The organism is Neorhizobium tunisiense, assembly GCF_039631515.1.
Taxonomy (GTDB): Bacteria; Pseudomonadota; Alphaproteobacteria; order Rhizobiales; family Rhizobiaceae; genus Neorhizobium.
Genome location: NZ_JBDIUU010000003.1, coordinates 230687 through 285464, shown reverse-complemented (window position 1 = coordinate 285464; position 54778 = coordinate 230687). Strand labels below are relative to the sequence as shown.

Genomic DNA, 54778 nt, shown 5'->3' with positions numbered 1-54778 from the left:
ATGACCATGTACTGCATGGCATCGACGTCGCCGAGCCAGTCGGAACCCTTGACGGTGTCGTAGAGGTGCCACTGCCAGCTGTCCGGCGTCATGTTCTGCAGCGACGCTGCGATCCCGCCTTGTGCCGCCACGGTGTGCGACCGGGTCGGGAAGACCTTGGTGATGCAGGCGGTCTTGAAACCCTGTTCGGCCATGCCGAGCGTGGCGCGCAGGCCAGCGCCGCCGGCGCCGACGACGATCACGTCATAGGAATGGTCGACATAGGTATAGGCTTTGCCGTTCTGGGCGATGGGGGTGACTGATGCCATGACGGGTTATCCTGCGAATGCGATTTTCAGAACGGCGAACAGACAGAGCCCGGCGATCAAAATCGAGAAGAAGGTGTTGAGCATGACCAGCGCGACCTTGGCGAATTCGCCGTGCACATAGTCCTCGATGATCACCTGCATGCCGAGCTTCATGTGAATGACGCCGGAGATGACGATAAGGCCCATGATGACGGCGACGAACGGGTTCGACAGCGCGGCGATCACTTCCGGATAGGGCTTGCCGGCGTAGATGATCATGAAGATGACGAAGAAGGTCATCAGCGGCACGTTGGCGACGGCCGTCAGGCGCTGGCGCCAGAAATGATCGGTGCCGTCCTTGGCGGAGCCCAGTCCGCGGACCTTTCCGAGCGGGGTACGCATATCCATGGATGAGAACCTTACCGAACGAGGAAGCCGATCACCCAGACCAGCACGGTCAGACAGAGTGATGCGATGATATTGGCGATGGCGAGCTTGGTCGAAAATTCCTTCTCGAAACCGTGGCCGAGGTCCCACATGAAATGGCGGAAGCCGCCGAGCATGTGGTGGATCAGCGCCCAGGTATAACCGAGCAGCACGAGCTTGCCGAGAATGCTGCCGAGTGCCCAGTTGGCCCAGTCGTAATAGGTCGGGCCGCTGGCGGCGGCGATCAGCCACCACGCCACCAGAATGGTGCCGACATAGAGCGCGCCGCCTGTGATGCGGTGCACAATCGACATGATCATGGTGGGGATTGGCTTGTAGATTTGAAGATGCGGCGACAGGGGCCGGTTATTTGTCACATTCGCCATCAGAACCTCGCGGCGTCGTATGCGGTATCAAGGGCGGGCGCCCAACAATGCACGGTGCCGAAGAAATGTGCATTGCATCAATGGCGTGGTTTAATCGCACGAATGTCGGACGACAAGAACAATTCAGACCGATTTCCATTTTAATCGATTGTGTCTTTCTCGTGGCCGGCGCGGGTCAAACCCGACGGTCACATTAACTACGATTTGGAAAGATTTCGTTGCCGCCGGGACGTGGCGAGCCGTTTTATGATAACGTTTCGTTAATCATATCCTCCGGAGTTTCGCCATGATCGCGAATCGCATCAAGCCTGTCCTGGTCGCTGCGGCGTTTTTTGCGTCCCTCGCATCCGCCGCCAACGCCCGCGACGGCTGGAGCGACGCCGGCAGCGGCGTCTACCGCCTTGAACAACGGGAAGACCGTTCGTCGAATGTGGAGAGTTTTCGCGTCTTCTACACCGGGACGGCGTCATTCGTCCGCAGGCTCGGCATTTTCAGCGGACCGCTGCAGGCTCCCCCGATCCCCGACTTCGGCATCCATTTTGCGCGCTATTTTTCGGAAGATTACTGGTGGGCGCAGGAAGGCCGCGTGGTGCTTGCGCCCAAGGCCAAGATCATCGATGTCGGCACAGGCCTGCGCGGCTTCGCAGACGCCTGCTCCTACGAATTCGGCGTCTGCGTCATCCGCGGCGGGAACTGAACCGCGACGCGGCAACCCCGTCTTTAAGTCTCGCCACTTTCAACCCATCGCACGCCATGCAGCCGGCGGCGTGCCGTACGTCCGTGAAAAGGCACGGCTGAAAGCCGCTTCGGTCGCATATCCGGCATCGTAGGCGATCGCGGCAATCGCCTGCCCTGTCGTTGCCAGAGCGACGCTCGCCAGATAAAGGCGCCACTCGCGCACATATCGGACAGGTGAAGTCCCGAGGATCGTCTGGAAACGTTCCGCCAGCACGCTGCGCGACATCCCCGACGCAATCGACAGTTCCCCCAGCGACCAGTCGCGCGTCGGATCGTCATGAATGAGCGACAGGCAGCGCGACAGCGCCGCGTCGGCCAGCGCTGCCAGCCAGCCGGCGGCCTGCGGTTCGGCCATGGTGATCTGGTGGCGCAGAATTTCGATAAACAGTATTTCGGTCAGTCTCGGCAGCATGGAGATCCCGCCCGCCCGTGGCATATCGACCTCTTCCACCATCTGCCGGATGGTCGCACGCAGCCAGTCTCCGTCATTCGCACCGCGCGTCCTGACATGGATCAGTTTCGGCAGCGCGCGCCTCAGCGGCGCAAAGCTCAGCGCGTCGCACTGGAGATAGCCGCAGAGCAACCTGACCCCTTGCGTGTCATCACCGTGGCGAATGACCGGAATTTGGCGCCACGGCTTCGGCGGCAGTTGCCGCGTCGGGTTGACGATCGCGCCGTCACCCCCCGAGCCCAGCTGGTGCCCGGTGCCGAAGGGAAAGACAAGCACGTCGCCCGGCTCGAGCGCCGCCTCCTGGCCTTCCATCTTCAGCCAGCAATGGCCGGCCGCGACGATGTGAAACGGTACCGTGCCGATTGCCTTCCCCGAGAGGTTCGCCATGGAGGGGGTGGCATCCGTCTGCCAGTTGCCGGAAGGCATGAAGCAGAACTGCAACGACCCTGAAAGGCGAATGGTCGACAACAGCGCCGACAGCACGTCGTCCCGCGCCACCCCACGCGTCAGGTCAGGATTTTCGGACAAGCCTTCACGCATCTCGGCCAAAGACAGGTTTCGCCCGCCTTCCTAAAGTGAGCAAGTCAACTCAACCGAGGGAGAATACAATGCAAACTCCAACTGACAAACTGGTGGTGCTCGTCACCAAGGGCATCGATTCCGAACTGTCGTCGGTCGCCTTCACGATTGCCAATGGCGGCATCACGGCGGGGCTCAAGGTCTCGGTATTTCTGACCAGCGCCGCGATCGATCTCGTCCGCAAGGGCGGGCAGCGGATGACCCATGTGGCGCCGCTCGATCCGCTGGCACAATCGATCGACGATTTCCAGAAACGTGGCGGCACGATCTGGGCATGCCCGCCCTGCGTCAAATCGCGCGGTTACGACGAAGGCGACCTGCTCGAGGGCGTCGTTATCGTCGGTGCAAGCGCAATGCACGCCGAGATCAGGGACGGAGCCGCCACACTCTCGTTTTGACCACCACGAACATCGAGTGGAACCGAGCGGAGAGGCTTGTTCATCCTCTCCGCTCGGCCGCGTCGCTGTCTCAGCGGCGAGCCCGCCAGCTTATCGGGCAAACCGCCACACCGTCGTCTTCTTCACCTCGCTATCCTCCAGCGCCCGGGTCACCGGCACCTGATAGACGGCAAGTTGCTCAAGTCGGTCCTTCGGGAAATAACTGCGACCGGGATCGCCGACCAGAACCAGCTTCCCCTCACCCGCAAGCCGCGTGAACCACGGGATCAGGGCCGCCGCAAACTCCCGGTCGTAGAAGACATCTCCGGCAAGGATCACATCCGCCTCGACCGCCCTGCCGATCTGGTCTTCGGCCGTGGAGCGGATCTCGACTTCGTTTGCCGCGGCATTCAGCCCTATGGCGCTCGCGGCCCAGGGATCGATATCCGCAGCCAGCACATCGGCGGCGCCGGCGAGCCGGGCGGCGATTGCCACCAGGCCGGAGCCGCTGGCGAAATCGAGCACCTCTTTGCCCGCGACCGTTTCCGGATGATCGAGGATATAGCGCGCAAGCCCCTGCCCGCCTGCCCAGGCGAAAGCCCAGAACGGCGGCGGAAGGCCGATCTCCTGCAGATCCTCCTCCGTCTTCAGCCAGAGATCATGTGCCTCGCTCGCCAGATGCAGCCTGATTTCCGGCACATGCGGCGGGCTGACGAGGTCGGTATTGTCGAGAACGAAGGCCCTGGGATCGGTTTTCAAAATCCGCTCAATCCGGGGATCGCGGCGGATTATCGAGACCACCGAGCTTGCAGATCTCGAAATATTCCTCGTCGGTTACCGGCTGCACCGAAAGGCGCATCGATGTCACCAGCGACATCTTCTCGAACTTCGGATTGGCCTTGATGTCCTTCAGCGTCACCGGCTTCGGCATGTCGGTCACGGCGCGGATATCGACGCAATCCCACTTGGGATCACCCTTGGCACTCGAATCGGGATGCGACAGCGCGCAGACCTCGACGATGCCGACGATCTCCAGCCCGTCATTCGAGTGGTAGAAGAAACCCTTGTCGCCGATCTTCATGGCCCGCATGTTGTTGCGCGCCAGGTAGTTGCGCACGCCGGTCCACTCGGTGCCCTTTTCCCCCGCCGCCTTCTGCTGTTCCCAGGACCAGGAGGAGGGTTCGGATTTGTAAAGCCAATACGCCATCTGTCGCCTCACTCCGGCTTGTTGAACACCCAGTTCCAGGCCTTCACTTCGACCTTCTCGAACAGGCCGGCGTGATAATAGGGATCGGCTTCGGCGATCGTGCGGGCAGCGGCCATGTCGGCGGCTTCGACGACCACGAGGCTGCCGTTCGGCTTGCCGTCATCGTCAAGGAACGGACCTGCGAACTTCAGAACCCCGTCGGCATTGAGCTTGTTCAGGTGCTCCACATGGGTCGGGCGGGTTTCCATCCGGACGTTCAAATGGCCGGGCTTGTCGGTGCACAGAAACGCAAACAGCATCAGTCTCTCCTTGCATAGGCTTTTTGGGGGAATGATCTTATTCGGTGGTGATCGGCCGGGTCATCAACTGTTCCATGGCCGTCATGATATCGAGCTTGCCGTCGATGATGTCGGCCACCGCGTTGGTGACCGGCAGCTCGACGGAGAATTTTTCGCCGAGACGCGCCGCGACGGAGGCCGCAAAGGCACCCTCGACCAGCGGCCCGCCCACCGTATCCGCGGGGTCGCCCCAATTCCCGCCAGTTTGGCCGAGCGCGATGCCGAAACGCAGGTTGCGCGATTGATGGCTGGTGCCGGTCAGCACCAGGTCGCCGAGGCCCGACAAGCCCCGCACCGTATCCGCCTTGCCGCCCATCGCCTCGATCAGCCGCGACATTTCGGCCAAGCCCCGCGAGATCAGCGCCGCCCGCGCCGAATCCCCAAGCCCGGCGCCCTCGATGATGCCGCAGGCGATCGCCAGCACATTCTTCAGCGCCCCGCCAAGCTGCACGCCGATCCGGTCGGTCGAGGCGTAAAGCCGGAACGTGCGGCCGGAGAGCGCATTGGCAAGCCGTTCCGCCAGAACTTGGTCGGCGGCCGCAATCGCCATCGCCGTCGGCAGGCCGCGGGCGATGTCCGCCGCAAAGCCCGGCCCGGACAACACGGCGACCGGATGATGCGGCAATTCCGCCTCCAGCACCTCGGTCAGCAGCAGGCCGGACGACTTGTCGATGCCCTTGGCGCAGGTGACGACCACCGCCCCCTCCGCCAGATAGGGGCCGTAATGCCGCGCCGCATCCGCCTGCGCCTGCGAGGGCATGGCGAAAAGCACGAAGCTCGCCTCGCCGATCGCGTCCGGTTCGGCGGAAAACTCCAGCGCATCCGGAAGCGGCACGCCGGGAAGGGCTGCATCATGCACCCGGTCGTCGCGCAAATCGCTCATCAGCGAAGGGTCGCGGCCGATCAGGGTCACCGGATGACGGCCCTCCAGTGCGATCACCGTGGCAAGTGCGGTGCCGAAAGCGCCGGCTCCGATGACTACGATCCGTTCTCGCGCACTCATGCCTTGGCCCCTCGTTTGCCGGAGCCGAGCAGGGTCTTGGCATCCTTGTCAAGCGGCCAGCGCGAACGCGGCGCGACATCGAGGCCATCCGCCGGCAGGTCTTCCGCCATCCGCTCGAGCCCGGCCCAGGCGATCATCGCCGCATTGTCGGTGCAGAGCCTGAGCGGCGGCGCGATGAAACGAAATCCGTTTTCGATGCAGAGCGCCTGCAGCGTGCGGCGGATTTCCTGGTTGGCGGCGACCCCACCGGCCACCACCAGCGCCCGATCGACATCGAGATGCGCGAATTCCTGTTTGAAGCGCGCCAAGCCTCGGCCGATGCGGTCGCGCAACGTCCGGGAAATCGCCTTCTGGAACGAAGCGCAGATATCGGCGACATCCTGGTCGCTCAAGGGCGCGATTTCGGTCGCCGCCTGCCGCACCGCGGTCTTCAGCCCTGAGAAAGAGAAATCGAGCCGCGCTTCGCCGACCAGCGGCCGCGGCAGCGAGAACCGGTCCGGATTGCCCTTCAGCGCCGCCTTCTCGACCGCCGGGCCGCCGGGATAAGGCAGGCCAAGCAGTTTCGCTGTCTTGTCGAAGGCTTCGCCGAGCGCATCGTCGATCGTCGTGCCCCAGCGTTCGTATTCCCCGACGCCGCGCACCAGCACCAGCTGGGTGTGACCGCCGGAGACGAGCAGCATCAGGTAGGGGAAGGAAAGCCCGTCGGTCAGCCGCGCCGTCAGCGCATGGCCTTCGAGGTGATTGATCGCCAGCAACGGTTTCCCGGCCGCCCGCGCAATCGCCTTGGCGGTCATTAGCCCGACGATCAGCCCGCCGATCAGGCCTGGCCCCGAGGTCGCCGCCACCGCATCGATCTCGTCGAGCGAGACGTTGGCGCGGGTCAGCGCCTCCTCGATCAGTCCGTCCAATGCTTCCACATGCGCACGCGCGGCAATCTCCGGCACGACGCCGCCATAGGCGCTGTGCTCGTCGAGCTGGGAGAGCACCACGTCCGAGAGTATTTCACCGCGGCCGTCCTCATGGCGCGCGACCACGGAAGCCGCCGTCTCGTCGCAGCTAGTTTCGATGCCAAGGATGCGAAGAAAGGTCGCCATACGCCTATCGATAATTGCGATGCCGGTTAAACCGGTCTACGAAAGCTTCCGGTAACAATGGAATGACGCGGATGCAAACAAAACCTTTCCGGATCGGCACGCGCGGCAGCCCGCTGGCGCTCGCACAGGCTTCCGAAACGCGCGCACGGCTGATGACGGCGCATGGCCTGCCGGAGGAAATGTTCGAGATCGTCGTGCTGTCGACCACCGGCGACCGCATTACCGACCGGGCGCTGACCGAGCTCGGCGGCAAGGGCCTGTTCACCCAGGAGCTGGAGGAAGGCCTGATCTCCGGCGACCTCGATTTTGCCGTGCATTCCTCGAAGGACATGCCGACCAAGCTGCCCGACGGCCTGCGGCTTGCTGCCTACCTGCCGCGCGAAGATTTCCGCGACGCCTTCATCGGCCGCACCGCCCATACGCTCGCAGCACTTCCCGATCACGCCACCGTCGGTTCCTCATCGTTGCGCCGCCAGGCGCTGATCCGCCGCATCCGGCCGGATATCGAGGTCATCACCTTCCGCGGCCTCGTCGAAACCCGGCTGCGCAAGCTCAACGAAGGCCAGGCGGATGCCACCCTGCTCGCCTATGCCGGCCTGAAGCGCCTTGGCAAACAAGATGTCGTCACCGAACTGCTCGACCCGGAGGATTTTCCGCCGGCGCCGGCACAGGGCGCGATCTGCGTCGAAAGCCGTGTCGGCGATGCCCGCATCGACGCGCTGCTCGACCCGATCAACGATCGCCCGACCTACGACGCCGTCTCCTGCGAACGGGCCTTCCTGGCGGCGCTCGACGGTTCCTGTCGCACCCCGATTGGCGGTTACGCCATCTGCGAAGGCGACCACCTGAAGTTTTCGGGCCTCATCCTGACGCCGGATGGCCGCAAGGAACATTCGATCGAGACCGAAGGCAAACGAGCCAACGCGGAAAAGCTCGGCCGCCAGGCCGGCGAAGCCGTCCGCGCGGCGGCCGGCCCAGATTTCTTCGAAGGCTGGTCGTAACGCGATGCGGGTCGTCGTCACCCGCCCCGAAAACTCAGCCCGGCGCACCGTCGAGCGCCTGCAGGACCTTGGCCATCAGCCGGTCCTGCTGCCGTTGACCAGGGCGATCCATCATCCGGACGCTGCCGCGGCAGCACTCGCCGCCCCACATGCCGCACTCGCCGTCACCAGTGCTGAAGCCGTCCGCGTGCTGTCCTCGCTGGGTGAGCGCCTGTCCCCATGTCTGGGCCAAACCCTTTACGCCGTCGGAGAAACGACGGCGAAGGCGTCCGGAGATGCGGGCTTCCGGAATATCCGCGCCGGCGCCGGAACGGGTGCCGAACTCGCCGAACTCATCGCAGGCGATGCATCAACCTTCGGTGCCCCTTTGCTCTATCTCTCCGGCAAGCCGCGCTCACCGAAATTCGAGGACGGGCTGCGGACGAACGATGTCTCATTCGTGACGGCCGAAATCTACGAAATGGCACCCATAGCCTACGATGAAGTTTTCATCCGTGACATTTTGCTCGATCCGCCCGTGAATGCGGTGCTTCTTTATTCCCGCGAAAACGCCCGGCTGTTCTGCGATTTCGCTGCACCGCACCTGAAGGAACTTGCATCCGTGCAGTTCGTTTGCCTCAGCGACAATGTCGCCGAAATCATTCCGCGGGGATTTCATAGAAATATCAAGATCGCCCGCCACCCTGACGAGGACGGGGTATTCGCACTCCTTTAGTAGAGGGGTGGCGCCAAAATCCCGCCCGCCCCTTTCTTTCCGATGACCCACCCACTAGTTTCCTGTGAGCGCATGCAAAAAGAGGTCGAGATGGTACCGGAACAACCACCCCGCCGATCCAAGACAGACAAGGAGCCGGTCACGATCGACCTGACCGCCGAGCAATCGGAAGTGGTCGCCGAGCCTGTCCGCAGCAATGACACCGATGATGATGTGAGCGCGACCGAGCCTGCCGAGGACGTTTCCGCAAGCACCGAAGAACCGGCCAAGGCCGAGCCCACGGACGAACCGGCATCCAGCGCCTCGGCCGCAGACGAGCCGCGCTATGACGACCCTTGGTCCTCTGCTGCCGCCCAGAGCGAACCGCAGCCGGCGACCGTGGCGCCCGAACCGGAGCCAGTTCCCACCCCACACCATCGCCCGAGCCCTGCCACGTCGACGCTGATCGCGGCCGGCATTTTCGGCGGTATCGTCGCGCTGCTGCTGGCAGGCAGCATGCAATATGCCGGTTACCTGCCCGGCGCCACGCCCGCCCCGGCCGCTTCCAACACGGCCGGTCTCTCCTCCGAGATCGCCGCGCTGCGCCAGGAAATCGCAGCGCTCAAAAACCGGCCCTCAACCGCAGCAGCCCCGGATGTTGCGCTCGCCAACCGCGTTGCGGCACTCGAAGCAGCGCCACGCACGTCGAGCGGCGCCAGCGAGCAGGCGCTTGCCGCGTTGAAGGCCGATCTCGACCAGCTTCGCGCCACGGTCCAGTCGGCCGCAGGCGCCGATTCCAGCCTCGCCCAGCGCCTGGACCAGGCCGAAGCCAAGCTGAACGATCGCGGCCCGGAACAACAGGTCGCCCGCGCCGTGGCTGCCGCAGCTCTCAAGGCCGGCATCGATCGCGGTGGCCCGTTCGAAACCGAACTGCAGACCTTCAAGACCGTCGCCGGCGATGATCCGGCGGTCGCCGATCTCCAGAAATTCGCCTCCGCGGGCGTGCCCGCCCGCGCCGAGCTGCAGCGCGACTTCCCCCGCGTCGCCGATGCGATGCTGGAAGCGACCGTCCAATCCGACCCGAATGAGGGCATTGCCGGCCGGCTGCTCTCCTCCGCCCTGTCGGTCGTCAAGGTCCGCCGGGTCGGCGATGTCCAGGGCGAAACGCCGGACGCGGTCGTCGCCCGCATGGAGAATGCGCTGCGCAACGGCGATCTCCAGGCCTGCGCTCGCGAATGGGAGGCGCTGCCGGAACCGGCCAAGGCCGTTTCGCGCGATTTCAAGCAGAAGCTCGATGCCCGCATTCAGGTGGAAAATCTCGTGGGCGGAACGCTGTCGCGCGCCGTCGCCGGCACCCAAGGCTGAGGACGGAAGAACCGGATGGTCAGACTTTTCATTTTTCTCGTTGTGGTGCTGGCTCTCGGCTGGGGTTTCTCCTGGCTTGCGGATCGCCCCGGCCTGATTTCTATCACCTGGCAGGACCACCTGATCGAAACCAGCCTGATGGTGGCCGCCACCGCCTTGGTCGCGCTGGTCGGCTTTGCGATGCTCCTCTGGTGGATCGTCGGGGTGATCTGGACTTCGCCCTATTCCGTCCGCCGCTATTTTCGCGCCCGCAAGCGTGACCGTGGTTACCAGGCGCTGTCGACCGGCCTGATCGCCGCCGGCGCCGGCAATGCGCTGCTTGCCCGCAAGATGAGCCTGCGCACCCGCGGCCTGATCAGTGCAGACCAGGAGCCACTGATCCATCTTCTCGAAGCCCAGGCGGCGCTCATCGAAGGCAAGCACGACGAAGCGCGCAAAAAGTTCGAGCAGATGGCCGAGGATCCGGAAACCCGCGAACTCGGCCTGCGCGGCCTCTACATGGAAGCCCGCCGGCTTGGTGCCAACGAGGCCGCCCGCCAATATGCGGAAAAGGCTGTCGAGCATGCGCCCTACCTGCCCTGGGCCGCCCAGGCGACGCTCGAATCCCGCAGCCAGTCCGGCCGCTGGGACGATGCGATCCGCCTGCTCGACCAGCAGCGCATGGCCAATATCCTCGAAAAGCCGCAGGCCGAGCGCTGGAAGGCGGTACTTTTGACCGCCAAGGCTAACGACCGGCTGGAAGGCGATCCAAAGGGCGCTCGCGACGATGCCATGGCAGCCCTGAAATTCGCCAAGGACCTGGTGCCCGCCGCCGTCATCGCCGCCAAGGCCTGGCTGCGCGAGGACAATGTCCGCAAGGCCGCATCCACCCTCGAAGGCGTCTGGAAGCTCGGCCCGCATCCGGAAATCGCCCGCGCCTATATTCGCGCCCGCAGCGGCGACAGCACGGTCGACCGGCTGAAACGCGCCGAAAAGCTCGAGGCTATGCGCCCCAACAATGTCGAATCGCTGCTGGCCGTCGCCCAGGCGGCACTCGATGCCCAGCAGTTCAAGAAGGCACGTGCCAAGGCGGAAGCCGCCGCCCGCATGCAGCCGCGCGAGGCCGTCTACCTGCTGCTCGCCGATATCGAGGAAGCCGAGACCGGCGACCAGGGCCGCGTCCGCCACTGGATGGCGCAGGCGCTGCGCGCCCCGCGGGACCCCGCCTGGGTGGCCGACGGTTTCGTCTCGGAAAAATGGCTGCCGCTTTCCCCGGTCACCGGACGGCTCGATGCCTTCGAGTGGAAGGCGCCGTTCGACCAGCTCGAAGGCCCGGTCGAGGAAGGTTCGCTCGCGGCCGATACGGCAATCGCCAGCCTGCCGCCTGTCCGCGAGGTGCCGGCCGCAAGCCCGGCGCCGCCACCCGGCAGCGTAAGCGCCGAGCCGCGCGCCGAGGAGACGCCGAAGCCGATCCTCGTCGAGGCCAAGCCCGCACCGCAGGAGGCAAAGCCGCCCCGGAAGGAGTTAGCTGTTGCAGCAAAAACACCAGCGACCGCGAATGTGACGCCGAAGGACGGAAAATCCCCTGAAAATGGGGAGGAGCCCGTTCCCTTTTTCGGGCGTCCGCCCGATGATCCGGGTGTGAAAGATCCCGACGCCGCGCAGCCCGCAACGAGGCTCCGGCTCTTTTAAGAATGGCGAGGGCCTGGAGATAGATGTTAGATCGCATTCAGGCCTTCCTCCACACTCTGACCGGATCCCACCATACGCAAGAATTCGCACCCGATGATCCGCGGGTGGCCTTCGTCGCGCTCTGTTTCCAGGTCATGGAGGCAGACGGCAACATTTCCGATCGGGAACAGCAGAAGTTTCGCGACCTGCTGCGCGAGCGCTACGACCTCAGCGAGGATCGCCTGAAGGCGCTGATCGAGGTTGGCCACCAGGCCGGCAGCGAGGCGGTCGATTATTACCGCTTCACGTCCGATCTCAGAAAACACCTCGTCAATGAAGACGACCGCGTCGAGCTGCTCGGCATCCTCTGGGATATCGTCTACGCCGACGGGCAGCGGAGCGAGATCGAGGATCACGTGATCTGGAGGATCGCCGATCTTCTCGGCGTCTCGGCGCGCGACAGGGTTCTGGAGCGCCAGCAGGCCGCCGCCCGCGCAACCGCGGGAGACGACCAGGGAGGAGACTGAGGCGTTGTTGAAACGCTGATACTTGCCGGCCGGCGCTTCAGGCCGGCTGAGGCGATCTCTCTTCCCGATCCGGCGCTTCGAGGCTGTCGATCCGGCGCAGCTTCGGGAAGCTCATCGACCAGATGATCGCAACCCCGAGCGTGCCGATGCCGCCGATCACGACCGCCGGCACGGCGCCGAAGATCGAGGCCATCGTACCCGCACGGAATTCCCCGAGCTCGTTGGACGCGCCGACGAACACCATGTTGACCGCATTGACCCGGCCGCGCACCTCGTCCGGCGTCCACAGCGCGATCAGCGTCTCGCGCACATAGACCGAGATCATGTCGGATGCGCCCATCAGCATCAGCGCCGAAATCGACAGCCAGGGCGTCACGGAGAGACCGAAGACCAGCGTGCCGACCCCGAACAGCCCGACGCCGATGAACATCGCGATGCCGGCATGGTGGCGGATCGGATAGAAGGCGAGGTAGATCGCGACAATGATGGCGCCGACGCCCGGCGCGGCACGCAGCATGCCAAGCCCCCAGGGCCCGAGTTCGAGAATATCGCGCGCAAAGATCGGCATCAGCGCCACGGCGCCGCCGAGCAGGACCGCGAAGAGATCGAGCGAGATCGCCCCAAGCACGATCTTTTCCTGGGAGATGAACTTGAAGCCGGCCAGGATCTGGCCCCAGCTCACCTTTTCCGCAGCGTTGCGCTGCGGAGGTTTCGGGATCGTGAAGACAAGGGCTGCTGCGAGGATGAGAAAGACCAGTGCGACCGAATAGGCGGAAACTGCGCTGAGGCCGTAAAGCAGGCCGCCGGCCACCGGGCCGAGGATCGCCGCCGTCTGCCAGGACGAGGAATTCCAGGCGACCGCATTCGGCAGGTCCTGTTCCGGCACCAGGTTCGGTCCGAGCGACTGGACGGCAGGGCCCATGAAGGCGCGCTCGATGCCGAACACGATCAGGATGCCGAACACCGGCCAGGGCGAAAACGAATGAGTGACGGTGAGTGCCAGAAGGGCGCCGGCGCAGAGCGCCCCGACCACCATGCAGATTGCGACGATCACACGGCGGTTATAGCGGTCGGCGACCGAACCGGTGACGAGGATCAAAAGCAGCGACGGCAGGAACTGGAAAAGCCCGATCAGGCCGAGATAGAGCGGATTGCCGGTTTCGTCATACATCTGCCAGCCGACCGCGACGCTGATGATCTGGATCGCGAAAGCCGAGAAAAGCCGGGAAAAGAAGAAGCGAGTATAGGATGAGTGCCGGAAGGCGGCGAAACGATCGCCCGTGGCAGAATTGGACATGAGGCAGCACTTTCAGCGGAGCCGGAAGCCGACATTATGCCCGGCACCCGTTAAACATGAATCGGGAGAGCCCCGGACACGGCACTTGCTCGTTAGTTCGTCAATGTCTACATGTCTGTCAACAAAGAAATGGAGACGTTAATGCTCGCCCTGTTTCAGACCATCGATTTGGCCTTGAACCTCTATACCTGGGTGCTGATTGCCAGCGCCATCTTCTCGTGGCTCTATGCCTTCAACGTCATCAATTCGAGAAACCAGTTCGTCGATGCGATCGGCCGTTTCCTCTTCAACGTCACCGACCCGGTGCTGCGGCCGATCCGTCGCATCATGCCGGATCTCGGCGGCATCGACATCTCGCCGGTCATCCTGCTCTTGATCATCTTCTTCATCCGCTCGCTGATGTGGACGTCGATCTATCCGCTGTTTGCGTGAGCGGTCCCTACAGCAAGCATTCCGATCATCTGCGGCTCGCAATCCGGCTCACCCCGAATTCGGGCCGCAATGCTGTCGAGGGCATCGAGACCGCCGCCGATGGCGACGTCTTCCTGAAGGCGCGCGTCACCGCGGTGCCCGAGGACGGCAAGGCCAACAAGGCGCTGATCCTGCTGCTGGCCGACACGTTCCGCCTCCCCAAATCCTCCATTTCGATCCTGTCGGGCGAAACCGCGCGCAAAAAAATCCTCCGGATCGATGGCGACCCGGAGGATTTGGAGAAAAAGCTGGAAAAGGTCCTGAAAGCCTGACGGCTTACTTGCTTGCCTTGTAACGCTCGATCGCCTCGACGATCAGCGTCTTCGCCACGTCGACATTCTGCCAGCCGCCGATCTTCACCCATTTGCCGGGCTCCAGATCCTTGTAGTGCTCGAAGAAATGCTCGATCTGCTTCAGCGTGATCTCGGGCATGTCGGTGTAGTTCTTGATCTTGTCGTAGCGCTGGGTCAGCTTCGGAACCGGCACGGCGATGATCTTCTCGTCCTTGCCGCCGTCGTCTTCCATGATCATCACGCCGATCGGGCGCACGTTGATGACGCAGCCCGGAACCAGCGGACGGGTGTTGCAGATGAGGACGTCGATCGGGTCGCCGTCTTCCGAAAGCGTGTGCGGTACGAAGCCGTAATTGCCCGGATAGGTCATCGGCGTGTAAAGGAAGCGGTCGACGACGAGAGCGCCGGCTTCCTTGTCCATTTCGTACTTGATCGGCTGGCCGCCGACCGGCACTTCAACGATGACGTTGACGTCTTCAGGCGGATTCTTGCCAACGGAAATTGCATCGATACGCATTCTGGTCCCCGATGAGGTTCGACAAAGTTAAGCGTCGATAGCGGGAATCATGCTGCAAGGCAACAAGCCTTTGAGACCAATGTTGAACCGCATTGCGTGCCGCAACATTAGAAACCGTTCAAATTCAGAGCGTTGAAGGTTGACCGTTCAGGACCAGACGAAACCGATCTTGCGAAGCTGCGTGCCGCCGAAATCCTCCATGCCTTCGGCAAGGTCCACGCCGCCGTGCCGGCGGAAGAAACGCGCCGCATGCTCGCTGTCCTCCAGACACCAGACGACGAGACCTTCGCAGCCGAGCGACTTCAGGAGCCGGCGGCTTTCCCCGAACAGGCGGCGACCAAGGCCGATGCCCTGAAATTCGGGACGCAGATAGATCTCGTAGATCTCGCCGTCATAAGGCAGGGCACGGGCGCGGTTGAGGCCGATCGTGGCGTAACCGGCGACCTGGTCAGCGACATCAAGCACCAGCAGGGTCGCGGGACCGCGCGTTGCCTTGCACCACCATGCCTCGCCCCGGCGCTCCAGCATCTGGGTCAGCGGCTTGTGGGGAATGAGCCCCGCATAGGCCTGAGTCCACGCCTGACGATGCGCCTCCGAAATGGCGCGGGCGTCTTGCGGTTCGGCCCGCCGGACATCGATCGACAACGTTTTCATAACGCTTACTCTAGGCCCTGAAGCAGGCAATCCGCCATTCCGCCAATATGCGTAGAACGGATTGCCCACAGACTTCTCATGTGGACGACGAGGCAACGTTAACGTGTTTTTAACCTTTGCGACAAGGGCGGACGGACCCTCAACACAGAAAAAACCCCGGCATTTCTGCCGGGGTTCGAAAGGCTTTGAGAGCGGGCTATAGAAATCAGGCGATCTTCGCCTTGCCGAAGCGCTTGCGGTCGTTGGCGTCGAGATAGGTCTTGCGCAGCCGGATGTTCTTCGGCGTCACTTCCATCAGCTCGTCATCCTGGATCCAGGAGAGCGCGCGGTCGAGCGTCATGCGGATCGGCGGGGTCAGCCTGACGGCTTCGTCCTTGCCGGCAGAACGGATGTTGGTCAGCTGCTTGCCCTTGAGGACATTGACCTCAAGGTCGTTGTCTCTGCTGTGAATGCCGATGATCATGCCCATATAGACCTTTTCGCCCGGCTCGATGATCATCGGGCCACGGTCTTCCAGGTTGAACATCGCATAGGCTACGGCTTCGCCGGCCTGGTTGGACAAGAGCACGCCGTTGGTGCGGCCGCCGATTTCGCCCTTGTAGGGCTGATAGCTGTGGAACAGGCGGTTCATGATCGCCGTGCCGCGGGTGTCGGTCAGAAGTTCCGACTGGTAGCCGATCAGGCCGCGGGTCGGCGCGAAGAATACCAGGCGAACGCGGCTGCCGCCGGACGGACGCAGCTCGGCCATTTCGGCCTTGCGCTCGGACATCTTCTGCACGACGACGCCGGAATGTTCTTCATCAACGTCGATGACGACTTCCTCGATCGGCTCCATCAGCGTGCCGTCTTCGTCCTTGTGCATGACGACGCGCGGACGCGACACGGCAAGTTCGAAACCTTCGCGGCGCATGGTTTCGATGAGAACCGCGAGCTGCAATTCGCCGCGGCCGGACACGTAGAACGAATCCTTGCCCTCGGCTTCCTCGATCTTCAGCGCGACATTGCCTTCGGCTTCCTTGAACAGGCGGTCGCGGATGACGCGGCTCGTGACCTTGTCGCCTTCGGTACCGGCCAGGGGTGAGTCGTTGACGAGGAAGGACATGGTGACGGTCGGCGGGTCGATCGGCTGTGCGTGCAACGCCTCGGTGACGGACGGGTCACAGAACGTGTCGGCGACCGTGCCCTTGGAGAGGCCGGCGATGGCAACGATATCGCCCGCATGCGCTTCGTCGATCGGCGTACGCTCGATGCCGCGGAAGGCGAGGATCTTGGAGATGCGGCCGGTTTCGACCGTCTTGCCGTCCTGGGAGAGCACCTTGACGGCCTGGTTCGGCTTGATCGAGCCGGAATGGATACGGCCGGTGATGATGCGGCCGAGGAAGGGGTTGGCTTCGAGCAGCGTGCCGATCATGCGGAACGCGCCGTCTTCGTCACCGACGCTCGGCTCGGGAACGTGCTGCAGCACCAGATCGAGAAGCGGGGCAAGGCCCTGATCCTTCGGGCCTTCCGGATTGACGTTCATCCAGCCATCGCGACCGGAACCGTAGAGGATCGGGAAATCGAGCTGTTCGTCGGTGGCGTCGAGATTGGCGAACAGGTCGAAGACTTCGTTGATGACTTCTTCATGGCGACCGTCCGGGCGGTCGATCTTGTTGATCGCGACGATCGGGCGAAGGCCGACCTTCAGCGCCTTGCCGACCACGAACTTGGTCTGCGGCATCGGGCCTTCGGAAGCGTCAACGAGAACGATCGCGCCGTCCACCATCGACAGGATACGCTCGACTTCACCGCCGAAGTCGGCGTGGCCGGGCGTATCGACGATGTTGATGCGAACACCCTTCCACTCGATCGACGTCGCCTTGGCAAGAATAGTGATGCCACGCTCCTTTTCGAGATCGTTGCTGTCCATCATGCGCTCGACGGTGCGCTGGTTTTCACGGAACGAGCCGGACTGCTTCAGGAGTTCGTCGACAAGAGTGGTCTTCCCATGGTCGACGTGTGCGATGATCGCGATATTTCGCATTTTCATGTTTTGAATCTCTGAGCTCTTGGCGCGGCAACGGGAGGCGGCACCCAATTCGTTTTGCGGCCTCATACCCTGTTTTTCGCATTTGCGAAAGGGGTGAGCGCGATGATGGTTGATGGCTGTTTCGCCACCAGCCCGCTGCGCCTCAAGAGGGGGCCAAGAGGAGCGGCAGGAAGGCGGTCGCCACGATTGCAATGACGGCCATGGCCACGCCGAGCCGGATCGACCCCTGCGCGACTGCCACCAGATCGATGTTGCGATCTGGCGCTACGGTATTACGACCGCCGCATGACAGGCCGATGATTGGCAAATCTGCGGCCCTGCCTATCCCGGAAGGTCGGGATCGCGACGCGCTCAGGCGTCGCTGCCGGAAAGCTCCTCGACCATCGCGAGGCCCTTTTTCTTCAACATTGCCTTCGGGTCCGGCAGCTTTCCGCGGAAGGCCTTGTAGGCCTCTTCCGGATCGATCGAGCCCCCGACGGAATAGATATTGTTCTTGAGCTTGCGGGCCGTGACCGGATCGAAGGCGTTGCCGGTTTCCTCGAAGGCGGAGAAGGCGTCCGCATCGAGCACTTCCGACCACATGTAGGAATAGTAGCCCGCCGAATAACCGTCGCCCGAGAACACGTGCTGGAAATGCGGCGTCGCGTGGCGCATGACGATGGAGGCCGGCATGCCGATCTCGTCGAGCACTTCCTTCTGCACCGCCATCGGATCTTCGACCGCCCCGCGGGTATGAAACGCCATGTCCACCAGCGCCGACGAAGTGAATTCCACCGTCGCGAAGCCGGCATTGAAGGTGCGCGCCGCCAGCACCTTGTCGAGCAAGGCCTTCGGCATCGGCTTGCCGGTTTCATAATGCACGGCATATTTCTCGAGGATTTCCGGCACGGTCAGCCAGTGCTCGTAAAGCTGCGACGGCAGCTCGACGAAATCGCGCGACACGCCGGTGCCGGAGACCGACGGATAGGTGACATCCGACAGCATGCCGTGCAGCGCGTGGCCGAACTCGTGGAACAGGGTGCGGGCGTCGTCGATAGACAGCAAGGCCGGCTTGCCTTCGGCGGGCTTGGCGAAATTGCAGACGTTGTAGATGATCGGCAGTTCGCCCGTCGCGCCGTTCTTCAACGGCAGCTTGTGCTGCGACTGGAGCGAGTTCATCCAGGCGCCGGAGCGCTTCGAGGACCGGGCGAAATAATCACCGAGGAACAGCGCCTTCAGAGAGCCGTCCCGGTCGCGGACCTCGAACACCCGCACGTCAGGATGGTAGGCCGAAACACCCTTCACTTCGACGGCCTTGATGCCGAACAGGCGCTCGGCGACATCGAAGCAGGCCTCGATGATCTTTTCGAGCTGCAGATAGGGCTTCAGCTCGGTTTCGGAGAAATCGAAGGTCCGCTGGCGCAGCTTCTCGGCATAATAACGCCAGTCCCACGGCATGACCTCGTGGTTCTTGCCCTCCTCGGCGATCAGGCCGCCAAGGCTCGCCTCTTCCTCCAGCGCCTTGGAGCGCGCCTTGTCCCACACCTGGCGGAGCAGCGTATTCACCGCCTCGGACGTCTTCGCCATCGTGTTGTCGAGCTTGTAGGCGGCGAAGTTTTCGTATCCGAGCAGCTTTGCCTTTTCCGCCCGCAGCGCCAGCGTCTCGCGCACGATGCCGAGATTGTCGGTGTCGCCGCCGTTCTGTCCGCGCGCCGCCCATGCCTTGAAAGCCTGTTCGCGCAGGTCCCGGCGGGTCGAGAAGGTGAGGAACGGCTCGATAATCGAGCGCGACAGCGTCACCATATAACCGTCCGTCTCGCCGCGCTCACGGGCCGCGGATGCCATCGCATCCCGCAGGAACGCCGGAAGACCCTCGAGTTCGGCCTCGTCGGACAATTTCAGCGACCAGCTCTTCTCGTCGCCCAGCACGTTCTGGCCGAACTTGGCGCCAAGCCCGGCGAGCTTCTCGTTGATATCGGCAAGCCGTTCCTGCTCGGCCTTGGCGAGCTTTGCGCCGGCCTTGACGAAACCCTTCCAGTGACGTTCCAGCACCCGCTCTTCCTCGAGCGTCAGGCCCAGTTCCTTGCGGTTGTCCCAGAGCGTGTCGATGCGGGCAAACAGAGCCGCATTCATGCCGATCTTCGAATAATGGCGGGACATTTTTGGCGCGATCTCGCGCTCAAGTGCCTGGATATTCTCGTTGGTATGAGCACCGGCCTTGCCCCAGAACAGGGCCGAAACGCGCGACAGGGCATCGCCTGCGGTCTCCAGCGCAACCACCGTGTTGGTAAAGGTCGGCTCTTCCGGATTGTTGGCGATCGCATCGATCTCCGCCTCATGGTCGGCAAGCGCCGCGTCGAAGCCGGGAGCGAAGTCCTCGTCCTTCACCTGATCGAAGCGCGGCAGGCCGTGATGGCCGTTCCAGTCCACCAGAGCGGGATTCACCAGAAGATTAGAAGACATGAATATATATCCTTCATAACGATGCGTCGCCATTCATATAGGAGAAGGCGGCGCGAATGGGTATGCGCCCGCCCATTTTCATCTTTCAGCAAGAAATCATACACAATAATTAACGGTTATTAACCATTTGACGCAGTGCAGTATTCAAAGGTAGTTTTGGCGCAGTATCCGATGAAACAGGATATAGCCATGGAAATCAGTTCCTTGCGCTGGTCTACCAACTTACTGCAAAGAGACCACTCTCGAAACAACAAAGTCGAGAAATCCTCCGAGCATGGAAGTCGGCAGAGCCAGATCACCTTTCAGGTGCCCGACACGGATGAATCGCCGATCGATTATTCGGCGATCTCCCCGCGGGATCTGCGTGCGCTCGCCCTGGAAAACTACCAGGCCGGCAGGATCGACCAGGACACTTACACAACCCTGTCCGAAGAACTTCCCACCCACGCCGTCGATGCTCAGGGACAATTGATGGACCTGACGCAGGTCACCGACGAAACCGGCTTCAATTTCCACGATTATTACCGCAACCAGCTTGAAATCGCCATGTCGCTCGGCGATACGCCCCGCGCCAACGTCCTTCGCGCGGTTATGGCTTTCATCGAAGTCTGATCAGGCAAGCTTAGCCGTATCCTACCTTCAGGCCCGCCGATAGCCGAACAGGCCCGGTGCCGAGTGCCAGAGCGCCTGCACCGCAAAGCCGATGAAAAGCAGGCCGGAAAGCCGGACGATCACCCTCTCGTGTTTGCGATAGAACCGCCGCACCACGCCGGCGCCGATGATCCCGATCAGCACCAGATCGGCCGTCAGAAACCCGATCAGCGACACGGCGAGAAGAAGCGGCAGCTCGCTGAAATCCAGTGCATCGGCTGAACTCGCGAGCAGTGCCGTGAAGGTCGCCAGCGCCACCGGATACCCCTTCGGATTGGTCAGCCCGAAGATCAGTCCGCGCCGAAGTGGCTTTTCGACCGTCACCAGAGCGCCGCCATCCTCCTTCGGCTTCGCCCGCAACGCACTCCAGCCGATCCAGCCGAGATAGAGGCCGCAGAAAACCCCGAGTATGTCGAAGAGGGTGGTACCGACCGTCTTGGCGCCGATGATTGCGACCAGCGCCAGCCCGGACCAGAGGACGTCTCCTGCCAGATGGCCGCCCATGAAGAAGGCGCCAGCCTGCCTTCCCTGCCCGGCACCAATGCCGAGCAGCGCCAGGAATGCCGGGCCGGGAATGAGCGTATAGGCGAGCGCCGCGAAAAAGGCGCCGGCAAGCAGCGATGAGGACATGGGTGAACTCCGTCGGAAGGCTGCGACAATCTCGCCTCCGGTTTTACCGGTGTCAATGCAACCAGCGCCCCCTTTTCCACTTGCCTCGTACCCGAAAGATAGTAAGGGTGCCTTATGAAATTCGAGGAAGAGGCGAAGGGTGCCGAAAAGCATATGGACATTCTGGGGTCCCTGATCATCGACAGTGCCCGGCTGCTGCGCGCCGCCTTCGAGCGTCGCATCGCCCAGGCAGGTCTGGGACTGACCCCCGGGGAAGCCCGCGCCCTGATCAACATCGCCGCTCTCGACGGCAGCCGCCAGCTCGACATCGCTGCCCGCATGGGCGTCGAGCCGATGACGCTCTGCGCTTATCTCGACAAGCTGGAGGCGCTCGGACTGGTCGAAAGGCAGCAATGCTCCGCTGACCGGCGCGCCAAGCGGATCAAACTCACCGAGACTTCCGGCGAGATGATCGGTTCGATCCGCAACGAATTGAACGTCATCCTCACCCAAGCGACCGAAGGCCTGAGCGAGGAAAACAACCGCATCCTGCGCGAGGCGCTGGCGCTGTTCAACGCCAATCTGCAGGCCGCTGTCCCTTCCGCCGCACTGCAGACTTTAGCTGATGAAAGCCGATAACATGCCGCCTGCCCCCGCTCGGATGAGCGAGCGCCGAACCACGATCATCGGCGCCCTGCTGACGGCGATCGGACCGATTTCCATGGCGATCTACACCCCGGCGATGCCGGAACTGGTGCGCGCCTTCGACACCACGGAAGCGGCGATCAAGATGTCGCTGTCGCTGTATTTCGCGGGCTTTGCGCTGGCGCAGCTGGTCGCCGGTCCCGTCTCCGATGCCTTTGGCCGCAAGACCGCCTCATTGAGTTTCCTGCTGATCTATCTTGCCGGTTCGCTGCTGGCGGCCTTTGCGCCAACGGTCGAATGGGTGCTCGCCGGCCGCCTGATCCAGGGTATCGGCGCTTCCGTCGGCATCACCGTGTCGCGCGCCATCGTGCGTGACCAGTTCAACGGCGGCGACGCGGCCCGGATCATCAACACGATGGGCATCATCCTGGCGATCGGGCCATCCCTCGGTCCGACGATCGGCGGTCTTGCGCTTGCCGCCTTCGGCTGGCGATCGGTCTTCCTGCTGATGGTCGGCTTCGGCGCACTGCTGGTCTTCCTGTCGACCGTCTGCCTGAAGGAAACCACGGTGCCCGATCGCAGCCGGCTGAAGCCGCTGCGGCTCGTCGAGGCCTATGCGGAAATCATCGCCTTGCCGCGCTTCCTGTTTACCGCGATTGTTCTGGCCGGCGCCGTAGGCTCTATGTATGCCCAGGCAGCGGTGCTGCCGTTCATCCTGATCGAGAAGGTCGGGCTGACACCGACCCAGTTCGGCCTGAGCATGCTGATGCAATCCGGCTTCTTCCTGATGGGTTCGGTCTGTCTGCGCGTCATCTCGAAATGGTTGCCGGCGGAACGCGCGCCGCTGGTCGGACTGATTTTCAGCGGCAGCGGCGGCCTCCTTATGGCCCTTTCGATCCACTACCTGCCGCCGTCCTTTCTGTCGGTGATGGTGCCGGTCGCAATGTGCGCCTTCGGGATCGCCTTCGTGTCGCCCTACATGACCGCCGCGGGCCTCATCCCCTTCCCGCATATTGCCGGATCCGCGTCGGCGATGATGGGCTTCATCCAGATGGGCGCCGGCTTCGTGGGCGGCGTCGCCGCCGCCTCGATCGGTTCGCCGCTGCCGGCCTTCGGCATCGTCATCCCCGCCATGCACCTGATCGCCGTGCTCAGTTACATCGGTTTCCGGATCGCCAGCCGCAGGGCATGAAAAAACCCGCCTCCCTTTCGGCAGGCGGGCTTCGGTGATCGGATTATTCGGATTTATTTGCCGAGGTTGCGCTTGGCGAGGGTGCGCAGGCGCAGCGCATTGAGCTTGATGAAGCCGGCGGCATCCTTCTGGTCGTAGGCGCCCTGGTCGTCCTCGAAGGTGACCAGCTTGTCGGAATAGAGCGACTTTTCGCTCTCGCGACCGATGACCATGACATTGCCCTTGTAGAGCTTCAGCGTCACTTCGCCTTCCACATGCTCCTGGCTCTTGTCGATCAGCGCCTGCAGCATTTCGCGCTCCGGCGAGAACCAGAAGCCGTAATAGATGAGCTCCGCGTAGCGCGGCATGATGTCGTCCTTGAGATGGGCTGCACCACGGTCGAGCGTGATGCTCTCGATCGCCCGGTGGGCGGCGAGCAGGATCGTGCCACCGGGGGTCTCGTAGACGCCGCGCGACTTCATGCCGACATAACGGTTCTCGACAAGGTCTAGACGGCCGATGCCGTTGTCCCGGCCGTAGTTGTTGAGCGCTGCCAGCAGGGTCGCCGGCGACATCGCGACGCCGTTGATCGAAACCGCGTCACCCTTTTTGAAGCCGACCTTGATGATGGTCGCCTTGTCCGGCGCCGCTTCCGGGGAGATCGTGCGCATGTGCACGTATTCGGGAGCCTCGATGGCCGGGTCTTCGAGAACCTTGCCCTCGGAGGAGGAGTGCAGAAGGTTGGCGTCGACCGAGAACGGCGCCTCGCCCATCTTGTCCTTGGCGACCGGGATCTGGTTTTCCTCGGCGAACTTCAAAAGATCGGTACGGCTCTTGAAGGCCCAGTCGCGCCATGGCGCGATGACCTTGATATCCGGGTTCAGCGCATAGGCCGAAAGCTCGAAACGGACCTGGTCGTTGCCCTTGCCGGTGGCGCCGTGGGCGATCGCGTCGGCGCCGGTCTTCCTGGCGATATCGATCAGATGCTTGGAGATCAGCGGGCGGGCGATCGAGGTGCCGAGCAGGTAGACGCCTTCATAGACGGCATTGGCACGGAACATCGGGAAAACGAAATCGCGCACGAATTCCTCGCGCACGTCCTCGATATAGATCTCCTTGATGCCGAGCATCTCGGCCTTCTTGCGGGCCGGCTCCAGCTCCTCGCCCTGGCCGAGATCGGCGGTGAAGGTCACCACCTCGGCACCAAGCTCGGTCTGCAGCCATTTCAGGATGATCGAGGTGTCGAGACCGCCGGAATAGGCGAGAACGACCTTCTTTACGTCTTTCGGGAGTGCCATGTCGATTTACGTCCGTCTGCGGGTGGTGGCGGCCTTGATAGGCCGTCGTGTCGTGAATGCGGCACTTTTAGCGAGTTTCCGAAGGCACGCAAGAAAAACCCGGCAAAACTGGTCAGAGATGGCGGCCGATGTTCATCCGCTGATGAAGCACGCGGACGATGAAAATTGTCTTGGACGTTTCCCGATAGACGATGAAGTGAGATTCGTATGCAAGCGCCAGATATCCGCGCTTGATCCCATCGATCTTCCGTCCGCTTCTCTCGCCCAGCGAGAGCCCTTTGCAAAAATCCCTTATCCCAAACGTATATTCTTCGGCCGACTGTAGCCCCAGGTCTCGTCAGTATAGTCGTAGATGTGGTCGATATCCGCAGTAGCCCTCGGCGCGAAGATCAGAGTTTTCATCGTTCGGCGCGTGCGGCCCGTTTCTTCTCGATGAATTCGTCGAAATCGAAAGGCTGCGGCTCGCCCGATGCCTCGCCCTCCTCGATCGCCGCACGGATCGCTTCGATACCGTCTTCGCTGTCCCGCAGCAGGCGCAGGGCCGCCTCCACGACTTCGCTTGCCGAACTGTAATTGCCGCCGTTCACCTGTCTGTCGATGAAAGCCGTCAGTTCCTCATCCACCGTAATCGACGTCATCTTGCCCATCAGGCTCTCCGGTGTGACCTGTCTGTCATGTTGACACTATCTGACGAGGGTACCATATCCCGCCCGACCTTTGAACAGCAGCGTCATAGAGGAATCTTGCCATGACCATCACTCATCCCGCTCTGAAGAAGGATAATGTCGCCGTGATTACCGGTGCCGCATCGGGCATCGGCCTTGCCGCCGCAAAGGAATTTGCCCGGATGGGCCTTTCCGTCGTCCTTGCCGATCTGGAGGGCGACAAGCTCGCGGAAGCAGCCCGCGAGGTCGCGGCTCTTGCCGAAGACGGCGAGGCGGATGTCGCCGCCATCGGCACCGATGTATCGAAGCCGGACGAGATTGAAGCGCTGGAACGCGCCGTCCTCCAGCGTTTCGGCCGGGTACATGTGCTGATGAACAACGCCGGCATCAGCCCCGGAAGCTCCATATTCGGGCCACAGGTCAACTGGGACAGCGTCTTTGCCGTCAACCTTCTCGGGGTCATCAACGGCACGAGGACGTTCGGACCCGCCATGATCGCCCATGGCGAGCCCTCGCTGATCATCAACACAGGCTCGAAACAGGGGATCACGACACCGCCCGGCAATCCCGCCTACAACGTCGCCAAGGCTGGCGTGAAAGCGTTCACCGAAGCGCTCCAGCACGAGCTGCGCAACACGCCGAACTGCCAGGTCTCCGCCCACCTCCTCATCCCCGGCTTCGTGTTCACCAGCCTGACCAAGGGCGACCGCATCGAAAAGCCCGCCGGCGCCTGGACGCCGGAGCAGACGGTCGAGTTCATGCTGGTGAGCCTGGAGCGCGGCGACTTCTACATCCTCTGCCCCGACAACGATGTGGACCGGGCAACCGACGAACGCCGCATGCTGTGGGCGATCAGCGACATCATCGAGAACCGTCCGCCGCTGTCGCGCTGGCATCCGGATTTCGCCGATGCATCAAAGGAATTCATCAACGGCCGTTGATAGATTGATTTGTGACGGCTTCGAAAGCCGGGTAAATGGTGCAATCCGTCCCCGGCCATTCGAGCGCACTTATGGAATTCCTGCCGAGCCTTGCCACCCTGCTTGCCTTCACCGCCGCCGGCCTGCTTCTGGCCCTGACGCCCGGGCCTGACATGACGCTGTCGATCAGCCGCGCGCTCGGCCAGGGCCGACGCCCGGCGCTGTTCGTGGTGCTCGGCACCAGTCTCGGCGTCGTCTGCCATACGCTGCTGGTCGCCTTCGGCATCTCGGCGCTGATCACCGCGTCGCCAACCGCCTTCTTCATCCTGAAGACCGGCGGGGCGGCCTATCTCCTGTGGCTGGCGATCCAGGCGATCCGCTTCGGCTCGAACTTTTCCGTCGAGCAGGTCGAAAAGACCGCAAGCAGCCCGCTTGCCAACATCTCGACGGGCTTCTGGGTCAATATTCTGAATCCGAAGGTCATCATCTTCTTCATGACCTTCCTGCCACAGTTCGTGACGGCCGGCGATCCGCATGTCACAGGCAAGCTGGTCTTTTTCGGCTTCTATTTCATCGTCATCGGCATGCCGGTAAACCTGATCGTCGTTCTTGCCGCCGACTGGCTTTCGGGGTGGCTGCAGGCCAACCCGAAGTTCCTGCGGGGCATCGACTACACTTTCGCCGGCGTATTCTCGATCTTCGCGGCGAAGATTTTCTTCACCCAGGCCCGGTAGGAGTGCCCCCGACAAGCGCTTCCAGACGTTCCGAAAGAAACAGCTTTTCCGCATCGGATTGGGAAAGCTCGATCGCCCGCCGGTAGGCAAGCCTTGCTTGATCCATTTGCCCGTCCCGGGCCAGAAGATCGGCTTGAACGGCATAAAACGGCTGGTACTCTACCAGAGCCATCGCAATGGGCTTGAGGCAGGCCAATGCGGCAGCCGGACCTTCCACATAGGACACGGCAACGATCCGGTTGAGCTCATAGACGGGATTGTCGGCGGTACGGGCGAGTTCCGCATAGAGCCAGGCGATCTGCTGCCAGTCCGTCTCCGCGAAGCTGGACGCCTCGGCATGCACGGCGATGATCGCCGCCTGCAACTGGTAAGCACCGGGTCGACCACGGCCGAGCGCCTGTTCGATAAGAGCGAGGCCTTGGGAGATTTCAGCCCGATCCCAGAGATTGCGATCCTGAGTTTCAAGCGTCAGGATTTCGCCAGCGGCACCAAGCCGGGCCGCACGGCGGGCGTGATGCAGCAGCATCAGCGCCAGCAGCCCTTCTATCTCGGGTTCGTCAGGGCGAAGCTCCGCCAGCAGCCGGCCAAGCCGGATCGCCTCCTCGCAGAGATCGGCGCGGAGGTGATGGCCACTTCCCGAAGAATAACCTTGGTTGAAGATCAGATAGACGACCGCGAGCACGCTTTCGAGCCGCGCCGCCCAGCCCTCCGATCCCGGAACCTCATAGGCTATGCCGGCTTTGGCAATCTTGTGACGGGCACGCACCAGCCGCTGGGCCATGGCCTCGTGCCCGTCCAGATAGGCATTCGCGATCTCTTCGGTCTTCAACCCGCAGACCGAACGCAGGGTCAAAGCCACGCAGGTCTTTTTGTCGAGCGCTGGATGGCAGCAGGCGAAGATCAGCTTCAGCCGCTCGTCAGCGATCGAATCCGTTTCGTTTGCCGTTGTAGATCCGCTTTCAAGCTCGATCAAATGGGCGATCTCCGCGGATTTCGCCCGAAAATTTGCGGAACGCCGCAGCCGGTCGATGGCCTTGCGGCGAGCGACCTGCATCAGCCAGGCATTCGGCGAGGCTGGCAACCCGTTGCGGTTCCAATGGACGAGCGCCGATTCCAGCGCGTCCTGAAGGCTGTCTTCGGCAAGCTGGAAATCCCTAAGCGAGCCGACGAGACTGGAGAGGAGACGGCCGCCATCCTGCCGGGCGATCCTGTCGATCGCCTCGGCAATGGGAGCCGTCGCCGCAGGGCCGCTCATCAGCGGTCGAAAACCATGATCGGCCGCACTTCCACCGCACCGTGAGCCGCCCCGGGGATCATCGCGGCATAGCGGATCGCATCGTCGAGCGAAGCGCAATCAAGGATGTAGAAGCCGGCAAGCTGCTCCTTGGTTTCAGCGAAAGGACCATCCATCGTTTCGGTCCTGCCGTCCCGCACACGCACGGTCGTGGCGGTCGTCGCGGGCTGCAGCGCATCGCCGGAAACATAGACGCCGTCGCGCTTATAGGTCTCGTTGGCGAGCTTGTAGCCCTCCATCATTCGGCCGAAATTCGGAGAATCGGGAGGCGTCATCGTTGCCGGGTTTGTGTAGATCAGCGCCATGTATTTCATGTTCGTCTCCTCGGATAAGCCATCGCCTCATTGCGATGGTGACCGATAACGAACGGGATGCAAGCGGATCGACATGCCCCGAAAACTATTTTTCGGACGCGTCAGTCGTCCTCGCCGTGTCCGGCGATCATCATCGCCTCGAAGGCGAGGCGGTCTGTCTTTCGCATCCGCTCCGACTCCGACTTCAGCTGGCCGCAGGCGGCCAGGATGTCGCGGCCGCGTGGGGTGCGGATGGGCGAGGCGTAACCCGCCTGGTTGATGAAATCGGCGAATTTTTCGATCTGCGCCCATTCCGAACACTGGTAGTTCGTGCCCGGCCACGGATTGAATGGGATGAGATTGATCTTGGCGGGAACGCCCTTCAAGAGCTGGATCAGCGCCTTGGCGTCCTCCAGACTGTCGTTGACGTCCTTCAGCATCACATATTCGAAGGTGATGCGGCGGGCGTTCGAAAGGCCGGGATAGTTGCGGCAGGCTTCGATCAGTTCCTTCAGCGGATATTTCTTGTTGATCGGCACCAGCATGTCGCGCAGGTCGTCGCGCACCGCATGCAGCGAGATCGCCAGCATCACGCCGATTTCGTCACCGGTCCGGAAAATTTCCGGCACCACGCCGGAGGTCGACAGCGTCACACGGCGTTTCGACAGCGACAGCCCGTCGCCGTCGGTGGCGATCAGCAACGCCGTCTTGACGCTTTCGAAATTGTAGAGCGGTTCGCCCATGCCCATCATGACGATATTGGTGACCTTGCGGTCGCCGGTCGGCACGAAAGCGCCCGGCGGCGTATCGGTGCCCGGAAAATCGCCAAGCCGGTCGCGTGCCAGCAGAAGCTGAGCGAGAATTTCTTCTGCCGTCAGATTGCGCACCAGGCGCTGCGTCCCGGTATGACAGAACGAACAGGTCAGCGAACAGCCGACCTGGCTCGAAATGCAGAGCGTACCGCGGCCCTCTTCCGGAATGTAGACGGTCTCGACTTCGACCGGGCGGCCGGCGCCGCGCGGCGGGAAGCGCAACAGCCACTTGCGGGTGCCGTCGTTGGAAACCTGTTCCTCGACGATCTCGGGACGCGCGATGGTGAAATGCGTCTTCAGCATCTCGCGCATGTCCTTGGCGACATTGGTCATCGCATCGAAATCGGAGACGCCGCGGATATAGAGCCAGTGCCAGAGCTGGCTGACGCGCATGCGCACCTGCTTTTCCGGTACGCCCTTTTCCTTCAGCGCCTGCGCCATGTCCTCGCGCGAAAGCCCGATCAGCGACGGCTTGGTGCCGAACAGATCCGGGTTGGCGACGAGCGGCGTCTTGATGGCGACCGGCGCCAGAGCCTCTGAGACTGACATTCTTTTATCCCGTTCGAACACATGCAGCTTTCCCACGCTTGATCAGCGGGAAAGTCAGGGCATGTTGAATGCGTGAAACCTGTATCGGCCCATCGGGCACACGTGCCGGACCTTCGTTGAGGCGGGGCTTTATCATCAAATAGCCGCCGCGTCACTATTCTTCAAGAAATGCAAAAGGCCGGTCACGAAACCGGCCTTTCAACTCTTACGGCATGAGGGCGCTTACTTGCAGGTTTCGATCTGCTTCAGCGCCGCCGCGATGCCTTGCAGCGAATAGGCATAGGAGGTCTTGGTGCCACGGCCGGAAACGGCGCTGACGCTCATGTTGTGACCGGTTTTCATCGCCGCGACGAGCGCCGGCTCCTCGGCCGCGTTCTCGACCCAGGCTGCCTTGTCCTTGGTGAACATCGTGAAGTTCTTCTTGTCGATCGTCACGGTGACCTTGGAATTGGCCTGCAGCGGATAACCGACCATCGCCTGCGGTTCGTAGGAAATGTTCTGGCCGGGGCGCTGCGAGACGATGAAGAAGATGTCGCCGTGGTCGACGCTGGCCGGTTCCTTGGTGGTCGGCACCGACAGCACATAGCAGACATTGCTGGCGCCCGACTTGTAGGAATAGGCGCCCCATGCCTTGAATTGCTGGATGCGGGTGGGACCGGCAGCCGCGGCTGCTGGCGCCTGGGCCGGCTGCGGCTTGGCCGGGGCGGTGGCCTTCGGCGCCTGAGCCGACGCCAGGCCGGCGCTGGCAGCCAAGATTGCCAATGCGGTTGCGATTGTTCTTACAGACATGGTCTCCTGCCGGTTTTGTTCGTTCAACGGCCCGAGCGGGCAAGCCTTGCCAGGCATGATCCTGATTCGGCGCATTTTGACTTGATCCTGGTTACCAAACCGTCAACCGGACCATTAGAATTTGCTGAATCTCCTGCCTTGACCCCAAGCTGCGTAGGAATAGCACTCACCGCCATGCCTCCAAAGGCCCAACCAGCAGAATTTCCATGCGTTTCGTCAATCAGTGACACAAGGATTGGGGCAAGAGTTTGTCCTTTTCCTAACTCTCACAATGACATTAGAATGGTCGAATATGACGCGAATCTCATCGGAAACTGTGCGCAGCGTAAATGGATGTAGACGAAAGAAACCACTTCGCCGGCTTGGTAAAGGCAGTGGCCGATGAGCGCGATCAGGCAGCTTTTACCGTGCTGTTCGATTATTACGCGCCGCGTTTGAAATCCTGGCTGGTGAAACGGTCAATGCGACCCGACGATGCCGAGGAACTCGTCCAGGAGGTGATGGCCGTACTCTGGCACCGCGCCGCTCTCTACGATCCGGCCCGATCCTCCTTGTCCACCTGGCTTTTTCGTATCGCCCGCAACCGCCGCATCGACGCGGAACGTCGTGGGAGGCACAAGCAGCTGGACGTTTACGAACCCCTCTTTTTCGTAACCGAGGCACCGGGCGCCGATACGATCTTCGAAGGCGAGGAGCGGGATGCCCAGGTGCGCGCAGCCCTTGCCGGTATCCCCGGCGAACAGATGGAACTGGTGCGGGCGGCTTTCTTCCTCGGCCAGTCCCATTCGGAAATCGCCTCGTCCACGGGTCTTCCGCTCGGCACGGTGAAGTCGCGAATCAGGCTCGCCTTCGAGCGCCTGCGAAGAGTTCTCGACGATCCTTCAGAGGGATAGGCCCCTTTAAGACTATTTGCCGCGCACGCCGTCGGCGATGTCCGGATTGTCCATGAGCGCCAGATCGGCAGCCTCATAGTGGCGGTCGGCAATGTGCCCCTGGATCATCCGGAAAGCGGCGGCGAGCACCGCGACATCGTCAGTGAAGCCGACAAGGACGAACATGTCCGGCAAGAAATCGATCGGCATCACGAAATAGGCGAGCGCCGCAAGCAGCACGCCGCGCACCCGCGTCGGCGTCCGCCGATCGATCGCGCAATAATAGGCGGCGATCAGGTCGCGGCTGAACGGCACCTGCCGGACGGCCCGCTTCAGGGTCGGCCAGAACTTGGCGCGGACCCGCCGCTCGCGGCGCTCTTGCGTGTCCACGTCACCCGGCAGCAGTATTTCGCCGATCTTCACGTCGTCCATGATCGCTCCGTTCGCTCAACGTGTGCCCACCCAATATGGGCTCTCGACCATGAAGTTCAATTGCGGCGCAAGGATGCCTTGTCCATCGCCCGGGCCAGCTTGAAGTCGATGTTGGTCAGGCTTTTCGTATCATGAGTGGTCAGCAGCACATCGACCCGCGAATAGACGTTCGACCATTCCGGATGATGATTGAGCTTCTCGGCAGACAGCGCGCATTCGGCCATGAAACCGAACGCCTCGATGAAGGTCTTGAACTTGAAGCTCTTGAAGATCGCATCGCCTTGCGGCTTCAGCTCCCAGCCTTGAAGTGTCGCAAGTTCGCGCTCGACGGCGGCCGCGTCCAGCTTTTCGTAGTTCATCGCCCAACCTTCCTTTCGGATTAAAGGAGGCTCTTCACCGGCTCCATACCGGTTCCATGTCGCCTGCATGGGCCTGGCCGTAGCTCGCCTCCTGCAGCGGGAAGATTTCCTCCGTCAGATAAGGCCCGCCACCGACCGATTCCTTCGACGACAGCAGCACGAAACGCGGCACTGTGAAGGGCGCCGTATAGAAATTGCCGCGGCCGGCAAGGTAGTGGACCACATCGTCCAGCCGGCAATTCTTCAGCCGCGCCAGCGTCACATGCGGGGTGAACTTGCGGGGATCCGGCGGCAAGCCGATGCGCTGGCAGATCCGTTCGATCTCCGCCTGCAGCGCGTAGATTTCCGGGGACGGCGAAACGCCCGCCCAGATGGAATGCGGCTTTTTCGACCCGAAGGAGCCGATCCCGGTCAGCGTCGCCTGGAATTCCGGACGGTCGATGCGGTCCAGCCGGCTGACGATCTCGTCGGCGGTGCGACCGTCGACATCGCCGATGAAGCGCAGGGTGATGTGGTAGTTTTCGACGTCGATCCACCGGGCACCGGGGATCCCACCGCGCAGGAGAGAGAGACTCATCGCTACATTGCGCGGAACTTCGAGGGCGGTGAAAAGTCTCGGCATAGGGACCTCCTCGAATCTTTTGCAGATGCTAACAGCGAATCACGCAACGAGGTTCCGCGCAAGCTGTTATTTTCCCGTATCCTTAATAGCCCCCAGGAAGCTTTCGACAGGTCGAAGCGTCTTTTCGACCATCACAGCAACCCCTTTGGCGTTCGGATGCATGCCGTCCGAGAGCTGCAGGTTGGAAAACGTCGTGACCCCATCCAGAAAAAACGGATAGAGTGGCACCGCATATTTCTCCGCCAGCCGCTTGTAGATCGGGTTGAACTTTTCGGCGTAATCGCCCCCCATGTTCGGCGGCGCCAGGATGCCGATCAGGAGCACCGGGATCTTCCGCCCCTTCAGCCGTGCCAGGATCGCATCGAGGTTCTTTTCGGACTGATCGGGGGAGATGCCGCGCAGCGCGTCGTTGGCGCCGAGTTCGAGGATCACGCCATCGGTACCGTCCGGCACCGACCAGTCGATACGCGCGAGCCCGCCCGCCGTCGTATCCCCGGAAACGCCCGCATTGGTGACCACGACATTCTGCCCCTTGGCTTTCAACGCCGCCTCGAGCTGAGCCGTGTAGGATTCAGAAGGCGCAAGCTGGTAACCCGCCATCAGGCTGTCGCCGAAACCGACGAGCTGGATCGCCCTATCCTGCGCGGCAGCCGGCAATGCAGCCAGCGCCAAAGCGGACATGACGATGAAGTGAAGCAGGCTTGCTTTAAAACTCACGATCCGTCTCCTAGATTGGTCGCTACCGCAACGCGGTGTTCGGGTTACGCTTCACGCCTATATAGGACGGTTCGATTTGACTAAAACCATCATCACGCTGAAGAAAGCCGATCTGACCTTGGGCAGCGCGGCCGCCTCGGTGCATGTGCTGAAGCAGATCGATCTCGAAATCCGCGCCGGCGAAGCCGTCGGCATCGTCGGGCCTTCAGGCTCCGGCAAGTCGACGCTGCTGATGGTCCTGGCCGGTCTCGAACGGCCGGACAGCGGCGAGATCGTCATCAACGGCGCTCCCCTTCATTCCCTGTCCGAAGACAGGCTCGCGGATTTCCGCGGCCGCAATATCGGCATCGTCTTCCAGTCCTTCCATCTGATCGCCAACATGACGGCGCTCGAAAACGTCGCCGTGCCGCTCGAACTCGCCAATGTGAAGGACGCATTCGAGATCGCGAAACGCGAGCTAACCGCCGTCGGCCTCGGCGAGCGGCTGAGCCACTATCCCGGCCAGCTTTCCGGCGGCGAGCAGCAGCGCGTCGCGATCGCCCGTGCGCTCGCCCCCTCGCCCTCGGTGCTGATCGCCGACGAACCGACCGGCAATCTCGACACCGAGACCGGCCGCCAGATCGCCGATCTGCTATTCTCGAAACAGGCCGAGCGCGGCATGACCATGCTGCTCGTTACCCACGACAACGCGCTCGCCGCCCGCTGCTCGCGCCAGATCCGCGTCCGCTCCGGCGAGATCGTCGGCGACAGCGCCACCGCCCATCACCCGGTCCAGGCGGTCTCGGCATGAGGCAGGCCTTTCCGCGCCTCTCGATTTCCTTCCGCCTGGCGCTGCGCGAGATGCGCGGCGGCCTGGCCGGTTTCTACATCTTCCTCGCCTGCATCGCGCTCGGCACCGGGGCGATCGCCGCGGTCAATTCCGTCTCGCGCGCCATCACCGGCGCCATCGCCTCCCAGGGCCAGGAAATCCTTGCCGGCGACATTCGTTTCGAACTGAACAACCGCGAGGCCACCGACCAGGAACGCGCGTTCCTGACGAGCCTCGGCAAGGTCTCCGTCTCCACCAGCCTGCGCTCGATGGCCCGCAAGCCTGACGGTTCCGAACAGGCACTGGTCGAGGTCAAGGCGGTGGACGACGCCTATCCGCTCTACGGCAGCTTTGGTGCCGAACCTTCCGCACCGCTGTCCGATCTTCTGGGCCGGCGGGGAGAAACATTTGGCGCGCTGGCAGCCCCGCTTCTGCTGGAACGCCTCGGCCTCAAGGACGGGGATCAGCTTCTGCTCGGCAATGCCCGGTTGACATTGCGCGGCACGATCACCGCCGAGCCCGATGCGCTTTCGGACGGTTTCGGCTTTGCACCGCGCCTGATCGTCAGCCGTGAGGCGCTCGCTGTCTCCGGCCTGATCACCACCGGCAGCCTCGTCGAACATGCCTACAAGGTGCGGCTCGACGATCCCTCGATCCGCTCGACGCTTGCCGCCCGCGCCAACCGGGAGTTCCCGAGCGCCGGCTGGTCGGTCCGCACCAGCGATCGGGCCGCCCCCTCGCTGACCGAAAACGTCGACCGCTTTTCGCAATTCCTGACGCTCGTGGGCCTGACGGCATTGATCGTCGGCGGCGTCGGCGTCGCCAATGCCGTGCGCGCCTTCCTCGATGCCAAGCGCACCACGATTGCCACCTTCAAGTGCCTGGGCGCGCCGGCCTCGGTCGTGACGATGATCTATCTCATACAGATCATGCTGCTCGCGGTGATCGGCATCCTGATCGGCCTCGTCATCGGCGCGATCTCGCCCTTCGTCGCGCTGCAGTTTCTCGAAGGCATGCTGCCGGTTCCGAAGGAGGTCACCTTCTACCCCTTACCGCTGGCGCTTGCCGCACTGTTCGGCATCCTGATCACCTTCGCCTTCGCCGTCCTGCCGCTCGGCCATGCCCGCGAAGTGCCGGCAACCGCCCTCTTCCGCGAACAGAGTTTCGACAATACCCGCCTTCCCTCCTGGCCGTATCTCCTCGCCGCCGGCCTGGCGCTTGCGGCCCTGGCGGCACTTGCGATCGTCTCGGCGGAAGAACGTTTCATCGCCTCGGTTTTCCTCGCCGCCGTCGCCGGCGCCTTCGTGCTGCTACGCCTGGTCGCGGCGCTGATCGCCGCGCTTGCCAAAAGAAGCCCGCGGGTGAACTCGCCGGCGCTCAGGCTGGCGATCGGCAATATCCACCGGCCCGGCGCGCTGACACCGTCGGTCGTGCTGTCGCTCGGCCTCGGCCTTGCGCTGCTCGTGACGCTGGCGCTGATCGACGGCAACATGCGCCGCCAGCTGACCGGCAGCATAGCCCAGCAGGCGCCGAATTTCTTCTTCGTCGATATCCAGGGATCCGAGCGCGAAGGCTTCGTCAACATCCTGAAACAGCAGGCGCCGGAGGGTGCGATCACCCAGGTGCCCATGCTGCGCGGAAGAATCCTTGCCTTCAACGGCCAGGACGTGACCCAGATGAGCGTGCCGCCGGCCGGCCGCTGGGTGTTGCGCGGCGACCGCGGCATCACCTACGAGAACAAGCTGCCGTCGAATTCGGCGCTGACGGCGGGCCAGTGGTGGGCCGCCGACTATACCGGCGAGCCGCTCGTCTCCTTCTCGGCGGAAGAGGCCGGCGAACTCGGCCTGAAACTCGGCGATACCGTCACCGTCAACGTGCTCGGCCGCAACATCACCGCCCGCATCGCCAATTTCCGGAAGGTGCAATGGGAATCGCTGTCGATCAATTTCGTGATGATCTTCTCGCCCAATACCTTCCGCGGCGCACCGCATGCCTGGCTCGCGACGCTCAGCGATCCCAAGGCCACCGCCCAGCAGGAAGCCTCGATCCTGCGCGCCGTCACCAACGCCTATCCGACCATCACCAGCGTCAGGGTCAAGGATGCGATCAATATCATAGACCAGCTCGTCGGCCAGCTCGCGACCGCGATCCGGGCTGCGGCGGCGGTTGCGCTGATCGCCTCCGTGCTGGTGCTTGCCGGTGCGCTGGCGGCGGGCAACCGGGCACGCACCCATGACGCGGTCATCCTGAAAACGCTCGGCGGCACGCGCAGCATGCTGATGCGCGCCTTCAGCTACGAATACATGATCCTCGGAACGGCGACCGCGCTCTTCGCGCTTCTCGCCGGCGGCCTCTCTGCATGGTTCGTCGTCAGCCGGATCATGCGGCTCCAATCGGCCTTCCTGCCCGATATTGCAGTGCTGACGCTCGCCGTTTCGCTGGTCCTGACCGTCGGGATAGGCCTTGCCGGCACCTGGCGCATATTAGGGCAGAAGGCCGCACCGGTGCTGCGTGAGCTCTAATTCTCCCGCAGGTAGTATTTCTCGTTAACTCTCTGATCAAAATCCCGTCAGAACGTCCCATAGGTTGCTAAAGGGGCCTGATAGCTTGCGTTTTTCGCTTGCCGCACCTCTTGTATGTGAAGCGATCTCGCATCATATTTATGCGCAGGCTTGCTGGAGCTCCGCAGCGGCGCCTGGGTCCGAAAAAAGGGGGCCCGACACCGTGAATAATTCCGGAGCTTAAAGAGGAAACAATGGCTGACTTTAACAACTACCAGACCCGGGTGGCGCAGGGTCGCGCCCAGTCCGGCGCGATGATCGATGAAGGCCTGCGCGCCTACATGCTTAAGGTCTACAACCTGATGGCTGTCGGCTTGGCTATCACCGGTATCGCCGCCTATGGTATTTCGGCCCTCGCAACAACGACCGATGCGGCCGCAGCTGTCGCCCGGCTTCCGAACGGCATCCTGTTGACCAGCCTCGGCGCTGCGATCTACGGTTCGCCGCTTCGCTGGGTCGTCATGCTCGCACCGCTCGCGGTGGTGTTCTTCCTGAGCTTCCGCGTTCATAAGATGAGCGTCAGCTCGGCACAGGCCACCTTCTGGGGCTACGCGGCGCTGATGGGTCTCTCCCTGTCGTCGATCTTCCTGATCTACACTTCGCAGAGCATCGTGCAGACGTTCTTCATCACGGCAGCCTCCTTCGGCGCCCTGTCGCTTTATGGCTACACGACGAAGAGAAGCCTGTCGGGCATGGGCTCGTTCCTGATCATGGGCCTGTTCGGCCTGATCATCGCCTCGATCGTCAACATCTTCCTGGGTTCCGCCCCGCTCGCTTGGGCGATCTCGGTCATCGGTGTTCTCATCTTCGCAGGCCTCACCGCCTACGACACGCAGAAGATCAAGGAAATGTACTTTGACGGCGACGACGTCGCGGTAGCTGGCCGCAAGGCCATCATGGGCGCTCTGACCCTCTACCTCGACTTCATCAACCTCTTCACGTTCCTCCTCCAGTTCCTGGGCAACCGGAACAACTAATTCGAGGAATACGAACAGGAAAAAGGCGGCCTCCGGGCCGCCTTTTTTATTGCCCGGCTTCGCGCCGCAGCATAGTCTTTGGCCATTCCTTTCAACGGCCTGAATCTCAATGACATTCCATCTCCGTGACGCCTCCTCCGCCGATCTTCCGACAATCACCGAAATCTATCGCGACAGCGTGCTGAACGGCACGGCGAGCTACGAGATCCTGCCCCCGGACCAGGCGGAGATGGCGGCCCGCTTCGAGGCGATCCGGGCCAAGGGTTATCCCTATATCGCGGCGGAACAGCACGACGGCACCCTTCTCGGTTATGCCTACGCATCGGCCTTCCGGACCCGCCCGGCCTATCGCTGGCTGGTCGAGGACTCGATCTACCTGGCGCCGGAAGCGCGCGGCAAGGGCGTCGGCAAGGCGCTGCTGAAAGAATTGCTCGTGCGTTGCGAGGCGCTCGGTTTCCGCCAGATGGTCGCCGTCATCGGCGGCGCAAGCCCGGCCTCCGTGGCGCTCCATCGCGGCCTCGGCTTCGAGCTGACCGGCACCCTGAAAGGCACCGGCTTCAAGCACGGGAAATGGCAGGATACGGTGCTGATGCAGGTCGCCCTTGGCGAAGGCAATGAAACCGATCCGGATCCGGAGACCTATCCCGGTTCGCTGTTTACCGAATAGGACGCCGCCTCAATCGATCAGTTTCAGCACCTTGTCGAACACCTTGAGCACCTGCGGCAGCTCATGGCCGCGCTTCATGATCAGGCCATGGGTGTTCATGACGGAAAAGGCGCCCTGCTTGGCTGCAAGCTTCGGATTCTTCTCTATCCGGAAGAGCGGGGTTTCGCCGGAGCGTTTGAAGACGGAGAACACGGCCCGATCCTTGAGGTGGTCGATCGCGTAGTCCTTCCACTCCCCTTCGCCGACCATTCGGCCGTAAATCCTTAAGATCGCATCGAGTTCTCGCCGATGGAAGGTGACCGGGGCGGGATCGCGGTTCTGCCGATAATCACTGAGATCGACGACAACGGCTGTGTCCTGGGGTCTCTGTCCCCCCGGCAAATCCGGCTGATCTGTCATCAAGACTCCCAAATCGTCAAATGTCAGAGATATGACAGTGTGCCTGAGAGGCGGTAAAAATCAACCCCGGCAATCTCGCCCGGAACGAACCGCACGATTTTATTCTTGCCCCATTTCGAACAAAAGAGTGCCCGATTTCGAAGCGAGATTGGCATCGTTGGTTGGCGCCGTTTTCAGCGCCATATGGCCCGGTCTGGTGCATTGACCCTTACCCCCAGCCCCCCAATGTTATTGGATCGGGCCGCCAACAAGAACTCACGCACAATTCGGCAAGCCAGGACCCCGACCGCGGTCAATATTTCTTGCGGCCTGCCATCAGCACCGTCGCGCCGAGAATCGCTGCCGGCTCGCCGCCCGGACCGGATGTCTGCAGCAGGATCGCGCAGCCATCCTTCTTCGACTTGCCCATCAGCTTGCCGGGCAAGGTCAGCTTCATGCTCTGGCCGTTCCATGTGCCGACCGACTGGACGTCGTAGACGGCGTGCCAATATTCCATCGTCTTGCCGCTGTTTTCACCCTTGGTGACATCCACCAGCTGGCGCTTTGTGAAATAGGCGACGACGACGTCCGCCTGTCCTTTGCCGTCGCCGATCTCGATTTCGATTTCGTCGCCGCGCATCGCCGCGGTGACCGGGACGTCGAGCCCCTTGCCGTTCTGGCCGAGTGTCTTCACCTTGTCGTTGATGACCGTGAGGTCGGTGCCCTTGACATGGTCGCGGCCGTTGATGAGGGCCTGCGGGGTGTAGACGCCGCTACGCCCGAGCGTCTTGGCATAGCCATATTGCCGCTCGGTATTTTCCCTGGAGCTCAGCGTGTCGGTCCAGCCGAGATAGTTCCAATAGTCGACGTGGTAGGACAGCACGACCATGTCTCCCTGTGCTACCAACTCGCCCAGGGCGGCATCGGCGGGCGGGCAGGAGGAGCAGCCTTGAGAGGTGAAAAGTTCGATCACGCCCTTCGGCGCCCTGACCTCTCCCGCAAACGCAGCGCCCGCATAAAACAGGCCCGCAACAAGGATTACGGAGCGAAAACGGAAGGGCATGGGTGGCAGACCTTTTTTATCAGGGAAACTGTTATCCACGATTGCTCGCGGCGATCAAGGGCCTAACGCACTGGATGGCGGAAAGTAACCACCGGGAACCTTCAAGAGAAAGTCACGAAGGGGTGAAGACCGGATAATTGATCGGCTTTCGAATGCGTTTGGTCGGACATCAAACTTCGCGAAAAATGCATCGAGGTCAAATCAGTTTGAGCAGGCCTTGAGTAAAATAAACGGCACCCACGCCGGTGACGATCCAGCGCGTCCAGGCGCGGAAATTCTGGTCGGTCATCCTCTGCAGGATATCGTTGCCGGCCCGTGCCCCGAGGATCGCGATCGGCGCCGCGACCAGCACCGCGATCCATTCGATGGTCGGCAGTTGCGAGGCCGCATTCCAGTAGAACACCACCTTCGTGGCATGCGAGGCGACCTGCATCGCCGCCTTGGTGGCGATCACCTTGCGCCGGTCCATCGTCGTGCGGATGAAGAAGATGTCGATCGTCGGCCCCGATACGCCGACGCCGACCGTCAAGGCGCCGGCGATCAACCCGCAGGCCAGCGCGTGCAAAGGTTTCGAGGCGTCGAGCTGCAGCTTCGACACCGGCATCCAGACGAGGATCGGCATCAGCCCGATGGCGATCGACACGACGATGAGATCCGGCTGGTAGTCGACGATCAGCAGGATGATGCTCGAAATGACCAGCCCCAGGCCCAGGATGCCGAGAATGCGGTAGTCGATATAGGCGCGGGAAAACCAGGCGCGCGACCCGTTCGAGACCATCTGGATGACGCCGTGGATGGCGATCGCGGTACTGACGGGGAAGAGGAAGAGCAGTACCCAGAGCAGGATCAACCCGCCCGCCATGCCGAAAATTCCCGAAAGCAGCGATGTCAGGAAAACGGTGACGGCCATTCCGGTGAGGATGACGACGGTCAAGGGCACGGGACCTTGGGGAGGACGATGTCACGCTGGGACAGGTGTACGGACATCGGATATCGGGAAGGAGATCCGCCGGAGGTTTCGCTCCGGCGGATGATGAGCGGAGTCGCCTTAGGCGGCGAGGTCGCGCAGAACGGTCTGCAGGATGCCGCCATTGTTCATGTAGACGACCTCGTCGAGCGTATCGATGCGGCAGAGGATGTTGATTTCCTTCACCGTGCCGTCGCCATAGGTGATCTTGGCGATCTTCCATTCGCGCGGCTTGATGTCGCCTTCGAGACCGAGAATCTCGACAGTCTCGTCGCCCTTGAGGCCGAGGCTGGCCCAGGTCGTACCCTCTTCGAAGACGAAGGGAACGACGCCCATGCCGACCAGGTTCGAGCGATGGATACGCTCGAAGGACTGGGCGATGACCGCCTTGACGCCGAGCAGGTTGGTGCCCTTCGCAGCCCAGTCGCGCGACGAGCCGTTGCCGTATTCGACGCCGGCGAAGATCACGAGCGGAACGCCCTCGGCCTTGTACTGCATGGCCGCGTCGTAGATCGACATCTCTTCCTTGGACGGATAGTGGAAGGTGTAGCCGCCTTCCTTGCCGTTCGGGCCGAGCATGTGGTTGCGGATGCGGATATTGGCGAAGGTGCCGCGCATCATCACTTCATGATTACCGCGGCGCGTGCCGTACTGGTTGAAGTCGGCAACGCCGACGCCATGGCCCGTCAGGTAAGCGCCGGCCGGCGAGGCAGCCTTGATCGAACCGGCCGGAGAGATGTGGTCGGTGGTGATCTTGTCGCCGAACAGACCGAGGACGCGGGCGCCCTTGATGTTCTTGAGGCCCGATCCGGTCTTGCCCATGCCGACGAAGTAGGGCGGGTTCTGCACATAGGTCGAATTGTCGTCCCAGGCATAGGTCTGGCCCGGGGGAACCTTGACCGCCTGCCAGTTCTCGTCACCCTTGAACACGTCCGCATACTTGGTTTCGTAGAGTTCGCGTGTGACGTATTTCAGGATGAACTCCTGGACTTCCTTCGAGGTCGGCCAGATGTCCTTGAGATAGACCGGGTTGCCGTTCTGGTCTTCGCCCAGTGGCTCGGACGTGAGGTCCTTCTGGACCGAACCGGCAAGTGCGTAAGCGACGACGAGCGGCGGCGAAGCGAGGTAGTTCGCCTGTACGTCCGGAGAAATACGGCCTTCGAAGTTACGGTTGCCCGAGAGCACGCCGGCGGCGATCAGGCCCTTGTCGTTGATGGTCTTGGAGATCGGTGCCGGCAGCGGGCCGGAATTGCCGATGCAGGTGGTGCAGCCGAAGCCGACGAGGTTGAAGCCGAGCTTGTCGAGATCGGCCTGCAGGCCGGACTTGGCAAGGTATTCGCCGACCACCTGGGATCCCGGTGCCAGCGACGTCTTGACCCACGGCTTGGACTTCAGGCCCTTGGCAACCGCGTTGCGGGCGAGAAGGCCGGCAGCGATCAGCACCGACGGGTTGGAGGTGTTGGTGCAGGAGGTGATCGCGGCAATCGCCACGTCGCCATGGCCAAGATCGAAATCCGTGCCTTCGACCGGGTAACGGTTATCGAGCTGGCCGGGCTTCTTGTACTCGGTATCGAGCGAACCGGCGAAGCCGGAAGCGATCTTGTCGAGCGAAATGCGGCCTTCCGGACGCTTCGGGCCGGCCATCGACGGCACGACGTCGTTGAGGTCGAGTTCGAGCGTGTCGGTGAAGACGAGGTCGGAACCGTCGCCTTCGCGCCACATGCCCTGGACCTTGGAATAGGCCTCGACCAGTGCGATCCGCTCCAGCGTGCGGCCGGACATCGTCAGGTAGTTGATGGTTTCGCCGTCTACGGGGAAGAAACCGCAGGTCGCGCCGTATTCCGGGCCCATGTTGCCGATCGTCGCGCGGTCGGCGAGCGGCATGTTGTCCATGCCCGGACCGAAGAATTCGACGAACTTGGAAACGACGCCCTTCTTGCGCAGCATCTGCACGACGGTCAGCACCAGGTCGGTCGCGGTGACGCCCTCCTTGAGCTTGCCGGTGAGCTTGAAGCCGATCACCTCAGGCAGAAGCATCGAGACCGGCTGGCCGAGCATGGAAGCTTCCGCTTCGATGCCGCCGACGCCCCAGCCGAGAACGCCGAGGCCGTTGATCATCGTGGTATGCGAATCGGTACCGACGCAGGTGTCCGGATAAGCGATCGTTTCGCCGTCCTCTTCCTTGGTCCAGACCGTCTGGCCGAGATATTCGAGGTTGACCTGGTGACAGATGCCGGTGCCCGGAGGAACGACGCGGAAATTCTTGAATGCCTGCTGGCCCCACTTCAGGAAGCGGTAGCGCTCGCCGTTGCGCTCGTATTCGAGCTCGACATTCTTCGCAAACGCGGTCGGCGTGCCGAATTCGTCGACGATGACCGAGTGGTCGATGACGAGGTCGACGGGAACGAGCGGGTTGATCTTTTCCGGATCGCCGCCGAGCGAGACCATCGCGTCGCGCATCGCGGCAAGGTCGACAACGGCGGGAACGCCGGTGAAGTCCTGCATCAGCACGCGGGCCGGACGGTAGGCGATTTCCGCTTCCGTGAGACCCTTGTTGTTCAGCCATTCGGCGACGGTGAGGATCTGTTCCTTGGTGACGGACTGGCCGTCTTCGAAGCGGAGCAGGTTTTCGAGCAGCACCTTCATGGAGAAGGGCAGCTTCGAGACGCCGGCAAGACCGTTTTGCTCAGCCTTGGGAAGGCTGTAGTAAACGTAATCCTTACCGCCTACGGTAAGGATGGAGCGACAATTGAAACTGTCGAGAGACTTAGCCACGGAATAAACCCCGCTGATTAAAGAGCCAACACGCGCGTGCGGACGCCTATGCACTTCATGCACATCAGGATGCGGGTACGACCATTTCCGCTGTCCGCACGAGAAGATTTTTTGGGATCTTCAGGTTCGGCGGAAGATTGAAATCACGCCGGCCGCTGGCGTGGTTGCAGTGCTTATAGATAATTTCTAAGAAGGGTTCCAGACGCTTGACGCGCATTCCGAATAAATTTTCGGATCGCGATGATTAAAATCTTAATGAAGGTCTCCGGCATGCGGCTTTTGGCCGAAAACTTGAGCGCAAGACGCGGCGAAGACCTGATTTTCACGGACGTCTCCTTTACCCTCGGAGCCGGTGAAAGCCTCGTCCTGACCGGCCGCAACGGATCCGGGAAGTCGACGCTTCTGCGCGTCGTGGCCGGATTGCTGCACCCGGAAACCGGTCGTGTCACCTGGACATCCGAGAGTGCCGAATCGGGAATTCGCGCCGCCGAGGCCTGTCACTACCTCGGCCACCGCAACGCGATGAAGGCGGAACTCTCCGTGGCTGAGAACCTCTCCTTCTGGAAGGATTTTTTCGGCGATGTGGAGGGCGGCAAGGGCATCTCTCCCGGCGAGGCCGCCGACGCTGTCGGGTTGGGCGGAATCATCCACCTGCCCTTCGGTTATCTCTCCGCCGGCCAGCAGCGCCGCATGGCGTTTGCCAAGCTGCTCGTCGCCTGGCGGCCCGTGTGGATCCTCGACGAGCCGACTGCGGCGCTCGATGTGAATGCGGAGGGCGTGTTCACGGAGTTGATCAATGCGCATCTTGTTGACGGCGGCATTGTGCTGGCGGCGACGCACCAGCCGCTGGGGCTGGAGCATGCGAGGGAACTGCGGATGACGGGGTTTGCAGGCGTCGCGGAGGGGAGATGGTGATCTTCCTGCCTCGTATTCCCCCCCTCTGCCCTGCCGGACCCCACCGCCTCCCCCGCAAGGGAATGGCTATGGTGTATGGGGCCTGGGACAGTGCCACACTCTTAACCCTCCCCCTTGTGGGGAGGGTGGCCGGCAGGCGGGAGGGGTCTTATGGAGACAGAAAACCCCTCCCCAACCCCTCCCCACAAGGGGGAGGGGCTCCTCGCACCCTCAGGCCCGCCGTCATCCGCCGCCCTCTCGCCGTCATCCTCAGGCTTGACCCGAGGATGACGGGAACTGAGCTCGGGGAGATGCCCGACAGGGCAGAGGGGGGTAAGCCCCAAATGCAAGGTCTCACGTCATGACCGCCCTCCTCCTCCGCGACCTCAAACTTTCCGTCCGCGCCGGCGGCGGCGCCCTGATCGGGGTCCTCTTCTTCATGACCGTCGTCGCCGTCATCCCTTTCGGCGTCGGTCCCGACCTCAACCTCCTCTCCCGCATCGGCCCGGCGATCGTCTGGATCGGCGCGCTGCTGTCTGCCCTGCTCGGCCTCGACCGCCTGTTCCAGACCGAGCGCGAGGACGGGTCGCTCGACCTGCTGCTGATGCAGGAACACCCGCTGGTCCTGACGGTGCTGATGAAATGCCTGGCTCACTGGCTCGGCAACGGCCTGCCGCTGGTGATCGCCTCGCCGCTGCTCGGGCTTTTCATGAATATGAACGAGGTGGCGATCGGCGCCACCATGCTGACGCTGCTCGTCGGCACGCCGGCGCTCACCTTCATCGGCGCAGTCGGCGCCGCTGTCGCGGTCGCCCTGCCGCGGGGCGGGCTGCTCGTTTCGATCCTCGTCCTGCCGCTTGCGGTGCCCGTGCTGATCTTCGGCGTCAGCGCTTCCTATGCGGCTGTGGAGGACCCTGCCCCGTTTATGCCGCCTTTCTTGATATTGGTGGCGATCACGATGTTTTTTGCCGTGCTCGGTCCGCTCGGCGCGGCACTGGCGTTGCGCAATGCCGGCGATTGACTAGAATCGGATTGACCGGGATCAAGCTGCTATTTCCGCGCGCAGATTAGAAAGTGCCCATGACCGACAGCCTCGCCATCAGCAAATTCAGCGATCTGGCCAACCCGACGCGGTTCCTGGCGCTCGCGGCCCGCATCCTGCCCTGGATGGCGGTGATCACCGTGATCCTGTTCGCAATCGGGCTCTACCTGACCTTCACCACCGAGGGCGATTACCAGCAGGGCCTGACGGTGCGTATCATGTATGTGCATGTGCCCTCCGCCTGGCTGTCGATGATGTGCTACACGGTGATGGCCGTTTCGGCGATCGGTACGCTGGTCTGGCGCCATCCGCTCGCCGACGTCAGCCACAAGGCGGCAGCCCCGCTCGGCGCCGCCTTCACGCTGATTGCTCTCGCCACCGGCTCGCTCTGGGGCCGGCCCATGTGGGGCACATGGTGGGTGTGGGACGCGCGGCTGACCTCGGTCTTTGTGCTGTTCCTGATGTATCTCGGCCTGATCGCGCTCAACCGCGCCATGGACGATCCTTCGCGGGCAGCGCGGGTGTCCGCCGTGCTGATCCTCGTCGGCTTCGTCAACATCCCGATCATCAAGTTCTCGGTCGACTGGTGGAATACGCTGCACCAACCGGCGAGCGTCATCCGCATGGGCGGCCCGACCATCGACCAGGAATTCCTCTGGCCGCTGCTGATCATGGCGATCGCTTTCACCATGCTGTTCTTCACCCTGCACGTGATGGCGATGCGCAACGAGATCTGGCGCCGCCGCGTCGCCGCCCAGCGGCGCATGGCCGCGCGCATGGCCGGCCATGTAACCGGCTCGGAGGCGTGAGTCATGAGCCATACCTTCTACATCGCCATGTCCTATGCCGTTTCGGCCGTCGTCATCCTCTGCCTGATCGCCTGGACCTGGCTCGACGGCCGCGCCCGACAAAAGGAGCTGACCGAACTCGAAGCCTCCGGTATCCGCCGCCGATCGGCACAGCCGAAGGGTGACGCGGCATGAGTATCGAGACCGAAAACCAGCCGGCCACGCGCAAAAGCCTGGCGCGGTATGCACTGCCGCTCATCCCGTTGGCGATCTTTCTCGGCTTTGCAGCGGTCGCCGGCAAGATGCTCTACGACCAGGACGTCAACGGCCGCGACGTCTCGGCCATACCTTCCGCCCTGATCGGCAAGAAAGCCCCTTCGCTGGCGCTCCCGCCGCTGGAAGGTTCAAACACCGCAGCCCTGACGACCGCGGCGATCGGCGGCAAGCTGACGCTCGTCAACGTCTTCGCCTCCTGGTGCGTGCCCTGCCGGCAGGAACACCCGATCCTCAAGGAACTGGCGAACGACAGCCGGCTCACCATCGTCGGCATCAACTACAAGGACCGCAACGACAACGCGCTGCGTTTCCTTGGCGAACTCGGCAACCCCTACAAGGCGATCGGCGTGGATCCGAACGGCAAGGCGGCGATCGACTGGGGTGTCTACGGCATTCCGGAAAGTTATCTGGTCGCGCCCGACGGCACGATCCTCTACAAGCGCGTCGGTCCGTTCGATCAGCGCAGCCTGACGCAGGATCTCCTGCCGGCGATCGAGAAGGCCGGGGCAGGACGCTGAACGGGAGCCGGTCGGGCGACCGGGATGTCCCAAAGCGACCGAGGTTTTTTTGCTGCGTTCCCTCCTTCGAAGATCATTCGATCTCAGCGTGAAGAAGCACTTTTGGCCGCGCGGGACGTCTTGTCCGGCGCGGTTCTGGTTTGGGAATGGAGCAGGCGGGGTATCTCGGTATTAGGTATTCAGGCTTTCCGCCTGCCCCGACCGTTTCCTGCAGCTTTCCGGGAGTTGTCAGTTCCCGTTCCACCACGTTCGACAGCCATCACCGGCAACCGGGGTCCGAAAACCCTGAGGAGGAGGCCGGTTCGCGAACCCGGTTTCCCATCCGATGACGGGGCGATTATCGGGTTGTTCCGGGGAGGCGGGGATGGAGGGGCAAGCGAATGTTCGTAAGGGATTGACGGGTTTGGGCGTATTTTTCACGGGCGAAAAAAATCATCCCCGGCAGAGACCCCTCCCCGGAGGCCGCAACCCTACAGCCCGCCCTGCCACACCCGCACCGCATCGACCGGCCAGACGAGCATCAGCACGTTGAGCGTCAGGTTGTCGCGAATGATGTACCCGGTCGCCAGCTCGAAGAAGATGGCGATGGCGACTGTCAGCCAGACCGGCAGCCGCGAAGCGGCGAGGAAACCGAGCGCCATGAACACCGTGTCCATCGCCGAATTGAGGATGCTGTCGCCGGTATAACCGAGCGCCATGGTCGCCGTGCGGTAGCGGTCGATGATCAGCGGGGAATTTTCGGCGATCTCCCAGGCCGCCTCGATCAGGATGGCCAGCGAAAGCCGGGCGGTCTGCGGCGCTCGGCGCAGGATCAGCCAGCCGAGACCATAGAAGAGAAAGCCGTGGATGATATGCGACGGCGTGTACCAGTCGGAGAGGTGCTGGGAATTGCCGCTGGTATTCACCCCGCCTTCCCAAAACTTCACATAACCGCATTCGCAGATCGGAATGCGGCCCATGGCGTAAAGGATGGCGATCTGGAGCAGAAAGAGGATGACCGCGGCGAGAAGCCAGCGCCGGGAAGACGAGCTCGATGGGGAGAATTCCGCAGCCGTCACTTTTCAGCCTCGGTGTTGCCTGCCGGCTCCTGGACCGTATGGCGCATGATCAGCGGCATCTGCGTCATGGTGAAGATCAGCGTGATCGGCATCGTACCCCATACCTTGAAGGCGACCCAGAAATTATCCGCCGCCTTTACGTCGGGCAGGTAATAGGCGTTCGCGCCCCTCCACACGACTTCGTTGAGGACGGCGAGAAACAGGAAGAACATGCCCCAGCGGATGGTCAGTTTGCGCCAGCCGGCTTCATCGAGCTGGAAGGCCGCATTGAAGACATAGCCGAGAAGCGATTTGCCGAACAGTAGCCCGCCGAGCAGTACGACGCCGAACAGCGTGTTGATGATCGTCGGTTTCATCTTGAAGAACAGCTCGTCCTGCAGCCAGATGCCGAGCCCGCCGAAGACGAGGACAACGATGCCGGAAATGAAGGGCATCATAGGCAGGTGGCCGAGCACGACCTTCGAGACGACGAGCGAGATGACCGTCGCGACCATGAACAGGCCGCTGGCGATGAACAGCGGGCCACCGAGCACCGAAAGCCACGGAAAAGTCGCGGCAAGCCATTCCCCGCGCAGATTGGCGAAGAAGAAGACGAGCAGCGGCCCGAGCTCAAGCGAGAGCTTCAGCATCGGATGGTGCCGGTCGGCAGCGGTGGGCGTGGTATCGCTTTCGAATTTCATAAACTGGTCAAACCTGCTTCGTCCTGCCTTGGCCCTGCGCGAGTGCCAAGGCAGATTTGTGGCATCAATGGGCAATCCCGGCAATGGCGCGCGCAAAATCCTGCGCCTCGAAGGGTTCGAGGTCGTCGACCCCCTCGCCCACACCGATGAAATAGACCGGCAGCTTGTGCTTGGCGGCAATCGCCACGAGAATGCCGCCGCGCGCCGTGCCGTCGAGCTTCGTCATGATAAGCCCGCTCACCCCCGCAACGTTCCGGAAAATCTCGACCTGGTTCATGGCGTTCTGGCCGGTCGTGGCGTCGAGCGTCTGCAGCACGGTGTGCGGCGCGTCGGGATCCAGCTTGCCGAGCACGCGGACGATCTTTTCGAGTTCGGCCATCAGCTCAGTGCGGTTCTGCAGCCGGCCGGCGGTATCGATGATCAGGACGTCAGATTTGTTGGCGCGCGCCTGCTCGTAGGCGTCATAGGCAAGGCCGGCCGCATCGGCGCCGAGCTTGGTGCCGATGAAGCCCGAGCCGGTGCGGTCCGCCCAGATCTTCAGCTGTTCGATGGCGGCCGCGCGAAAGGTGTCGCCGGCGGCGAGCATGACCTTGAGGCCGGATCCGGAGAGTTTTGCCGCCAGCTTGCCGATCGTCGTGGTCTTGCCGGTGCCGTTGACGCCGACCACAAGGATGACATGCGGCTTGTGATTGAGATCGAGCGCCAGCGGCTTTGCGACTGGGGCAAGAACCCTGGTGATCTCGGCGGCCATGATCCGCGACACGTCCTCGCCGGTCACGTCCTTGCCGTAACGCTCGGAAGAAAGCGCCCCGGTGACCCGCATCGCGGTCTCGACCCCGAGATCGGCCTGGATCAGCAGGTCTTCGAGCTGTTCCAGCGTATCCTCGTCCAGCTTGCGCTTGGTGAAGAGCGCGCTGATCTGGCCGGTGAGCTGCGACGACGTGCGCGCAAGGCCGGCGCGCAGGCGCTGGAACCAGGTGAGTTTCGGCTCGGGGGCGGCGGGTTCGGGCGTGGGTTCCGGGCGGGCGGTGGAGAAGCCTCTGGGGAGGGTGGGTTCTGGCGGCCGCTCCAGCCCTTCGCTTTGGCTCAGGGCGTTCGTTGCTGCAATCGATTCACTGGATCGATTGCTCTGCTCCGCAGACCGCTCCTCACCCCCCTCTGTCCTGCCGGACATCTCCCCCTCAAGGGGGGAGATCGAATCGTGGGAGGCTTCCTGCTCCAAATTCGATCCCGAAACCGTGGCACCGGCAGCAAAGTCAACAACATCAGTGCCGGATGTCGGGCGCGACGGCGCATCCGTAATCTCCCCCCTTGAGGGGGAGATGTCCGGCAGGACAGAGGGGGGTGCTTCCGCGGATGCAACGCCCTCTTCTTCAGCCTCGGCTTCCGCCTGCAGCAGCGACAACGGCACCATGCCAATATCCGACGCGGCCTCGACACCCGAAAGCAGCGCCGGCTCATCCTCTTCGGCAGTCTCCGGCTCTGCCGGCTCGACATTCTCCGCCGCCACATCCGAAACCGGCCCGCCAGCCGTCTCGATCTCCGCCGGCGCGACAGGATCAACGGGCGAGACCTGCAGGTCTTCGTCGCGCGACTTCGGCTCTAGTTCCGCCTGGATGGCGGCGAGATCCTCCGGCTTTACCGCATCGGGTGCCGGTTCTTCGGCGGGTTTGCCGAAGGTGAAGACGCGTTTGATGAAGCCCAGTGCCATGAGAACCTGTTCCGGTTACGCCGCCCGAGACGGGACAAGGGCGGGCGTGACCTGCATTTCCAGATGTTTGCCGTTATGGCCGGTAATCGTAACCCGCGTGAACTCGCGGGGAACAAGGCAAGGCACGGCCACCAGCGAAAAGTTTTCCGTATGCGCCATGCCGTTGTTCTCGACGATGATCGCCTGCTCGGTGCCGACCATGCGGTCGAGATGGGCGCGATGCAGCACCTCGCCGCGCGCCCGCAGCCGCGCCGCCCGGTCCTTGACCAGCGCCCGATCGACCTGCGGCATGCGGGCCGCCGGCGTGCCCGGGCGGGGGCTGTACGGGAAGACGTGCAGGAAGGAAATGCCGGCCTCTTCCGAGAGCGTCGCGGCGTTCTCGAACATTTCTTCGGTCTCGGTGGGGAAACCGGCGATCATATCCGCCCCGAAGGCGATCTCCGGTCGCAGGCGCCGCGCCTGCTCAGTGAAGGAGAGTGCTTCGGCGCGTGAATGGCGGCGCTTCATCCGCTTCAGGATCATGTCGTCGCCATGCTGAAGCGACAGGTGCAGATGCGGCATGAACCGCGGCTCGTCGGCGATCAGATCCCAGAGATGTTTGTCCGCCTCGATGCTGTCGATCGAGGACAGGCGAAGGCGCAGAATCTCCGGCACCTGCCTGAGCAGTGTCTTGGCCAGATAACCGAGCGACGGCTGGCCCGGAAGGTCGGCGCCATAGCTGGTGGCATCGACGCCGGTCAGCACGATTTCGCGATAACCGCTTTCCGTCAGCCGCCTGGCCTGATCGACCACGGCACCCATCGGCACCGAGCGGGAATTGCCGCGGCCATAGGGAATGATGCAGAAGGTGCAGCGATGATCGCAGCCGTTCTGCACCTGGATGAAGGCGCGCACATGGCCGTCGATATGCTTCACCATCTGCGGCGCGGTGGCGCGCACGCTCATGATGTCGTTGACGCGCAGTTTCTCTTCCGCCGAGACGCCGAAATCCGGAAGGGCCCGGTAAGAGGCGCTTTTCAGCTTCTCCTCGTTGCCGAGCACGACATCGACTTCCGCCATCTCGGCAAAGGTGTCTTTTTCCGTCTGGGCGGCGCAGCCGGTGACGATGATGCGGGCATGCGGGTTTTCGCGCCGCGCCCGGCGGATCGCCTGGCGGGCCTGGCGCACGGCCTCGCCGGTGACGGCGCAGGTGTTGACGAGAATGGCGTTGTTGAGCCCGGCCTTTTCGGCCTCGGCGCGCATCACTTCCGATTCATAGGTATTGAGCCGACAGCCGAAGGTGATGACCTCGACGCCGCTCAATTGACCCGAGCCTCCAGCTCGCCCCTTTGATCAGCATCGGCGTCACGCCTAAAACTGCCGTTCTGCGGATCGACCTTGCCGGACCACTCCCATTCGGCGGGACCGGTCATGACGACGTGATCGTCTTCGCCCCACTCGATGACAAGCGGCTGGCGGACCGGGCTGGAGGCAACGTCTATCGTCACCATGCGGCCGGTGCGCCCGGTGCGGGCGGCGGAAACCGCGGCGGCGCAAGCGGCAGAACCGCAGGCCAGTGTCAGGCCGGCGCCGCGCTCCCAGGTGCGGGTGCGCAGCGACGACTTCGACGTGACCTGCGCCAGCGTGATATTGGCCTTTTCCGGAAACATCGGATGGTTTTCGAGTAGCGGGCCAAACCGTTCGAGATCGAAGCCCATCGGATCGCTCGTCACCCAGAAGACGGCATGCGGATTGCCCATCGACATCGCCGACGGCGAATGCAGGATCGGCGCATCGATCGGGCCGATCTGCAGTTCGATGCGGCTGGTATCGAAAAATTCCTCGGCCAGCGGAATGCGGTCCCACTCGAAAACCGGCTTGCCCATGTCGACCGAGATCGTGCCGTCCTCATGCTCGACGGCATTGAGGATGCCGGCGACGGTCTGGAAGGTAAAGGTCTTGCGGCCGGTCTCGGCGGCGAGCGCCTGCACCACGCAACGCGTGCCGTTGCCGCAAGCCTGCGCCATCGTACCGTCGGAATTGAGGATATCGATCCAGGCATCGGTCCCTTCAGCCTTCGGATCGTGGATCGCCATGATCTGGTCGAACTGGGTGGCCGGATCGGCATTGAGCGCGATAGCAGCGTCAGGCGTCACCTTGTCGATGCGCCCGCGCATGTCGACGACCAGGATCTTGTTGCCAAGCCCGTTCATCCGCGCGAATTCCACCAGTTCCGTCATGACATCGATCCATTCCGGGCCGACTGCCCGCTTATCGGGCTGTATATGGCGGAAAAGGCAGGGAATTACCAGTGGGGGCTTCCCTCAGTGCGGCGGCGGTCACGCCTCAGACGAAAAACTCGTCCACCAGCGCATGGACCCGCCGAAACGCCGACTTGGCGCCTTCGACCATGTCCGCGTCCTCCGCCTCGGACATCTCGAACCCGTTGAAGGAAGCAACGAAGGTGCGCCAGTGCAGGCCGCGGCCGGCGGGGTGGCCGGCGAGGTGGCGGGCGCCGAATTCTTCGGATAGCCCGAGCCTAGCCGCCTGCTTCAGGAGGAAGGCGGCGCCGAGGTTCGAGCCCTCGGCGACGTAAAGCCAGCCGAGTGCGGCCGGGGTACCCAGCCCATCCGTCCTGGCGGTGAGGACGGGCGGCTCGCTTCCGGTCACATCGGCGATATCCTGCCGCAGTGCTTCAAGCCGGACGCGGCTCGGAAGGTCGGGGACGAGGCGATTGAGCCGCGGATCGAGATAGAGGGGATCGACATCCGTATGGAAATGATGCTGCACGGCGAGGAACAGCGCGTAACGCTCGCGGCTGCCGAAGGGATCGGCCGCCATGATGCGCTTGTCGAGGCGCTCATGGGTGGCGTCGGTGAGAGCCTTCAGACGCTGGATCCGGGTCGGTGCGGCGGGAGCTTCGAGTTCGATCTGCATTATGTTTTCCGTTTCGAATATTTTAGAATTTGGCGGACAGCGTTGCCCGGATTGTTCGTCCGGGAGCGGGAGTGAACCCATCGAGCGCATCCACGTAAAATCGATCTGTCAGGTTCTCCGCCTGGAGATCGAACGTCAAGTGGTCGGTGATCTTGTAGGTGGCGAACGCATCGACGGTCGTATAGGGAACCCACATGCCCGTATACATCCGGGCGTCCTGCGTGACCGGCGACAGGCGTGCGCCGCCATGCGTGAAGCGGGTGCCAAAACTCAGCCTGTCGTCGAAGAGGCGCATGCCGAGCGTCAGGCTCGCCATGATTTTGGGCGGCATGTGGTTGGCGGCATAGTCCATCGACACGGTCGTGTCCGAGCAGGTGGAAAGGGTGCGGCAGAACTCATAGCTCAGATACTTGGTAACCGATCCTTCGCTGAAGAACGGGCCGGCCTCGTAGGAGCCGGAGATTTCGATACCTGAGAACCGGGTGCTCCTGAGATTATCGAAGGTGAAGACCGGCTGGCCCGGCCCCGCATTGGAGGGCACGCGGGAAATATAGTCGGCGTAGTTGTTGTTGAAATAGGACAGCTTGAGACGCAGCGCGTCGTCCGCGAGCAACAGGCCATCCTTACTGTAGTTGACGCCGACTTCCCAGTTCTTCGAGACCTCGGGCTTCAGATAGGGGTTCTGGATGACGTTACCGTCATTGCCCATGGTTTCGCGCATGGTCGGCGGGCGCATGCCTTCGGCATAAAGCGCGTAGAACTGCAGCCCTTCGATCGGCTCCACGATGGCGCTGATGGACGGGTTGAACCGGCCGCCTTCCTTGTGGCGGATGCCGGTCCTGGATTCGATACCCTTGTCGTTCATCCAGTAACCGTCATAGCGCAGCCCGGCATTGAAGGTCAGCCAGTCGGTCGCCTCCCACTGGCCGTCGGTGAACACGCTGGCGATCGACCGGTTGCCAATGCTTGGATCCATCGGCACCCCGCGGTCGGTCGTATGACTGCGGCTGAAATAGCGCCTGGAATCGATATCCTCGAGCAGGTAGGACACGCCGTAATTGGCCTTGAACGGCCCGTATTCCGTGTCGAACAGGCTTGTGTTCGAAATGTCGCCGCCCCAGGTATGGGTCATGGCGTAGCGGGGATCGTCACCCGGTATGATGTTGAATTGCGGGTAATATAGACCGAGACCCGTCGACATGGAGTTCTGATCGACGATGCTTAGCCATGCATTGACCTTCAGATTGATCAGGTCGCTCGGGTTGTAGCGATAGCGGCTGGTGAAGGTGTCGGTCGTGACATCAGATAGCGGCGCCTGCCGGAATGTGTTGTCTCCGGAGGTCAGAAGCGACGTCATGATCTGGCCGAACTGGCTTTCATAGCGGACATAGCCCAGCTCCAGGCTCTGGTCGTCGTCAAAGCGAAGCGTACCCTTGGCGAG

Annotated in this window: 61 protein-coding genes (2 of these 61 cut by a window edge); 24 read left to right on the top strand and 37 right to left on the bottom strand. The window is 62.5% G+C overall.

From position 1 onward, the window contains the following. The 3 genes in view from sdhA to sdhC are tightly spaced (at most 11 nt apart) and all read right to left on the bottom strand, a layout consistent with a single transcriptional unit that may run on beyond the window. On the bottom strand, positions 1–308 hold the 5' end (the start) of the coding sequence (gene sdhA / locus ABCW43_RS15505; protein ID WP_345925965.1) for a succinate dehydrogenase flavoprotein subunit. 1537 nt of this gene lie to the left of the window's left edge; 308 of the gene's 1845 nt are visible here — the first part of the coding sequence; the start codon lies at positions 306–308; the stop codon falls past the left edge of the window. 6 nt (positions 309–314) lie between these two features. After that, positions 315–695, bottom strand: a complete 381-nt coding sequence (sdhD, locus tag ABCW43_RS15500) for a succinate dehydrogenase, hydrophobic membrane anchor protein (protein WP_345925963.1) — start codon at positions 693–695, stop codon at positions 315–317. Between the two features lie 11 nt (positions 696–706). After that, a complete protein-coding gene (gene sdhC / locus ABCW43_RS15495; RefSeq protein ID WP_345925961.1) occupies positions 707–1099 on the bottom strand; it encodes a succinate dehydrogenase, cytochrome b556 subunit in 393 nt (130 codons plus the stop codon). Between the two features lie 286 nt (positions 1100–1385). Here sdhC and ABCW43_RS15490 point away from each other — a divergent pair, with 286 nt between their 5' ends. Further along, positions 1386–1796, top strand: a complete 411-nt coding sequence (locus tag ABCW43_RS15490) for a hypothetical protein (protein ID WP_345925959.1) — start codon at positions 1386–1388, stop codon at positions 1794–1796. A gap of 39 nt (positions 1797–1835) precedes the next feature. Here the strand turns inward: ABCW43_RS15490 and ABCW43_RS15485 are convergent, their stop codons facing one another. Beyond that, complete coding sequence (locus ABCW43_RS15485; RefSeq protein WP_345926243.1) at positions 1836–2828, bottom strand: AraC family transcriptional regulator; 993 nt, start codon at positions 2826–2828, stop codon at positions 1836–1838. A gap of 68 nt (positions 2829–2896) precedes the next feature. On the opposite strand from ABCW43_RS15485, the gene ABCW43_RS15480 reads away from it, so the two are divergent. Continuing rightward, a complete protein-coding gene (locus tag ABCW43_RS15480; RefSeq protein ID WP_345925957.1) occupies positions 2897–3265 on the top strand; it encodes a DsrE family protein in 369 nt (122 codons plus the stop codon). A gap of 90 nt (positions 3266–3355) precedes the next feature. Here the strand turns inward: ABCW43_RS15480 and ABCW43_RS15475 are convergent, their stop codons facing one another. From ABCW43_RS15475 to tsaD, 5 genes are read right to left on the bottom strand one after another with little or no spacing between them, the layout of a single operon-like run. Beyond that, positions 3356–4003, bottom strand: a complete 648-nt coding sequence (locus ABCW43_RS15475) for a class I SAM-dependent methyltransferase (RefSeq protein ID WP_345925955.1) — start codon at positions 4001–4003, stop codon at positions 3356–3358. Positions 4004–4010: 7 nt separating this feature from the next. Beyond that, complete coding sequence (locus ABCW43_RS15470) at positions 4011–4451, bottom strand: EVE domain-containing protein (RefSeq protein WP_345925953.1); 441 nt, start codon at positions 4449–4451, stop codon at positions 4011–4013. 8 nt (positions 4452–4459) lie between these two features. Next, positions 4460–4750 (bottom strand): YciI-like protein, encoded by a 291-nt coding sequence (locus ABCW43_RS15465; protein ID WP_345925951.1) that lies wholly within the window; start codon positions 4748–4750, stop codon positions 4460–4462. Between the two features lie 37 nt (positions 4751–4787). Further along, on the bottom strand, positions 4788–5792 hold the full coding sequence (locus ABCW43_RS15460) for an NAD(P)H-dependent glycerol-3-phosphate dehydrogenase (protein WP_345925949.1): 1005 nt from the start codon (positions 5790–5792) through the stop codon (positions 4788–4790). Next, positions 5789–6886: a tRNA (adenosine(37)-N6)-threonylcarbamoyltransferase complex transferase subunit TsaD gene (gene tsaD, locus ABCW43_RS15455; protein ID WP_345925947.1), complete on the bottom strand. Its 1098-nt coding sequence runs from the start codon at positions 6884–6886 to the stop codon at positions 5789–5791. Before tsaD ends, ABCW43_RS15460 begins: the two co-directional genes overlap by 4 nt. 71 nt (positions 6887–6957) lie before the next feature. On the opposite strand from tsaD, the gene hemC reads away from it, so the two are divergent. From hemC to ABCW43_RS15430, 5 genes are all read left to right on the top strand, one after another. Next, positions 6958–7887, top strand: a complete 930-nt coding sequence (gene hemC / locus ABCW43_RS15450) for a hydroxymethylbilane synthase (protein ID WP_345925945.1) — start codon at positions 6958–6960, stop codon at positions 7885–7887. 4 nt (positions 7888–7891) lie between these two features. Next, positions 7892–8602, top strand: coding sequence for a uroporphyrinogen-III synthase (locus ABCW43_RS15445; protein WP_345925943.1), 711 nt, complete (start codon positions 7892–7894; stop codon positions 8600–8602). Between the two features lie 90 nt (positions 8603–8692). Further along, positions 8693–9946, top strand: a complete 1254-nt coding sequence (locus ABCW43_RS15440; protein WP_345925941.1) for a mitofilin family membrane protein — start codon at positions 8693–8695, stop codon at positions 9944–9946. Positions 9947–9961: 15 nt separating this feature from the next. Beyond that, positions 9962–11617: a heme biosynthesis protein HemY gene (locus ABCW43_RS15435; protein WP_345925939.1), complete on the top strand. Its 1656-nt coding sequence runs from the start codon at positions 9962–9964 to the stop codon at positions 11615–11617. 23 nt (positions 11618–11640) lie between these two features. Next, positions 11641–12123: a tellurite resistance TerB family protein gene (locus tag ABCW43_RS15430; protein ID WP_345925937.1), complete on the top strand. Its 483-nt coding sequence runs from the start codon at positions 11641–11643 to the stop codon at positions 12121–12123. Positions 12124–12160: 37 nt separating this feature from the next. Here the strand turns inward: ABCW43_RS15430 and ABCW43_RS15425 are convergent, their stop codons facing one another. Then, positions 12161–13420: an MFS transporter gene (locus tag ABCW43_RS15425; RefSeq protein WP_345925935.1), complete on the bottom strand. Its 1260-nt coding sequence runs from the start codon at positions 13418–13420 to the stop codon at positions 12161–12163. A 141-nt stretch (positions 13421–13561) separates the two neighbouring features. On the opposite strand from ABCW43_RS15425, the gene ABCW43_RS15420 reads away from it, so the two are divergent. Both ABCW43_RS15420 and ABCW43_RS15415 read left to right on the top strand, forming a co-directional pair. Continuing rightward, on the top strand, positions 13562–13852 hold the full coding sequence (locus ABCW43_RS15420) for a YggT family protein (protein ID WP_245363925.1): 291 nt from the start codon (positions 13562–13564) through the stop codon (positions 13850–13852). Further along, positions 13849–14163 (top strand): DUF167 domain-containing protein, encoded by a 315-nt coding sequence (locus tag ABCW43_RS15415; RefSeq protein ID WP_345925931.1) that lies wholly within the window; start codon positions 13849–13851, stop codon positions 14161–14163. Before ABCW43_RS15420 ends, ABCW43_RS15415 begins: the two co-directional genes overlap by 4 nt. Positions 14164–14167: 4 nt before the next feature. Here ABCW43_RS15415 and ppa read toward each other — a convergent pair whose 3' ends face one another. The 4 genes from ppa to ABCW43_RS15395 form a co-directional block, all read right to left on the bottom strand. Next, a complete protein-coding gene (ppa, locus tag ABCW43_RS15410) occupies positions 14168–14701 on the bottom strand; it encodes an inorganic diphosphatase (protein WP_046605240.1) in 534 nt (177 codons plus the stop codon). Between the two features lie 147 nt (positions 14702–14848). After that, a complete protein-coding gene (locus ABCW43_RS15405; protein ID WP_345925926.1) occupies positions 14849–15355 on the bottom strand; it encodes a GNAT family N-acetyltransferase in 507 nt (168 codons plus the stop codon). Positions 15356–15560: 205 nt separating this feature from the next. Further along, positions 15561–17384: a translational GTPase TypA gene (typA, locus tag ABCW43_RS15400; protein ID WP_345925924.1), complete on the bottom strand. Its 1824-nt coding sequence runs from the start codon at positions 17382–17384 to the stop codon at positions 15561–15563. Between the two features lie 351 nt (positions 17385–17735). Beyond that, a complete protein-coding gene (locus tag ABCW43_RS15395) occupies positions 17736–19826 on the bottom strand; it encodes a M3 family metallopeptidase (protein ID WP_345925922.1) in 2091 nt (696 codons plus the stop codon). A gap of 189 nt (positions 19827–20015) precedes the next feature. On the opposite strand from ABCW43_RS15395, the gene ABCW43_RS15390 reads away from it, so the two are divergent. After that, on the top strand, positions 20016–20438 hold the full coding sequence (locus ABCW43_RS15390; RefSeq protein WP_345925920.1) for a hypothetical protein: 423 nt from the start codon (positions 20016–20018) through the stop codon (positions 20436–20438). A gap of 27 nt (positions 20439–20465) precedes the next feature. On the opposite strand, the gene ABCW43_RS15385 is transcribed toward ABCW43_RS15390, so the two are convergent. Continuing rightward, on the bottom strand, positions 20466–21107 hold the full coding sequence (locus ABCW43_RS15385; protein WP_345925919.1) for a LysE family translocator: 642 nt from the start codon (positions 21105–21107) through the stop codon (positions 20466–20468). A 114-nt stretch (positions 21108–21221) separates the two neighbouring features. On the opposite strand from ABCW43_RS15385, the gene ABCW43_RS15380 reads away from it, so the two are divergent. Next, positions 21222–21725, top strand: a complete 504-nt coding sequence (locus ABCW43_RS15380; RefSeq protein WP_445738950.1) for a MarR family winged helix-turn-helix transcriptional regulator — start codon at positions 21222–21224, stop codon at positions 21723–21725. 22 nt (positions 21726–21747) lie between these two features. Then, positions 21748–22923, top strand: a complete 1176-nt coding sequence (locus ABCW43_RS15375; protein WP_345926239.1) for a multidrug effflux MFS transporter — start codon at positions 21748–21750, stop codon at positions 22921–22923. A gap of 53 nt (positions 22924–22976) precedes the next feature. Here the strand turns inward: ABCW43_RS15375 and ABCW43_RS15370 are convergent, their stop codons facing one another. From ABCW43_RS15370 to ABCW43_RS15360, 3 genes are all read right to left on the bottom strand, one after another. After that, complete coding sequence (locus ABCW43_RS15370; RefSeq protein ID WP_345925917.1) at positions 22977–24200, bottom strand: argininosuccinate synthase; 1224 nt, start codon at positions 24198–24200, stop codon at positions 22977–22979. A 112-nt stretch (positions 24201–24312) separates the two neighbouring features. Continuing rightward, positions 24313–24468, bottom strand: a complete 156-nt coding sequence (locus ABCW43_RS28835; protein ID WP_445738954.1) for a type II toxin-antitoxin system RelE/ParE family toxin — start codon at positions 24466–24468, stop codon at positions 24313–24315. 130 nt (positions 24469–24598) lie between these two features. Beyond that, complete coding sequence (locus ABCW43_RS15360; protein ID WP_007765803.1) at positions 24599–24847, bottom strand: type II toxin-antitoxin system ParD family antitoxin; 249 nt, start codon at positions 24845–24847, stop codon at positions 24599–24601. Between the two features lie 101 nt (positions 24848–24948). Between ABCW43_RS15360 and ABCW43_RS15355 the strand changes: the two genes are divergently transcribed. Together ABCW43_RS15355 and ABCW43_RS15350 are read left to right on the top strand one after the other, a co-directional pair. Then, positions 24949–25806: an SDR family NAD(P)-dependent oxidoreductase gene (locus ABCW43_RS15355; RefSeq protein ID WP_345925912.1), complete on the top strand. Its 858-nt coding sequence runs from the start codon at positions 24949–24951 to the stop codon at positions 25804–25806. Positions 25807–25877: 71 nt separating this feature from the next. Next, positions 25878–26519, top strand: coding sequence for a LysE family translocator (locus ABCW43_RS15350; RefSeq protein ID WP_345926237.1), 642 nt, complete (start codon positions 25878–25880; stop codon positions 26517–26519). On the opposite strand, the gene ABCW43_RS15345 is transcribed toward ABCW43_RS15350, so the two are convergent. The 4 genes from ABCW43_RS15345 to ABCW43_RS15330 form a co-directional block, all read right to left on the bottom strand. Then, positions 26503–27774, bottom strand: a complete 1272-nt coding sequence (locus ABCW43_RS15345; protein ID WP_345925910.1) for an RNA polymerase sigma factor — start codon at positions 27772–27774, stop codon at positions 26503–26505. The two genes, ABCW43_RS15350 and ABCW43_RS15345, sit on opposite strands and share 17 nt — an antisense overlap. Beyond that, positions 27774–28127 (bottom strand): YciI family protein, encoded by a 354-nt coding sequence (locus ABCW43_RS15340; RefSeq protein ID WP_345925908.1) that lies wholly within the window; start codon positions 28125–28127, stop codon positions 27774–27776. Before ABCW43_RS15340 ends, ABCW43_RS15345 begins: the two co-directional genes overlap by 1 nt. Before the next feature lie 101 nt (positions 28128–28228). After that, positions 28229–29467 (bottom strand): dual-specificity RNA methyltransferase RlmN, encoded by a 1239-nt coding sequence (gene rlmN, locus ABCW43_RS15335; RefSeq protein WP_345925906.1) that lies wholly within the window; start codon positions 29465–29467, stop codon positions 28229–28231. Between the two features lie 222 nt (positions 29468–29689). Then, on the bottom strand, positions 29690–30256 hold the full coding sequence (locus ABCW43_RS15330; RefSeq protein ID WP_345925904.1) for an invasion associated locus B family protein: 567 nt from the start codon (positions 30254–30256) through the stop codon (positions 29690–29692). 329 nt (positions 30257–30585) lie between these two features. On the opposite strand from ABCW43_RS15330, the gene ABCW43_RS15325 reads away from it, so the two are divergent. Continuing rightward, positions 30586–31149: a sigma-70 family RNA polymerase sigma factor gene (locus ABCW43_RS15325; protein ID WP_345925902.1), complete on the top strand. Its 564-nt coding sequence runs from the start codon at positions 30586–30588 to the stop codon at positions 31147–31149. A 12-nt stretch (positions 31150–31161) separates the two neighbouring features. On the opposite strand, the gene ABCW43_RS15320 is transcribed toward ABCW43_RS15325, so the two are convergent. From ABCW43_RS15320 to ABCW43_RS15305, 4 genes are all read right to left on the bottom strand, one after another. After that, positions 31162–31560, bottom strand: a complete 399-nt coding sequence (locus ABCW43_RS15320; RefSeq protein WP_345925900.1) for a YkvA family protein — start codon at positions 31558–31560, stop codon at positions 31162–31164. Between the two features lie 56 nt (positions 31561–31616). After that, positions 31617–31919 carry a 4a-hydroxytetrahydrobiopterin dehydratase gene (locus ABCW43_RS15315; RefSeq protein ID WP_345925898.1) on the bottom strand — a complete coding sequence of 101 codons (303 nt, stop codon included), beginning with the start codon at positions 31917–31919 and terminating at the stop codon, positions 31617–31619. A gap of 34 nt (positions 31920–31953) precedes the next feature. Beyond that, complete coding sequence (gene thpR, locus ABCW43_RS15310) at positions 31954–32541, bottom strand: RNA 2',3'-cyclic phosphodiesterase (protein WP_345925896.1); 588 nt, start codon at positions 32539–32541, stop codon at positions 31954–31956. Between the two features lie 66 nt (positions 32542–32607). Further along, the gene (locus ABCW43_RS15305; protein ID WP_345925894.1) at positions 32608–33258 is read right to left on the bottom strand and encodes an arylesterase; all 651 of its coding nucleotides are present in this window, start codon (positions 33256–33258) and stop codon (positions 32608–32610) included. Positions 33259–33334: 76 nt separating this feature from the next. Between ABCW43_RS15305 and ABCW43_RS15300 the strand changes: the two genes are divergently transcribed. The 4 genes from ABCW43_RS15300 to ABCW43_RS15285 all read left to right on the top strand — a co-directional run bounded on the left by ABCW43_RS15300 (position 33335) and on the right by ABCW43_RS15285 (position 38271). Then, the gene (locus ABCW43_RS15300; RefSeq protein WP_345925892.1) at positions 33335–34048 is read left to right on the top strand and encodes an ABC transporter ATP-binding protein; all 714 of its coding nucleotides are present in this window, start codon (positions 33335–33337) and stop codon (positions 34046–34048) included. Then, positions 34045–36588: an ABC transporter permease gene (locus ABCW43_RS15295; protein WP_345925891.1), complete on the top strand. Its 2544-nt coding sequence runs from the start codon at positions 34045–34047 to the stop codon at positions 36586–36588. The genes ABCW43_RS15300 and ABCW43_RS15295 overlap by 4 nt, the downstream gene beginning before the upstream one ends. 233 nt (positions 36589–36821) lie before the next feature. Then, the gene (locus tag ABCW43_RS15290; RefSeq protein WP_345925889.1) at positions 36822–37604 is read left to right on the top strand and encodes a Bax inhibitor-1/YccA family protein; all 783 of its coding nucleotides are present in this window, start codon (positions 36822–36824) and stop codon (positions 37602–37604) included. Between the two features lie 109 nt (positions 37605–37713). After that, on the top strand, positions 37714–38271 hold the full coding sequence (locus ABCW43_RS15285) for a GNAT family N-acetyltransferase (RefSeq protein ID WP_345925887.1): 558 nt from the start codon (positions 37714–37716) through the stop codon (positions 38269–38271). 9 nt (positions 38272–38280) lie between these two features. Here the strand turns inward: ABCW43_RS15285 and ABCW43_RS15280 are convergent, their stop codons facing one another. The 4 genes from ABCW43_RS15280 to acnA all read right to left on the bottom strand — a co-directional run bounded on the left by ABCW43_RS15280 (position 38281) and on the right by acnA (position 43454). Next, the gene (locus ABCW43_RS15280) at positions 38281–38670 is read right to left on the bottom strand and encodes a DUF2794 domain-containing protein (RefSeq protein ID WP_345925885.1); all 390 of its coding nucleotides are present in this window, start codon (positions 38668–38670) and stop codon (positions 38281–38283) included. Between the two features lie 292 nt (positions 38671–38962). Then, positions 38963–39712, bottom strand: a complete 750-nt coding sequence (locus ABCW43_RS15275) for a DUF1223 domain-containing protein (RefSeq protein ID WP_345925884.1) — start codon at positions 39710–39712, stop codon at positions 38963–38965. Positions 39713–39908: 196 nt separating this feature from the next. Continuing rightward, a complete protein-coding gene (locus tag ABCW43_RS15270; RefSeq protein ID WP_345925882.1) occupies positions 39909–40652 on the bottom strand; it encodes a sulfite exporter TauE/SafE family protein in 744 nt (247 codons plus the stop codon). 108 nt (positions 40653–40760) lie between these two features. Beyond that, positions 40761–43454 carry an aconitate hydratase AcnA gene (gene acnA / locus ABCW43_RS15265; protein WP_345925880.1) on the bottom strand — a complete coding sequence of 898 codons (2694 nt, stop codon included), beginning with the start codon at positions 43452–43454 and terminating at the stop codon, positions 40761–40763. Between the two features lie 270 nt (positions 43455–43724). On the opposite strand from acnA, the gene ccmA reads away from it, so the two are divergent. The 5 genes from ccmA (at position 43725) to ABCW43_RS15240 (ending at position 46972) form a co-directional block, all read left to right on the top strand. Continuing rightward, entirely contained in the window at positions 43725–44369 is a 645-nt protein-coding gene (gene ccmA / locus ABCW43_RS15260) for a heme ABC exporter ATP-binding protein CcmA (RefSeq protein ID WP_345926235.1), read from the top strand. A 340-nt stretch (positions 44370–44709) separates the two neighbouring features. Then, on the top strand, positions 44710–45369 hold the full coding sequence (ccmB, locus tag ABCW43_RS15255; protein ID WP_345925879.1) for a heme exporter protein CcmB: 660 nt from the start codon (positions 44710–44712) through the stop codon (positions 45367–45369). A 59-nt stretch (positions 45370–45428) separates the two neighbouring features. Further along, positions 45429–46199, top strand: a complete 771-nt coding sequence (locus tag ABCW43_RS15250; RefSeq protein ID WP_345925877.1) for a heme ABC transporter permease — start codon at positions 45429–45431, stop codon at positions 46197–46199. A 3-nt stretch (positions 46200–46202) separates the two neighbouring features. After that, entirely contained in the window at positions 46203–46373 is a 171-nt protein-coding gene (gene ccmD, locus ABCW43_RS15245) for a heme exporter protein CcmD (protein WP_345925875.1), read from the top strand. Beyond that, positions 46370–46972, top strand: coding sequence for a DsbE family thiol:disulfide interchange protein (locus ABCW43_RS15240; protein WP_345925873.1), 603 nt, complete (start codon positions 46370–46372; stop codon positions 46970–46972). The genes ccmD and ABCW43_RS15240 overlap by 4 nt, the downstream gene beginning before the upstream one ends. A 470-nt stretch (positions 46973–47442) precedes the next feature. Here the strand turns inward: ABCW43_RS15240 and ABCW43_RS15235 are convergent, their stop codons facing one another. The 7 genes from ABCW43_RS15235 to ABCW43_RS15205 form a co-directional block, all read right to left on the bottom strand. After that, entirely contained in the window at positions 47443–48030 is a 588-nt protein-coding gene (locus ABCW43_RS15235; protein WP_345925871.1) for a DUF2585 domain-containing protein, read from the bottom strand. After that, positions 48027–48710, bottom strand: coding sequence for a septation protein A (locus ABCW43_RS15230; RefSeq protein WP_345925869.1), 684 nt, complete (start codon positions 48708–48710; stop codon positions 48027–48029). The genes ABCW43_RS15235 and ABCW43_RS15230 overlap by 4 nt, the downstream gene beginning before the upstream one ends. Before the next feature lie 64 nt (positions 48711–48774). Continuing rightward, a complete protein-coding gene (ftsY, locus tag ABCW43_RS15225; protein ID WP_345925867.1) occupies positions 48775–50421 on the bottom strand; it encodes a signal recognition particle-docking protein FtsY in 1647 nt (548 codons plus the stop codon). Between the two features lie 15 nt (positions 50422–50436). Continuing rightward, the gene (gene mtaB, locus ABCW43_RS15220; RefSeq protein ID WP_345925865.1) at positions 50437–51723 is read right to left on the bottom strand and encodes a tRNA (N(6)-L-threonylcarbamoyladenosine(37)-C(2))-methylthiotransferase MtaB; all 1287 of its coding nucleotides are present in this window, start codon (positions 51721–51723) and stop codon (positions 50437–50439) included. Then, the gene (gene dapF, locus ABCW43_RS15215; RefSeq protein WP_345925863.1) at positions 51720–52640 is read right to left on the bottom strand and encodes a diaminopimelate epimerase; all 921 of its coding nucleotides are present in this window, start codon (positions 52638–52640) and stop codon (positions 51720–51722) included. Before dapF ends, mtaB begins: the two co-directional genes overlap by 4 nt. Before the next feature lie 106 nt (positions 52641–52746). Beyond that, positions 52747–53337: a biliverdin-producing heme oxygenase gene (locus ABCW43_RS15210; RefSeq protein WP_345925861.1), complete on the bottom strand. Its 591-nt coding sequence runs from the start codon at positions 53335–53337 to the stop codon at positions 52747–52749. Between the two features lie 22 nt (positions 53338–53359). Continuing rightward, a protein-coding gene (locus ABCW43_RS15205) for a TonB-dependent receptor (protein WP_345925859.1) crosses the window boundary here: on the bottom strand, positions 53360–54778 show its 3' portion. Its footprint extends 1131 nt past the window's final position; only the last 1419 of its 2550 coding nucleotides appear in the window; the start codon falls outside the window, past its right edge; it ends in the stop codon at positions 53360–53362.

Coding starts and splice junctions, on each gene's coding strand:
- sdhD (WP_345925963.1), bottom strand. CDS start 695: ATGGATATGCGTACCCCGCTCGGAAAGGTCCGCGGACTGGGCTCCGCC.
- sdhC (WP_345925961.1), bottom strand. CDS start 1,099: ATGGCGAATGTGACAAATAACCGGCCCCTGTCGCCGCATCTTCAAATC.
- ABCW43_RS15490 (WP_345925959.1), top strand. CDS start 1,386: ATGATCGCGAATCGCATCAAGCCTGTCCTGGTCGCTGCGGCGTTTTTT.
- ABCW43_RS15485 (WP_345926243.1), bottom strand. CDS start 2,828: ATGCGTGAAGGCTTGTCCGAAAATCCTGACCTGACGCGTGGGGTGGCG.
- ABCW43_RS15480 (WP_345925957.1), top strand. CDS start 2,897: ATGCAAACTCCAACTGACAAACTGGTGGTGCTCGTCACCAAGGGCATC.
- ABCW43_RS15470 (WP_345925953.1), bottom strand. CDS start 4,451: ATGGCGTATTGGCTTTACAAATCCGAACCCTCCTCCTGGTCCTGGGAA.
- ABCW43_RS15465 (WP_345925951.1), bottom strand. CDS start 4,750: ATGCTGTTTGCGTTTCTGTGCACCGACAAGCCCGGCCATTTGAACGTC.
- ABCW43_RS15460 (WP_345925949.1), bottom strand. CDS start 5,792: ATGAGTGCGCGAGAACGGATCGTAGTCATCGGAGCCGGCGCTTTCGGC.
- tsaD (WP_345925947.1), bottom strand. CDS start 6,886: ATGGCGACCTTTCTTCGCATCCTTGGCATCGAAACTAGCTGCGACGAG.
- hemC (WP_345925945.1), top strand. CDS start 6,958: ATGCAAACAAAACCTTTCCGGATCGGCACGCGCGGCAGCCCGCTGGCG.
- ABCW43_RS15445 (WP_345925943.1), top strand. CDS start 7,892: ATGCGGGTCGTCGTCACCCGCCCCGAAAACTCAGCCCGGCGCACCGTC.
- ABCW43_RS15440 (WP_345925941.1), top strand. CDS start 8,693: ATGGTACCGGAACAACCACCCCGCCGATCCAAGACAGACAAGGAGCCG.
- ABCW43_RS15435 (WP_345925939.1), top strand. CDS start 9,962: ATGGTCAGACTTTTCATTTTTCTCGTTGTGGTGCTGGCTCTCGGCTGG.
- ABCW43_RS15430 (WP_345925937.1), top strand. CDS start 11,641: ATGTTAGATCGCATTCAGGCCTTCCTCCACACTCTGACCGGATCCCAC.
- ABCW43_RS15425 (WP_345925935.1), bottom strand. CDS start 13,420: ATGTCCAATTCTGCCACGGGCGATCGTTTCGCCGCCTTCCGGCACTCA.
- ABCW43_RS15420 (WP_245363925.1), top strand. CDS start 13,562: ATGCTCGCCCTGTTTCAGACCATCGATTTGGCCTTGAACCTCTATACC.
- ppa (WP_046605240.1), bottom strand. CDS start 14,701: ATGCGTATCGATGCAATTTCCGTTGGCAAGAATCCGCCTGAAGACGTC.
- ABCW43_RS15405 (WP_345925926.1), bottom strand. CDS start 15,355: ATGAAAACGTTGTCGATCGATGTCCGGCGGGCCGAACCGCAAGACGCC.
- typA (WP_345925924.1), bottom strand. CDS start 17,384: ATGAAAATGCGAAATATCGCGATCATCGCACACGTCGACCATGGGAAG.
- ABCW43_RS15395 (WP_345925922.1), bottom strand. CDS start 19,826: ATGTCTTCTAATCTTCTGGTGAATCCCGCTCTGGTGGACTGGAACGGC.
- ABCW43_RS15390 (WP_345925920.1), top strand. CDS start 20,016: ATGGAAATCAGTTCCTTGCGCTGGTCTACCAACTTACTGCAAAGAGAC.
- ABCW43_RS15385 (WP_345925919.1), bottom strand. CDS start 21,107: ATGTCCTCATCGCTGCTTGCCGGCGCCTTTTTCGCGGCGCTCGCCTAT.
- ABCW43_RS15380 (WP_445738950.1), top strand. CDS start 21,222: ATGAAATTCGAGGAAGAGGCGAAGGGTGCCGAAAAGCATATGGACATT.
- ABCW43_RS15375 (WP_345926239.1), top strand. CDS start 21,748: ATGAGCGAGCGCCGAACCACGATCATCGGCGCCCTGCTGACGGCGATC.
- ABCW43_RS15370 (WP_345925917.1), bottom strand. CDS start 24,200: ATGGCACTCCCGAAAGACGTAAAGAAGGTCGTTCTCGCCTATTCCGGC.
- ABCW43_RS15360 (WP_007765803.1), bottom strand. CDS start 24,847: ATGGGCAAGATGACGTCGATTACGGTGGATGAGGAACTGACGGCTTTC.
- ABCW43_RS15355 (WP_345925912.1), top strand. CDS start 24,949: ATGACCATCACTCATCCCGCTCTGAAGAAGGATAATGTCGCCGTGATT.
- ABCW43_RS15350 (WP_345926237.1), top strand. CDS start 25,878: ATGGAATTCCTGCCGAGCCTTGCCACCCTGCTTGCCTTCACCGCCGCC.
- ABCW43_RS15345 (WP_345925910.1), bottom strand. CDS start 27,774: ATGAGCGGCCCTGCGGCGACGGCTCCCATTGCCGAGGCGATCGACAGG.
- ABCW43_RS15340 (WP_345925908.1), bottom strand. CDS start 28,127: ATGAAATACATGGCGCTGATCTACACAAACCCGGCAACGATGACGCCT.
- rlmN (WP_345925906.1), bottom strand. CDS start 29,467: ATGTCAGTCTCAGAGGCTCTGGCGCCGGTCGCCATCAAGACGCCGCTC.
- ABCW43_RS15330 (WP_345925904.1), bottom strand. CDS start 30,256: ATGTCTGTAAGAACAATCGCAACCGCATTGGCAATCTTGGCTGCCAGC.
- ABCW43_RS15325 (WP_345925902.1), top strand. CDS start 30,586: ATGGATGTAGACGAAAGAAACCACTTCGCCGGCTTGGTAAAGGCAGTG.
- ABCW43_RS15320 (WP_345925900.1), bottom strand. CDS start 31,560: ATGGACGACGTGAAGATCGGCGAAATACTGCTGCCGGGTGACGTGGAC.
- ABCW43_RS15315 (WP_345925898.1), bottom strand. CDS start 31,919: ATGAACTACGAAAAGCTGGACGCGGCCGCCGTCGAGCGCGAACTTGCG.
- thpR (WP_345925896.1), bottom strand. CDS start 32,541: ATGCCGAGACTTTTCACCGCCCTCGAAGTTCCGCGCAATGTAGCGATG.
- ABCW43_RS15295 (WP_345925891.1), top strand. CDS start 34,045: ATGAGGCAGGCCTTTCCGCGCCTCTCGATTTCCTTCCGCCTGGCGCTG.
- ABCW43_RS15290 (WP_345925889.1), top strand. CDS start 36,822: ATGGCTGACTTTAACAACTACCAGACCCGGGTGGCGCAGGGTCGCGCC.
- ABCW43_RS15285 (WP_345925887.1), top strand. CDS start 37,714: ATGACATTCCATCTCCGTGACGCCTCCTCCGCCGATCTTCCGACAATC.
- ABCW43_RS15280 (WP_345925885.1), bottom strand. CDS start 38,670: ATGACAGATCAGCCGGATTTGCCGGGGGGACAGAGACCCCAGGACACA.
- ABCW43_RS15275 (WP_345925884.1), bottom strand. CDS start 39,712: ATGCCCTTCCGTTTTCGCTCCGTAATCCTTGTTGCGGGCCTGTTTTAT.
- ccmA (WP_345926235.1), top strand. CDS start 43,725: ATGCGGCTTTTGGCCGAAAACTTGAGCGCAAGACGCGGCGAAGACCTG.
- ccmB (WP_345925879.1), top strand. CDS start 44,710: ATGACCGCCCTCCTCCTCCGCGACCTCAAACTTTCCGTCCGCGCCGGC.
- ABCW43_RS15250 (WP_345925877.1), top strand. CDS start 45,429: ATGACCGACAGCCTCGCCATCAGCAAATTCAGCGATCTGGCCAACCCG.
- ccmD (WP_345925875.1), top strand. CDS start 46,203: ATGAGCCATACCTTCTACATCGCCATGTCCTATGCCGTTTCGGCCGTC.
- ABCW43_RS15240 (WP_345925873.1), top strand. CDS start 46,370: ATGAGTATCGAGACCGAAAACCAGCCGGCCACGCGCAAAAGCCTGGCG.
- ABCW43_RS15230 (WP_345925869.1), bottom strand. CDS start 48,710: ATGAAATTCGAAAGCGATACCACGCCCACCGCTGCCGACCGGCACCAT.
- ftsY (WP_345925867.1), bottom strand. CDS start 50,421: ATGGCACTGGGCTTCATCAAACGCGTCTTCACCTTCGGCAAACCCGCC.
- dapF (WP_345925863.1), bottom strand. CDS start 52,640: ATGACGGAACTGGTGGAATTCGCGCGGATGAACGGGCTTGGCAACAAG.
- ABCW43_RS15210 (WP_345925861.1), bottom strand. CDS start 53,337: ATGCAGATCGAACTCGAAGCTCCCGCCGCACCGACCCGGATCCAGCGT.